Raw genomic sequence first — 57,364 nt, 5'->3', positions numbered from 1 at the left:
TTAATCGGTCACGTTTTGACTATTTGCTAAAGCATGAAATAGGGCGTTTTAATCGTTATGTGCGCCCTTTTTCGCTAATCATGCTTGATATCGACCATTTCAAGTTAATTAATGATAACCAGGGCCATGACGTTGGTGATCAAGTCTTGGCTGCGCTTGCCAAACTGTTAGAAGATAACTTACGCGCTGCCGATTACTGCGCACGTTGGGGTGGTGAAGAGTTTATGATTTTAGCCCCTGAAACATCGCTAAAACAGGCGGTAAAGTTGGCCGATAAAATACGCTGCTGCATACGAAAAGCGCAATTTCCCTCGATCGGTAGTGTGACAGTTAGCTTAGGTGTAGTTGAAGTAACGCCTGATGAATCCCAGCAGAGCGTGATGAAACGGGCGGATAACGCCCTTTATCAAGCGAAAGAAAAAGGGCGAGATGCGGTAGTCTATTAACCTTCTGGCAAGACTAACCTCTGGCAAGTAAGGGGCTTGTGGCCCCTTTTTTTAACGGGAGTTGTTCGTAGCGGTTGCTAAGAATCGTTTTTCAGGGGCTGCTTCCAGGGGCTGTTTTTAATAACCATCCCTGATAATGCTTTTAGCTTTTGTTTAGACAGTGCCAGCTAATAAATACCGTTAACGCGTAGCGGCGAGTGAAGCTGCTTGAGAAGTATCCACTGCATCTGCCAGCATTTCGGCGGTAATCGCAGAAAGTGTCCAGCCTAAATGGCCGTGTCCGGTGTTATAGAACACCGTGGGTAAGCGGCCAGGCCCAACCTTGGGTAGCATATTAGGTAGCATCGGGCGTAGGCCTGCCCAGGGCACGACACGCTGGGTGCTCACACCTGGGAAGCACTCTTCTACCCAGCGAACCAGCGGCTGAATACGGTCATTGCGTATATCGCGATTCGCGCCGTTAAACTCTGCGGTACCCGCCACGCGGAAGCGGTCATTTCCTAGTCGGCTAGTCACCAACTTGGTTTCATCATCTAGCAGGCTGACCGTTGGCGCAGCTTGCTGAGAAGCTTCGTCATCTAGCTGCACGGTAATAGAATAGCCCTTTACTGGATAGATATTGACCCGGTCGCCAAGTTTAGCGGCAATGGCGCGGCTGCCAGTACCTGCGCAAACCACCACGCTATCGAAGCTCTGGCGTGTTGTTTCATTGTCGACCGTAGCACTCACCCATGCCCCGTTCTCGTCTGCGCCGATATCATTAATATGGTGGCCGTAATTCAGCTGTACGCCGCGCTTGGCTGCAGCGCGTGCCAAGCCATTGGTGTACTTGTGGATATCGCCAGTGGCGTCGCTTTCGGTATAGAAACCGCCATGGTAGCTGCCCGCAAGTGTAGGCTCGATGGCGCGCATTTCGTCTGGGGTCACTGCACGTCGCTCAAGGCCACCTTTCGCTAGCAGCTGGGATACCCGCGCTGCGTGATCAAAACCGGCTTTGTCACGGTAGATGTGCAAAATGCCCTGTTGCTTAAGATCGAACTCAATCTGCTCGTCTTTCGCCCACTGAAAGAGATGTTCTCGGGCAGCAATGGCTAACCGAGTAGTTTCTGTGGTGTTGTCAGCATAACGGGGGATAGCGGCGATAAATTCGGCGAACCAGCTGAGTTTATGCCAGCTAGGGCGGGGGTTAACTAGCAGCGGTGCGTCGTTTTTCAGCATCCAGCGCAGGCCTTTAATGACTGTCGGCCAGTGGTTCCACACTTCTGCATTCGACGCTGAGAGCTGCCCGCCGTTGGCAAAGGAGGTTTCCATTGCCGCATAGCGGTGTTTTTCAAAAACAGTGACGTCAAAACCACGCTTTGCTAGGGCATAAGCGCTTGTAATACCGGTGATTCCACCGCCAATAACAGCAATGCGTTGCATGATACTCTCCAGATTGTATGAGCGTCGGGCGATACCCCCAGCACACAAATGGCTAGGCGTACCCCTTCCGTCATGGAACCTGAGAGATTCACGCATCAATTGAGGCGCTTGCTCCTTCGGTGGGCTGAGTGACGCAGTCATCAACCGCTCTTCGGAACGTATTTTTGAATAGGCAGTAGCGGTCCGTTGGCCTGAGAGTTTCCGGGGTCGTTGCTCCTTCGGCGCTGGTGGCAGGCACCAGTCTCTCCCGCTACTGCATTGTTGACGTTTTAACGTGTTTGCCGTGAAAGTGAAATAGGGTAAACGTCTTAAGGGTGGACGTAATAAGCATAGGGTTTAAAAGGATAGGGTTTAAAAGGGTAGGGCGTGAAAGGATAGGGCGTGAAAGGATAGGGCGTGAAAGGATGAGGCGCGAAAGGGAGGAACAAGCTGCTTTGTCGGTATGCTTTGCAACGGCTATGTTTTCACTGACAATACCGACAACTTTTTTAGCGATGGACGAGACCCATGCAGGCAAACGGATTTTTTGACGGTACAGGCGAAGCCATTGGCGACGCTATTCGCGTGATGGTGGAATTTTTACTAGGCTTTTTCACCAATTTTTTTGGCGCGTTTGACGACTTTATCGACGGTCTTACTCGCTCTTTGGGTATCAATGCGTCGTTCTTCAGTCTATTGGTATTGGTAATTGGCTTGTGGTTGTTGTGGCGAGGTATCCGAGCATTACTACGGGGCTCCCTGTTGGGAGCCATCGTGCGCATTGTGCTAGCGGTGTTTATCCTGTCGTGGCTAATGGTCTAGGCCGCCGCCCACCCATCCAGGCTTGCGCTATGCCGCAGGCAATAATCAGCGCGCAGCCGCTTAGCTGCAGCGGCGATAGCGCCTCCCCAAATAGGCTCCAACCGAAAATCACTACCGCTACCGGCTCGCAGTAGGCCAGTGTGCCGTATAGCGCGGTGGGTAAGCGGCTTATCGCCATGACGGCACACAGCAGCGCCAAGAACCCAGGCACGAAGCCAGCCACTAAGAGCCAAGGCCACTGCCATGCTGCGGCAGTGAGCCCCTCAGGCTGCCACAAAGCAAACGGCAGGATAACCAGCGCACCGACCAGCAACTGCCAAAATGCGCAGGCGCGGTCATCCAGACGGCTTGGTAAACGACGGTTCATCAGAATAAAGCCGCTGTAGGCAAACATAGCGGCTAAGCCAAAGCCCATACCGATCACGTCTTGGCGGTTGTCTAGATTAAGGCGAAACTCCTGCATCATGGCAAACCCAAATAGGGCTAACCCAATAAGTCCCACCTGCGTGAGTGTTAGGCGCTCAGAGAACAGCAGATGAGCCACAATGGCGGCAAAAATCGGCGCAAGATACACCATCAAAATAGCGTTGGCCATTTGGGTATAGTTCATGGCTTGAACGTAAAACAGTATAAACGCCGCTAGTAATACACCACTGATCACCACGTGCCGCCCCGGCAGCGTTTTCAGCATAACGTGGCGTTTTGTCAGCACCAGATAGATCAGCAAAAATGCTGCCCCCAAGCTCAGCCGATAAAAAGTAATACTTTCGGCATTTAGCTCGGTAATCCGAGAAATAACGCCAATCGTGGCCATCCCAACGGCCGCTACCACGGCCAATATCAGGCTAGAAGGGGCGATTGCCGAGGTGGTGGGGTGTGCTGAAGAGAGTGTTAAAGAGGGTGTTGATGGGTGGTTCATAAACGGCGCACCTGCTCTTCCAATGAGTAAACATGGGCATCATCGATACCCAATTCGCGCAGCGCTTGGGCCAGGTTTAACAAGTAAGCTTTATTAGAACCACTTGGTCCATGGGCCTGGGCGATCTGTTGGGCGATGTCGGTTAGTGGTGCATCGCCTAAAAAAGCGGGATTTTCGTCAGTAGCTAAGTAGATTAGCCCTTCAGCCGTTGCTTGGGGCGGTGGTGCCTTATCTGGTTGCCCTAGAAAAGTCAGCGGCACTTTTTCACGCAGGTAGCCGTTCTTTTCACGTACATCCAGCGGTGCCAACACATCAGGAGTAATGCGATACGCCATGCCATGGCAGACAGCCCCTTGGGCACGAATTAGCGTCGCGACGCGACCCGGCGAATCAGGCGTGCCACGGTGGTCGTGGGAGCCTTGCCAAAAGCGTCGTGCCCAGCCAGTAATATAGGCAGGCTGACGTTCTAGGTAAGCAAAGTCGGCCTTCCAGATCAGCGAGCCGTAACCAAAAAGCCAGATATCGGCATGGCCATCGAAGAAGTTTCTTTGCTGGTTTAGGGCGGTGGTATCAAGCAACATAAGGCATCTATGCCAAATCAATATTAATTAACAAAGTGGCAACGCACATATGGCGTTAACGATCGTGCATCATCCGGGTTATACGATTAATTTACCAGTCAACCACCCCTTTCCGATGGAAAAATTTCGGGTGCTCAGGCAACTGCTTGGCGAACAGCCGTTGGCTTGCCCCGTTGAGTGGCTAATGCCTGAACCAGCGCCTATCAGCACCCTTGCCCGGGTGCATACCCACGATTACCTAAACGCGCTAATACAGGGCACTTTAGATCGTGCTGCTCAACGGCGTAGCGGCTTTACGTGGTCACCTGAATTAGTCGAGAGAGTGAGGCTAGAAACCGGCGGCACGCTGCTCACGCTTGAAGCGGCGCTGACCAATGGCGTTGCCTGTAATTCGGCAGGCGGCACTCACCATGCCCATGCCGATGCTGCCAGCGGTTACTGCCTAATTAATGACCTGGCGGTGGCGGCGGCCCAGGCGTTGGCCCGTGGTTGGGCTGAGCGGGTACTGATCGTTGATTGCGATGTTCATCAAGGCGATGGTACTGCCCGATTGTTTACCGGGGTGCCTGGGGTATTTACGTTTTCCATGCACGCCGCGGGTAATTTTCCAGCGCGCAAGGCCTCAAGCGACCTAGATATTGCGCTGCCTGATGGTATGAGTGATGACGCTTATTTGGCCGAGCTTGCGTCCCGGTTGCCAGGGATTCTGGCAGCTTATCAGCCAGATGTAGTGCTGTATGACGCGGGCGTTGATGTCCACCAAGAGGATCGGCTGGGCTATTTAGCGCTTAGCAGCGACGGCCTGTATGCCCGCGACCATTATGTGCTTCGCTGCTGTCGTGATGCAGATATTCCCGTGGCGGCAGTGATTGGCGGCGGTTATGACCGCAATATCATCGCACTGGCACAACGTCACGCCCAGCTGCATCGCGCAGCAGCGGATGTGCTTACTTCTTAGCGGCTTACTTCGTAGCTTGTAAGTTTAAAAACCAACAACTAACACCGATAGGTATACCGACATGCGCGCGATTTTTCTCGTCGATAACGGCTCATTACGGCCCCAGGCAACCCATAGCTTGCGCCGTGTAGCGTTTGCGCTCAGCCAACAGCTAGGAGAAACCGTGCAGGCGGCTTCTTTGCTGCACTCCAATAAAATTCCTCCTGAAGAGGTCGACGGTATCCCCGCGATTACCCTAGGCCCAGCGGCTGAGCGAAGCGCCGAGCAGGGGGCGACAGAGATCATTGTGCTGCCATTCTTCTTTGGGCCAAGCAAGGCTCTGACGGGCTACCTGCCAGAGCGCATGGCAGCACTGCAGGCGCGGTTTCCTCAAGTGAGCGTTCGTGTGGCCCAGCCGTTGGTAGATGAACGGGGCAATAACGACCTGCGTTTAGCCAAGCTGCTGGCTGACAACGTGCGCGACAAGCGCCAGGCGGGAACGACGCCACACGTAGCCCTGGTGGATCACGGTAGCCCGATTCCTGACGTGACAGCCGTGCGCAATCGCTTAGCTGGGCAGTTAAGCGTGCTACTGGGAGATGACGTTAGCTGCGTAGCAGCGGCTTCCATGGAGCGCCGTGATGGTGACGAATATCGCTTTAATGAGCCGCTGTTGGAACATTTGCTGGATACGCCGGAGTTTCAAACAGGCTCGGTGATTTTAGCGATGCTGTTTCTCTCGCCTGGGCGTCATGCGGGTGAAGGTGGCGATATCGCTGAGATTTGCGCCGCCGCTGCACAGCGCCACCCTGGGTTGAGCGTGACAACCACAGCGCTGGTGGGCGAACACGCTGGCATTGTCGATATACTCAGCACGCGACTGCGCCAAGCGCTTGATGGTGAACGCTTTCTACTTGAGCTGCCGGCTAAGTTAGGGAATGCCCGCTAGAGGGGAGGTGTAACGCTGCTCAAAGGCGCGTAGAATCGCGGGCCTTTGAACGCGCAATTACACTGTTAACCAGGGCTCACATCTTGATCGCAACCGCCAATATCACCATGCAGTTTGGGGCCAAGCCCCTGTTTGAAAATGTTTCCGTCAAATTTAATAACGGCAATCGCTACGGTTTGATTGGCGCCAATGGTTGCGGTAAATCCACCTTTATGAAGATTTTGGGTGGCGAGCTTGAGCCTTCGTCCGGTCAGGTCATGCTTGATAGCAGCACGCGGCTGGGTAAACTGCGTCAGGATCAGTTTGCCTATGAGAACGAGCGGGTCATCGACACCGTTATCATGGGTAACGTTGAACTCTGGAAAGTAGCCGCCGAGCGCGAGCGGATCTATTCGTTGGCAGAAATGAGTGAAGCAGATGGCATGGCGGTGGCTGATCTTGAAGTGCGCTTTGCCGAGCTTGACGGCTATACCGCTGAGTCTCGCGCCGGAGAGCTACTGCTAGGGCTAGGTATTCCCATTGAACAGCATACCGGCCCGATGAGCGAAGTTGCTCCCGGCTGGAAGCTGCGCGTGCTGCTCGCCCAGGCGCTGTTTTCCGACCCGGATGTACTGCTGCTCGACGAACCGACTAACCACCTGGATATCAATACGATCCGCTGGCTGGAAGATATCCTTAAAGCGCGCAGCAGTACCATGGTGATTATTTCTCACGACCGTCACTTCCTGAATAGTGTGTGCACGCACATGGCGGACCTGGATTACGGGGAGATTACCCTGTTCCCTGGCAACTACGACGACTACATGACCGCTGCCACTGCTGCCCGCGAGCGCCAGCATTCGGATAATGCCAAGAAAAAAGCCCAAATTGCCGAGCTTCAGCAGTTTGTTAGCCGCTTCTCGGCCAACGCCTCTAAAGCCAAACAAGCCACTTCACGGGCGCGCCAGATCGACAAAATCAAGCTGGAAGATATCAAGCCTTCAAGCCGGGTTAGCCCGTTTATCCGCTTCGATCAGAATAAAAAGATCCACCGCAATGCGGTGAACGTTGATGCGATCACTAAAGGCTACGACGATGAGAAGCCGCTCTTTGAGCGTTTCTCGATGACCGTCGAAGCGGGTGAGCGGATAGCCATTATCGGCCCCAACGGCATAGGTAAAACCACCCTGCTGAAAACCCTGGCGGGTGACTTGCACCCCGATGCCGGTGAAGTGAAATGGACTGATGCCGCGGAAGTGGGCATGTTTGCTCAAGATCACACCGATGACTTTCCTGTCGATGCCACGCTCTTCGAGTGGATGAGTCAATGGACCAAAGGCGGCGAGCAGGTGGTGCGCGGTGCGTTGGGGCGGATGCTGTTTTCCAGCGACGACATTAATAAATCTGTCAGAGTGATTTCAGGTGGTGAGCAAGGACGCATGCTGTTTGGCAAGCTAACGCTCACTAACCCCAACGTTTTGTTGATGGACGAGCCGACCAACCACCTGGATATGGAATCGATTGAGGCGCTGAACTTGGCGCTGGAGAACTATCCAGGCACGCTGATATTTGTCAGCCACGACCGCGAGTTTGTTTCGTCACTGGCCACGCGCATTATCGATATGCAGCCCGAGGGACTTGTCGACTTTAGCGGTAGCTATGATGACTACCTGCGTAGCCAAGGCGTGGTTTAATCGCTAAACAGGTTAGCCAATAATCTGTGTGTAGGTCGTTTCCGTGGCAGGTAGCCGGTCGACATCCAGTAAATCGCCGCTAAAGGTCTCGTGTAGTTCTTTGGCGAGTTCGACATAAACGTACATTTGCTGATTACGGCGTTTATGCAGCGGCGGTTTTACTAGCAGGCTAACCCCACGAATGGGTTCGTGGGTTTCCCCGCGCAGTAGGTCGGGCATCTCACCAGGCGGAAAGGCGTTAGCGATAGTAACTGGGTTGGAAGGCTGCTTGCCGCTGATAAGATAAATTTTCTTAACTGGGTCATAGGTGGCTTCTTTTCCCCGCAACCACTCGGCCAAACGTTCGTCTGTGGTGGTATCGGGGTGGGCAAAAATCACAAAAAGGGAGTGTTGTTTTACTTTCTCTTTACGCGCAGCAGGAGCGGGGGCCTCTGGTTCAGGCGAGGGAGATTGTGGTTCGGCTTTGGGCGTTGTCGGCGGCGTGGCGGCCTTTGCTTTAGCGCGGCGTCTTCTAGGTACCACCACATACACAAAAATGGCAGCTGCCAACAAGCCTAAGACTAATGAGGCAACAGCGAGTAGGAAAGGAAGCGAAGTGACATCCATGTGATAAACCCTGTCGATGGGCGTTTAGGCCCTGTGATTTAACCGTAGAATAGACGTATTAAGCGTCAACGCAAGCGCCACCCAAAGCCAGTAAGGCACCATTAACCAAGCTGCCAACAGGCTCACATTAGCAAATAGCACAATGGCTAGTGTAATTAATCCCAACAGGAGCACGATATCTGCCAGCGCTGTGGTGATCTGCTTTCGGCCAAAGAACAACCATGACCACGCCGCATTAACCAACAGTTGAAGGCCATAAACTATCAAGCCTGCCGTGCGTAAGGGTGTGTCATCGGCCATATAAATGCGCCATGCCGCAATGGCCATCAATAGATAAAGAATGCCCCAGGCGATAGGGAAGGCGATGTCAGGTGGCGTCCAGCTGGGTTTGCGCAGTTCGCGGTACCAGTCATCAGGACGAAAACGCGCCCCCGTGGTGGCAGTAAGGCCAACAAGCAGGAGCGACACGAGCAGAGCGAACAGCGAACCGAGCATGACTCACCTGTAGGTTAAAACGCCAGAATCAATAGCCTAGCAGCGTTTGGGCAGGCGCAGACAAAAAAAAAGCACCACTTAAGTGGTGCTTTTCATTCTTATGGCATGTTGTTGGGCAAGCTCTTTAGTCAATACGATCGTAGCCGTTATCCATAAATGGATAATCGGTATAGCCTTTTTCGTCACCACCGTAGAACGTTTCGGGGTTCGGTTCGGTAAGTGGCGCGTTCACTCGGAAGCGTTCTGGCAAGTCTGGGTTGGCGATATAAGGACGGCCAAAGGCCACCGCATCAGCAGTTTTTTCGCTAATGCGAGCTTCTGCGTGAGCAGCGTCGTAGTTGCCGCAGTAGATCAGGCAGCCGTTAAAGCGTTCGCGCATTTGTTCCCGAAAGCCGTCAGGGAAGGTGATGTCGCCACCAATCCAGTTAGGCTCATTTAAGTGCAGATAGGCTAAGCCGCGTTTGGACAGTTGCTCCGCAAGATAGAAAGCCATGGCTTCAGGCTCATCATCGGTCAGGCCGAACAGTTCGATAAACGGCGTCAGGCGAATGCCAACACGTGCTGCGCCAAATACCTCAATCACCGCATCGACGACTTCCAATGGAAAGCGTGCGCGATTCTCCAACGAGCCGCCATATTGGTCGGTACGCTGATTGGTGCCGGTGGCCAAAAACTGGTTAAGCAAGTAAGCATTGGCTGCATGCACTTCAACCATATCGAAGCCTGCGCGTTTGGCGCGAACGGCCGCTTGGCGGTAGTCATCGACAATGCCTGGGATCTCATCGGTTTCCAGTGCACGGGGCGTACTGGTAGGGTGCTGGCCAGCAGTGCCGTCTTCAAACTCAACAAAGCACTGAGCGCCTTCCCCTTTTAATGCACTAGGGGCAACAGGCTGTTGGCCATTCGGTTGCACCATTTCATGGGACACGCGCCCAACGTGCCACAGCTGCAGCGCGATACGGCCGCCTTTGGCATGTACTGCATTCACCACACCCTTCCAGCCAGCTTCTTGCTCATCTGTCCAGATGCCTGGTGTATACACATAACCCTTGGCAGCAGGGGAAATATTGGTGGCTTCACTAATAATCAGCCCAGCCCCTGCTCGTTGGCCGTAATAGGCTTCCTGCATCTTGCCTGGAACGCTGTCTGGGGTGCGTGAGCGTGTTAGGGGCGCCATGATCACGCGGTTCGGAATCGATAAACTGCCTAACTGAATAGGGGTGAAGAGCGTTTCATACGCCATGGGCAAACTCCTTTTGGAAACGGTCAATTAGATCGAGATGAATAGAATAGACCAGTTTACTATAAACTGCTAAGCAGTGATATAGATGCCGTTAGGCCGCCAGGGGCATTCGTTACATCACAGAGCTGCAACATTTGTAGATAAAAGCGCCATTTGCTTGATGCGTGTCAATTACGTGAATTTTGTTAAAAAAAGTTAAAGAGTAAAATGAGTGTGTTGTTGAACTGTTAAACCAAACCGCCATGCGCTAATGCGCCGAGAGCTATTATGTTGCGAATGACAATTAAAAAACGCCTGATCTTGATGGTTATCGTAATGCTAATACTCATGTTAGGTATTAGCGCAATGGGCTTTAGCGGAATGGCTTCCTCTAATCGCGCTGTGGATACGATTTATCAAGAAAATTTACGTGATACCCAACGCATTGCTCAGCTTAATGACCACTCTAAAGATATGATTATGGAGTTGTCACTTTCGGGGCAGCATGACCCGGTGCTGTCAGTTAGTACGCTTCACGATCACTCTGTGCAGATGCATATGGATAATATTATTCAAAATATCTCGCAGATCGATGCTATATGGCATGCGTACTCGTCTAATGAAATGTCTGCTGAAACAGAAGCGCTCGCGGCGCGTTTCCGCGAGAGTTATCAGCAGCTTTTAGTGACGGTAGCTCCCACGATGCCTCTTTACTCAGTCGGTAACTACGAAGAGGCCAATGAGATGGCCTTCACCCAAGCGTTACCTGCCTATCGTCAAATGCACGCCACGTTAAATGAACTCATTGCACAGGAAGAGCGCGAGGCTCAGGCGGGCTATGAAAATGCAGTATCACGCGCGGCAACGATGAGGAACTTAATGATCGGTGCCCTACTGGTCGCTGTTATCCTGGCGGGTATTCTTAGCTGGCTGCTAATTCAACGTATCTTGCAGCCGCTGGTACAAGCGCGTCGTCATTTTCATGCGATGGCAGAAGGCGACCTAACGCAAAAAATTCACCATGCCCACCGCGATGAAATCGGCGATATGCTTGATGAACTAGGCGATATGCAAGGCAAGCTGCAAGGACTTATCGGTAGTATTCAGGCCTCAGCGGGCGCCATCTCGAGCGCTTCAAGTCAAATTTCGTCGGGCAATATTGACCTGTCACAGCGTACTGAAGAGCAGGCATCTAGCCTTCAAGAGACTGCCGCAAGTATGGAACAGGTGGCTGCGACGGTAAAAAATAATACCCAGCACACTGGCGAAGCGAACGCGCTTGCACACACCGCTAGCCGCTCAGCGAGCTATGGTGGCGAAAAAGTCAAAGAAGCCGTCAATAAAATGGATGAACTCAATCACAGTTCAGAAAAAATTAGCGGTATTGTGGCTTTAATCGACGGTATTGCCTTTCAGACCAATATTTTGGCGTTGAATGCCTCGGTAGAAGCAGCCCGTGCTGGAGAGCAGGGGCGGGGCTTTGCGGTGGTTGCTCAAGAAGTGAGAAGCCTGGCGCAGCGCAGCGCGGACGCAGCCAAACAAATTCAAGACTTGATCACCGACAATAACAGCGTGGTTGAGCAGGGAAGCAATCTGGTGAAAGCCGTTGGGGAGTCAATGGCACAGATAGTGGTAAATATCGGTAAAGTGTCGGACCTTATGGAGGACGTAAGCCGAGCATCTGATGAGCAGACCTCAGCCATTGATCAAATGAGCATTGCGATTAACCAGATGGATGATGTCACTCAGCAAAACGCCTCACTGGTTGAGCAAACGGCCACTGCATCGGCCTCGTTGGGAGAGCAGGCGCAAGACCTTGCGAACGCAGTTGCCTATTTTAAAGTGGCGGAGGGCTATCAGCTACCGATGCCACAAAAATCAGCAAGCGTGAGTAAGCAACCTGTTTCTAGCTATCAAGCACCTACTCAAAAAGCTGAGCTTGTTGCTGACGAGTGGGAAACATTCTAACGAACCAACCATTTAAAAGCGTCGCTGCCAAGGCCAGCGGCGCTTGGCTGGCGTGTCGGTTTGTTCAATCGCGTTGGTTAGCGCCAGCATAATCGCACTTAGCTGACGGTAACAAACAGCGCTGCTTAGTACGCCAGGGCACTGCTTGAGGAGCAAGTCGCACTGCTGAGAGGCGATAAACACTTGCTCGGTGACAAGTGGCGGGAAGAGCGGTTTGGCTTGCTGGCTGCAGCGGGCTAATTCCCGCGACATCAGGGTGAGCATGCTGGTGTCTAGCCAGCAGGGCAGGGGGTCGTCTAACCGGCCGGCAATCGAGTGCTGCACTGCTTCAAAAGAGGTGCGTAAAAAAATCAACGTTTGGCGAAGCTGGCGTTGCTCACTAGTCATGGCACTTATCCATAGAGCTTACTTTTAGTAATGACTGATCGAACTTGCTATCAGGGCTTACTAACAGAACTTACTATCAGGGCTTACTAACAGAGCTTGTCGTTACCTCCACTGATTGTCACCTCAGATGAAAGCATCTATGAAAAGATAGTAGTTCTCATTTGCATCTTTGGTGACAATAACGCTGGTTAATCATACTGTCAATCTTAGGTTATTAGCGCGATGATCTATTCGTTATTGATCGGTTGCCTGATAGAGCTGCCAATCGTTGTTGGTCAGTGGCTCAGCGCCGTGTTGGGTAACCACCACGGTATCGCTTAACCCTACTCCCCACTGGCCTGGAACGCGTAGGCAAAGCGGTAAGTGGAAGACCATGTTTTCTTCGAAGGGGCGATGTAGGCCTTGGGCGATATAGCCGGTGCCTTCCACCCAGCTAGGGGGGAATTGTGCGCCTACGGCGTAGCCAAATACCCCCGAGAAAAACAGCTGGTCACGGGTGGGAGCCAGCAGGGCATCCGCTGCCCTCGCGGCATTATCAAAGGTGTTGCCTGGTTTCATGTGGCTGCACAGCGTCTCGAACAGCGAGCGGCACAAGTCGCGGGTGGCGGTTAATTCAGCGTTAGGCTTACCTGTCACCGCCGTGCGCATCATTGGGGCGGTATAGCGCTGGTAAGCAGCACCAAATTCTAAAAATATCGGTTCATTGGGCTGGATTACGCGACGCTTATGGTTAACGTGAATCACGCCGATGCGGTGCCCGCTGGTCACGATAGGCTGCAAACTCATGAACTCGCTACCGTTTTCTAGCAGTGCTTTAGCACCGATGGCCGCAATATCGTTATCGGTCATGCCTGGGCGAATAGCGGCCATCGCTGCCTCTAAGCCCGCGGCGGTAATGCGCGCACTCTCGCTGAGCATTTCAAGCTCGGCGCTACTTTTAACAATGCGAATCGTATCGAGCAGATCACCTGCTTCGCAGAAGCGCTCTTTACCCACCGAGCTGGCCAGCGCGTCCATCACGCCTACACGTAAACCGCTGCTCCAGCCGTCGATGCCAATTTGCTCGCAAGAAGTGAGTAAGTCCGCAAGCGGCGTGATGATCTCATCCAGGCTTTCCCATCGGTAACCAATGATTTCATCAACACGCGCCGTGACCACGGCTGCCCCTGTTTCGATAGAGGCCACCTGCAACACCAGCTGTGTAGGTGTGCACACTAAGCAGGCGTGTACTGATACCTCAAAAGTGTGATAGCCGGTTAAGTAGTTAATGTCGGCAGGGTCGGTGAGCAGCAGTGCATCCAGCCCGCGCTGGGCCATGGCATAGCGCACCTTATCTAGGCGCGTTTGGTATTCGGAAGGCGCAAAGGGCAACTCACTTTGGGCGAGCGTCTCGGCAAGGGCGGTGCGGTAGTGTTGATAATCCATAGCGGTCTCCGGTGGCGGCTATGGTGAGTATAAGCAGATGCGCTAGCGTTACGCCGCTGAGGTTATCAACGCTAGCGATAACGGCGAGCCGCGACTCAATCATGCCCTTTAATAAGATACCAACAGATAGCACGACATCTCGCCCTCAATGAGGCGATGCATAAAACAGGTGGTGCCTATTTTCAGTGTAATGGTCGTGTGTTTTATACCCAGCTGTTGCTTTTTTAATAACATTTATTTTGTGGTAAAAGGTGCGGTTACCTTCTATATCCCCATTTTATGCTGTTGCTTGCGCATTAGTACGCCGGTCTATATGATCAGATTGGTTAAAATAATCAACAAAAGGAAGGTGGCAAATGCAACCTCAAGCGTCTTCTGGTCATGTAGCGTCTTACTACGCGGCATCGTCAAACTCCACTTCTCAAAGGCCTATGCTGGAAGGGGACATTGAGTGTGATGTCTGCGTCGTCGGGGCTGGGTTTACGGGTGTTTCTGCAGCTCTACATTTGGCAGAGCGCGGCCACCGTGTAGTGGTGCTGGAAAGCGTGGCGATTGGCTTTGGGGCGTCTGGGCGCAACGGTGGCCAGATCGTTAACAGCTATAGCCGTGATATGGATGTTATCGAGAAACAAAACGGCGCTGAAACTGCCCGAGCGCTGGGTGCGATGGCCTTTGAGGGAAACCAGATTATCCGTCAGCGCATTGAAAAGTATCAGATCAACTGCGACCTAAAAGAAGGCAATTTGTTTGCCGCCTGTAACAAGAAACAGTGGGAAGGCCTGAAAGAGCAAAAAGCCTTGTGGGAGCGTTACGGCCATCAGCAACTGGAGCTGTTGGAAGGTGAAGAGGTCAAACGAGAAATAGGCAGCGACCGTTATGTGGGAGCGTTGGTGGATCATTCTGGTGGACACCTGCATCCGCTCAACTTAGTGCTGGGGCAGGCAGCAGCGTTGGAGTCGTTGGGTGGCAAGGTTTTTGAACACTCCCCCGTGACGCGCGTGGAGCACGGTGAGCCGGTAACGCTGCATACGCCCAAAGGCCGCGTGACCGCTCAACGAGTTGTCATGGCTGGCAATGCTTATTTGCAAGGGTTGCTACCCAAGCTGGAAAGCAAAGCGATGCCGTGTGGCACCCAGATCATTACCACTGAGCCGCTGCCTGAAGCGCTAGCTGCACGGTTACTGCCTAACGATAAAGCGGTAGAGGATTGCAATTACCTCTTGGATTACTATCGCCTGACCGCCGATAACCGCTTGCTGTATGGCGGCGGGGTGAACTATGGCGGGCAGGCGTCCGCTAGTATTGAGGCCGCTATTCGGCCGAAAATGCTGTCTACCTTTCCAGAACTTGGCGATGTCCGCGTCGATTACGCCTGGAGTGGTAACTTTTTGCTGACACTTAATCGCCTGCCGCAGTTCGGCCGCATTAATAGCAACGTTTACTACGCCCAGGGGTACTCTGGTCACGGGGTAACGTGCTCTCATCTGGCTGGCAAGTTAGTGGCAGAAACGATCAGCGGTGAAGAGACGCGCTTTGAAGCTTTTGCACAAATTTCCCACTTACCAATGCCTGGTGGGCGGTTGTTACGTGTCCCGCTTTCCGCGATGGGGGCGTGGTTCTACGCCATGCGTGACCGGCTGGCAGTTTAGCGCTCTAGAGCGAACCACTTTCTTGGCAACGGGGTGACGGAGATATTCGTCACCCCGTTTTTAGATTAAATGAGATAGCACGGTAAAGCAGGTGAAAAGTCGTAGAGGGGGAGGGTTTAAAAGCGTGCTTATTAAAAAAAGCACCTATAAAAAGCACATAGAGAGAGGCGAGGACCTCTCTCTTTTCTATTAGCTATTTATTAGTTGCCTACCAAATCATACGTGTCGTAAGTACCAGTCATACTCCATGGCGCTAACTTCGCGCATGGTTTCGGCGCGCTCTGCTTGGCGGTTGGCAATGAACACTTCAATAAAGTCTTCGCCAAGCTGTTCGCCAAGTACGCGGTTGTTATTCAACAGGTGTAGTGCTTGTGTCCAGCTGTTAGTCAGCTGAGGCGCGACTTGGTCATAGGCGTTGCCGATGATTGGCTCCGCAGGTGCAATCTGTTGAGTTAGGCCATGGTGAATAGAGGCTAGCACGGTGGCCAGTAACAGATAGGGATTAACATCGGCACCCGCCACGCGGTGTTCTATGCGCCGCGCTTCTTTAGGACCTGCGGGGACGCGTATTGCCACAGAGCGGTTGTCGTACCCCCAGGTAGGTGCCATGGGCACATAGAGTCCTTCCTGAAAACGGCGGAACGAATTGAGGTTGGGGGCCAGCAGTGCCATGGAGTCTGGCATCAGTTCCAGCAGCCCTCCTACCGCGTGTTGCAGTGCGGAGCTCTCCAGCGGTTCGTCGCCGTTTTCGGCAAAGATATTATGTCCGTTGCTATCTACCAGGCTGACGTGAACATGGGTGCCGCTACCCGCTTCTAAGCCGTAAGGCTTGGCCATAAAAGTAGCTTCAAAGCCGTGCTTTAATGCAACGCCTTTGATCAGTCGTTTGAGTAGTACCGAGTGGTCGCAGGCGCTTAACGCATCATCTGTGTGAATCAGGTTGGCTTCAAACTGGCCGGGTGCACACTCTTTTAATACAGTATCCAGCGGCAAGCCTTGCGCCTGGGCGGCACTCTGCAAGTCATTGATAAATTCAGCATACTCGTCTAACTCCAACACCGAATAAAGCTGGCTTTGAGTGGCGCGCTCGCCGCTGCAAGGAGACTGCGGTGGCTGAATCAAGTTTTCTTCGTCGCGTAAACGATCAACCAGATAAAACTCTAGCTCGAGAGCAACAACGGGGGTCAATCCTCGGTCGGAGAATTGCTCAAGAATGCGCCGGAGAATCTGGCGTGGATCAGCAAAAAACGGCGAGCCATCCATCTCCTCCATGGTCATTAATAGCTGGCCATACTGGTTGTTATTCATCCAGGTGACCGGGTTGAGCGTGCCGGGAATGGCGCGACATACGCGGTCGCCGTCGCCGCTGGAAAGCCCCAGGCCTGTCTCTTCCACGGTGTTGCCATTGATGTCCAACGCAAATACCGAAGCAGGCAAATAAATGCCTTTTTCAAACACTTTGCCAAGGTTGTCGCTAGGAATGCGTTTACCACGAATAACGCCGTTAAGATCACTGATTAACAGGTCAATGCTGGTGATGTCTGGGTGACTGTCAAGAAAGTCCGAGGCTACGTTTTGAACGTCTGAATTATTGGCAGAGGACATACGTTGTACCTTATTTTTATGCCGTTTTAGTTGTGTTTCTGCTAACAGTATCCTTGCGTCGACAGTCGTCCGTGTCAATTATTTAATAACAAAAAATAGTGGTTTTAATTTAGGAATTGTTAATTTTATTTTTTAATTGCTTGTTTATCAGATAATTGTGGTGTTTTTTCATAAAAATTCTATTTTGCTATTGGAAAATAAAACAAGCCACGCTATGTTGAAGTGACTGTTGAATAAAACATAACAACTGACAAAGTGGTTTGACTATGCAAGCAACGCATTTCCGACGCCCACTGGTGGGTGTTATCGCCTGCTGCCGAGAAGTGGAAGGCCATCCTGCGCAGATAGTGACCGATAAATATCTGGAGGCACTCTACCAGTACGACATCACGCCGGTGATTCTTCCTGTGTTAGCTGCTGATATGTTGACGCCCGAGCAGCGTACTGAGCAGGCCGTCGCTCTGTTGAGTAGTCTGGATGGCTTGATGCTAACCGGTAGTTATACCAACGTTGCTCCTGACCGCTATGGTGCTGAACGCGCCCAAGAGAATACCCGCGCTGATGCTCGGCGCGATGAAGCGGCGCTTTGCTGGGTGCATGAGGCGCTACGTCAGGCGTTGCCTCTGTTTGGCATTTGTCGCGGCTTTCAGGAAATGAATGTCGCCTTTGGGGGCACGCTTCATCAGGCAGTTCAAACGCTACCAGGCATGCTCGATCATCGTGAGCCGCCCGCTGACGATGTGGCGGGCCACTATGCTCCCTCTCATACGGTAAGCATCCGCCCGGGTGGTGCCTTGGCAGCGCTCTATAGCAGCGAGCAGGCTGAGGTGAACTCACTTCATCAGCAGGGGATTGATCAGCTTGCAACGGGCCTTGAGGCAGAAGCCTGGGCGCCTGATGGGTTAGTTGAAGCGATTTCCGTACGCGACGCTGCTGCGTTCGCCCTGGCTGTTCAGTGGCATCCGGAGTGGCGTCCTAAAGAACATCCTTTCTATGACGCACTGTTTCAGGGGTTTGCGGCGGCCTGCCGTCAGCATCGTACCCAACGCGCCGCCCAGCTTGCTGCTAGCTGAACGCTTGTTGCAACGACTTGAACAGGAACTGACCTATGCAGACCCAGGACTATCAGACGCTGGATCGCCAACATCACCTTCATCCATTCACTGACTTTAAATCACTTGGTGAAGAGGGTAGCCGCATCATCACCCATGCCGATGGGGTATACATTTACGACAGTCAGGGCAGTCGTATTCTTGATGGTATGGCGGGTCTTTGGTGCGTCAATCTCGGTTACGGGCGTCAGGAGTTGGTTGACGCCGCCACCGAGCAGATGCAGCAGCTGCCGTATTACAACAACTTCTTTAAAACCACCCACCCACCGGCAGTGAAGCTGGCCGCAAAGCTGAGTGAGCTGGCACCCGAGCATATCAATCATGTGTTCTTCACGGGGTCCGGGTCTGAAGCCAACGATACTGTGCTGCGCATGATACGACGCTATTGGGCGATTAAGGGCAAGCCGGAAAAGCAATGGGTTATCTCGCGTGAAAATGGTTATCACGGCTCTACTGTCGCAGGCATGAGCCTTGGCGGGATGGCGCCGATGCATGATCAAGGCGGTCCATGTGTGCCGGGGATTACCCATATTTGCCAGCCTTACTGGTTTGGTGAAGGGCGCGACATGAGCCGGGAATCCTTTGGCAAGCAGTGTGCCCAAGCGTTGGAAGAGCAAATTCTGGCGTTAGGTGAAGACAAAGTGGCGGCTTTTATTGCTGAGCCGGTGCAGGGCGCAGGCGGTGCGATCATTCCGCCGGACAGCTATTGGCCTGCGGTGAAAGAGGTGTTGGCCAAGTACGACATTCTGTTGATTGCCGATGAGGTCATTTGCGGCTTCGGACGTTTAGGCGAGTGGTTTGGCAGTACTCACTATGGGTTAAAACCTGACCTGATGCCGATTGCCAAAGGGTTGTCGTCGGGCTATCTGCCCATTGGCGCGGTGCTGGTGGGAGATCGCGTAGCCGATACGCTGATCGAAGACGGCGGTGAGTTCTTCCACGGCTTTACTTATTCCGGCCACCCTGTGTGTGCGGCTGTTGCGCTTAAAAACCTCGAATTGCTGGAAAGTGAACGGGTAGTCGAGAAAGTCCGCGATGAATTGGGACCCTATCTGGCTAAGCGTTGGCAGGAACTGGCTGAGCATCCGTTGGTGGGTGAAGCCCGTTCGTTAGGCTTGATTGGTGCACTAGAAATAGTCGCCGACAAGAGTACCGGCGAACGCTTCGATAAGTCTCTTTCTGCGGGCAATCTGTGTCGTGATTTGTGCTTTGAAAGTGGCCTGGTGATGCGTTCAGTGGGCGATACGATGGTGATCTCTCCGCCGCTCACTATTACCTGCGATGAAATCGATGAATTAGTCAGCAAGGCGCGTTTGGCGTTGGATAAAACCGCTGAAAAGCTGGCGATAACACACCCTATGGAGAGTGCATAATGGCGGCAGATACACCGAAAACCCTCGCCGACTGGCAATCAAAAGCTTCATCGTTGAGCTTTGAAACGCGCGCCTTCATTAATGGTGAGTTTGTCGCTGCCGTCGATGGCAGCACGCTGACCAGCATTAACCCTGCCACCGGGCATGTTCTTGCAGAGGTGGCCAGCTGCGATGCTCAAGATGCTGAGCTTGCGACGCAAGCAGCCCGTGCAACCTTTGAAAGTGGTGTCTGGTCACGTTGCCACCCAAGTAAGCGCAAGCGGGTGCTACTGCGTCTAGCCGAGCTGGTAGAGGCCCACCGCGATGAATTAGCGCTGTTAGATACGTTGGATATGGGCAAGCCGATTTCCAGCTCGCTAGGGGATTTGGCAGGCACTGTTGCCTGCCTGCGCTATCAGGCGGAATGTATCGACAAGCTTTACGGTGAAGTGGCACCTACTGGAGATCGCGCGCTAGGGTTGGTACTGCGCGAGCCAATGGGCGTTATCGCTGCCATTGTGCCGTGGAATTTCCCACTAATGATGACGTCGTGGAAGATTGCACCGGCTCTGGCGGCGGGCAACAGCGTCATTCTCAAACCGTCGGAAAAATCTCCTTTGTCAGCGCTGCGCTTGGCACATCTTGCCAAGGAAGCGGGTATTCCCGATGGCGTCTTTCAGGTGCTGCCAGGTTACGGCCATACGGTGGGCAAGGCTTTGGCGCTTTCCATGCAGGTCGATGGTCTGGCATTTACAGGCTCCACCGGCGTGGGCAAACAGCTGATGCAGTACGCGGGACAATCCAACCTGAAACGCGTGTTTCTGGAGTGTGGCGGCAAAAGCCCCAACATCGTTTTCGCCGACTGCCAACACCTTGATGCCGTCGCTAAAAGCGCTGCGGAAGCTATTTTCCACAACCAAGGCGAAGTCTGTATTGCTGGTTCACGCCTGTTGGTGGAAAACAGTATTCGCAAAGACTTTGTGGCCCGCGTGGTGAAAGCTGCTGAGCATATGCAACCTGGAGACCCGCTCGATCCAGCTAGCTTCATGGGCGCCATGGTGGATGAAGCGCAGTACCAACGCGTACTGGAGTATATCCGCCAAGGTGAAAATGAAGGCGCTACCCTGAAGCTAGGCGGCGAACCTAGCGGTTCCAATGGGTATTTCCTGCCGCCTACAGTCTTCGATGATGTAACTCCCGAGATGCGCATTGGCCGCGAAGAAATATTTGGCCCTGTGCTGAGTGTGTTTGGTTTCGACAGCGAAGAGCAAGCGATTGCGCTGGCTAATGACAGCGACTACGGCCTTGCTGCTGGAGTTTGGAGCCAAGATATTGACCGCATCATGCGGGTCTCTCGGCGTCTGCAATCTGGCCAGGTATATGTGAATAACTGGGCTGGTATCGATCAGACTGTTCCCTTCGGTGGCGTTAAGCAGTCCGGCAATGGGCGCGATAAATCGCTTCACGCGCAAGAGAAATACTGTGAAGTGAAAACAGTGTGGATGTCGCTTAGCCCCTAAACATTGCGGTTCGTGACGAGCGAACCGCCATTGAAGACATTACGTTGAGTTACCTACAGCGCCAGGCGCTGCCGTTCAAGCGGCGGCACTTGGTAACGGCTCCCCTGTGCCTAAACACCGTATCAAACATGTAATAACACGCTTTGCAATGGTCCTAGCGGACCTGCAAAACGGTTTTTTACGCGGCTATATCGCTACCAACACCAACACCAACAACAAGCAAATGCTGAGTGAGGACATTATGTCGACCGACACTACTGCTAAGGACGATCAGGAAACACCGCGGCCAAGTTTAAAAGCGACCATGATACCGATTGTGTTTATGGCGGCATCATTGGGCGTATTTATTGGCTACTTCGAGACAGATCCGCACCTGCCACTGTTTTTAAGTGCGATTGTGGCGACGGTGGTGGCTATTGCGACGGGTAGCCGCTGGAAACAACTTGAAGCGGGTATCATGCGCTCTATTGGCCTGACGACTCAGGCAATTGTCATTCTGATTATTATCGGCACGATTATTGGCTACTGGATTGCTGGTGGGATTGTGCCCACGATGATCTATTACGGCCTGAGCATTCTGGCGCCAGATTACTTCTTGGTCGCGGCGTGCTTAATCTGCTGTTTAGTATCGTTGGCTGGGGGAAATGCCTGGACGGCGGCCGGGACTATTGGTATCGCCTTAATGGGCGTTGGTGAAGGGCTAGGCCTTAATCCCGCAATGGTCGCGGGAGCCGTGATCTCAGGCGTTTATTTTGGCGACAAAATTTCTCCGCTTTCTGAAACCACCAATATGGCGCCAGGTGTGGTTGGCGTTGATCTGTTTGAACACATTCGCTATATGCTTTACACCACGGTCCCTGCGCTAGCAGTTGCTTTGGTGCTTTATACTATCATCGGCTTGAACATGACGCCTTCTGGTGATGGCGCAACACAAGTAGCCGAGTTGCAGCAGAGTCTCAATGAGTTGTTTATCATCAGCCCCTGGCTGCTGCTGGTACCAGCGGCGGTTATCGTGATGATGATTAAGAAAGTACCCGCCATTCCTGCGCTTTCTGTAGGCTCATTGATGGGGATTGTCTGCGCGATTGTGGTTCAGGACGTGCCTTTAGGCGATAGCTTCACTATTTTTGTGGAAGGCTACGCGGTCGATACTGGAAACGTGACGGTAGACGAGCTGCTGACCAACGGCGGTGTCAGCGCCATGATGTGGACGGTTTCGCTAATCATTATCGCGATGAGCTTTGGCGGAATTCTTGAGTCGGCAGGGTTCTTTCGCACGATTGTTGAGAGTCTGCTTAAACTGGCTAAGACTACTGGCAGCCTGATTGCTACAACGGTAGCAACATCAATGGCCGCTAACGTCGTGGGTTGCGATCAGTATCTGAGTATTATTCTGCCTGCCCGTATGTATGCCAACGAGTACAGGCGCCGTTCGCTCAAGCTGAAAAACCTGTCTCGCACGGTAGAAGATGCAGGCACCATGACATCACCATTGGTGCCCTGGAATACCTGCGGTGCCTTTATGTTTGCCACGCTTGGGGTCAGTGCCTTTAGCTATGCGCCCTACGCCTTTCTGGCGTTGCTGAGTCCGATGTTTGCTCTTCTTTATGGTTTTACCGGCTTCCGTATCGCCTATGAAGACGACCCTCAAACGGCGGGTAACGACGCAGGGTTGGCCGGTGCCCGTAGCGCCTGAGCGGAGTATGATGGCTGAGGCTGATTAAGATACCTATTTTTCAAAACACCACGTTAATTGAGAGATTGCCCCACAGCCGTGGGGTTTTTTTTGCGCTATTATGTGCCCGTCAATAAACCGTCAACGTAATTCACTGATTTAAATTAATTCACTTATTAATAGGGAGTGAAAAAGGCATGTCGGATGACGTGGGTGCGAGCTTGCGCTCCTTGCGCAAACAGCGAGGAATTTCGCAGCGTGAACTGGCAAAGCTGTGTGGGGTCACTCACTCAAGCCTTTCGCTTATAGAGCAAGGAAAAGTTAGCCCATCAGTCAGTTCTCTGAAGAAAATCCTAAACGCTTTCTCTATGAGCGTTGGTGATTTTTTTACGATGGATCTTGATAGCCAGGAGCAGATTTTCTATTCGGCGGATGACTTGGTTGATATCGCATCCGGTGATATTTCCTTCAAGCTGGTCGGAGCAAATCGGCCCAACCGTGCATTGGCGTTTATGGTCGAACAATATTTGCCGGGCGCTGACACTGGCCAGGCTATGATTACTCACTATGGTGAAGAGGCTGGCTTTGTAGTAGAAGGCGAGATCGAAGTTATTGTTGGGAGCACTGCTAGACGTTTAGGGCCGGGGGAGTCTTATTATTTCAAGACAAGCGTTCCGCATCGTTTCCGAAACATTGGGGATGCTCCCTGTAAGATAATTAGCTGCGCTACGCCCGGTAAGGCGTTCTGACATCATTGGCATGGCTACCGTTATTGTTTCACCATGCCAACTATTACCACGCCAGAAAGTAGTGTTGTCAAAAACACAACGCTTACTAATGCCGTGCCACTTATTAGCCATGTCACTTACACGCCACTTAGTAGTGCTATGAGTGAGCCTCTTAACTACGACAAAACGGCCAGACTTGATAAAACTTGCGGCACTGAAACTCTGCTTCGCAAGCGTTGAGCTGCGCTTGATAACGGTTAGCGCGGGCTGCCACTTGGCTGCCTGCACGCAGTACGTGGGGGTTACTGCGGTAGGAGCCTCGCTGATAACCCCCTGCGCCTTCATGGTAAGCGTAATAAAGGTGTTCAGGATTACTTAGCGAAATGCCCGCCTGTTGCTGAGAACGGCGATTATACCAACCAATAAAATCAGTGGCGTGCTTCATATGCGTACGCCGTGCCATCAAACTGCCTGCTTGGTCACGGTACTCTCCCCATACTGGGTCTTGGGCCTGGGCATAACCTTTAGCTGAAGAAGGACGGGGGCCGGGAATAAAGCCCAGGTAATATTTGCGGTCTGGGCGCACATGGCTGCGAAATGAAGATTCCTGCTGAATAAACGCCATCTGCGTGGCAATAGGCGTGCCCCATTTCTCTTCTGATTCCCGAGCATAGTCATACCAGCTCGGCTGCTCACGAAAGATTTCACAAATATTGCTCTGATCTTCAGGCGGGCTAGGAGCAAAGGTTGCGCAGCCTGAAACAACGAGTATGGCGCTCAGCGCTATCAATAGGCGGAGTGCCGTGAAGGGTAACGAGAACCTGACCCTAAAACGCTTATCGATAGAATTATCAACAGGGCGACGCATGACAAAATCCTTGTGAATAAGTTTTTATAAATAAGCTCTTATAAATAAGCTCTTATAAATGAGTTCTAGTGAAGACGTTTTTGCGGCTGCGCTTTTATCAATAGACCTAAAGCGTGCCACTAATACTTTCTAAACCTTGCGCTTAACGCAGCAGTAACTCTAAACAGCGGCGCAGCCGCTGTGCTTCACGCACTAATGTTACCCCTGATAGCATGCCCACGCCCATTACCAAGCCAACGCGTGGATCTGTCTTAGTGCATACCGTGCTTAGCGGACGAACAATGAAGTGTTCTTTGAGCAGTGCTTGGGCAAGTGCCACATCATTAACCCCTGGTGCAAACTCAACGCACAAGCTAATTGCGCTAGTCGGGGGAGACACATTGCTTACCTTGGGCAGTGAGCTGAGTTGGTCATGAAGCACCTGCTGGCGGCCTAAATAGTCGCGCTGAATACGGCGGCACCAGGCATCTAAATCACCATCAAACATAAACTGTGCCAATACCGCTTGTTCAAGCATACGGCCTTCGCGAAATAACTCGCTGCGCAAGCGATTCATCGGGCCTGCCAAGTGGTGTGGCACTACCAAGTAGCCAAGCCGCAGGCCGGGAAACATCATCTTAGAGAACGAACCTACTAGTAAATGGCGTTCCGAGTGTGGATCAAACAGCAGGTTAGTGTGATCGTCTCGGGTGAATTCGTAGTCATCTTCAACCACATAAGTAGGCGATAGCGCAGTACACAACTGCTGCTTATGCGTAGCGTTTGTAGGCACGCTAAGCGGGTAGTGATGTGAGCCGGTCAAATAGGCAAGCGCAATATTATCGGTTGTCTGCGGTAAAGCGTGCCCGCTATCGGGAAACCAAGGCAGCATCTCAATCGAAAGGCCCGCCGCCGTGAATATGTTGCGCGCCCCCCAGTAGCAGGGTGACTCTATTGCCACGGTATCGCCTACATCGGCTAATGCCATGGCGCATAGCTCAATGCCGTTATGGGTACCGTCGGTGATAATGATTTGCTCAATATCACAATGAATATTGCGCCAGCGTGCCAGAAACTCTCGGATTGCGCGCTTAAGCGGGCCATATCCGCCGGTAGAGTAAGAGAGCAGCAAAGCATTTTGTGGCACGGTGACGCTGGCATAAAGCTGACGCCACTTGCGCATTGGAAACTGCGCGATGTCCGGTATGCCAGGCACAAAGGCACCGCTTTGCACCGTGCTCGCCCCTGGCCAGCGCAACACTTGCTGAGCGCGTTTCGAAAGCTTAACACTTGGCGGTGTTGGCGCGGCAGACACTTCTTTCTTACAACTCCAGGTGCCTTTGCCATGAAACGTCGTCAGTAGGCCTTCTTCAATAAGCGACGCAATGGCACGAGACAGCGTATGTCGAGCAACGCCCAACGTTACTGCTAGCTGCCGGTGCGATGGCAATCGAGTTTGGTTTGGCCACTCCCTAGTGATCGCTTGTCGCAACGCCTGCTCCAGTCGTACTTGTTTGCTTAAACGCTCAGGTTGCTGGGCATAGCGTTTTACAAGTTGCTGTAACACGTTCTGGCGATCCATTTACATCCTCTGATTGTCATGCGGCTTAGCGTTTAACTAGTAAAGCAGAAAAGTGGTCTGGTTGAACGCAAAAGTGGTGCATTCGCCTGCCAACACATTGCTGCTAGCGTGCCTATCATGTTGCAGACCAGGAGAAGACCATGAGCTTTATCGAACAGTGGTTACACGATGCAGTGCCCACCCTGGTGGGTGGCGAGTGGCGTAAGGGCCAAAAAACCTTTGCCGTTGATAACCCCGCTACCGGCGAGACGATTGCCCGCGTTGCCGACTTAGGCGCCGATGACGCTCGCGACGCAGTGGCAGCAGCGTATGCCGCTGGGCCAGCCTGGCGCGCAACGCCAGTGAAGCAGCGCTCGGCATTGCTGCGCCGCTGGTTTGAGCTGATCAATGAGCATGCCGACGACTTAGCTCGCTTGATGACCCTAGAGCAGGGCAAGCCACTGACGGAAGCTAAAGGTGAAGTGGCTTACGGCGCTTCATTTATTGAGTTTTTCGCTGAAGAAGCCAAGCGTATGGCCGGGGAAACCCTGCCCAGCCACGGCGCAGACAAGCGCCTGCTGGTGCTGCGCGAGCCGGTCGGCGTGGTAGCCGCGATTACCCCGTGGAACTTCCCGCTAGCGATGATTACCCGCAAGTGTGCCCCGGCCTTGGCCGCAGGCTGCACCGTGGTGATTAAGCCTGCGGAAGCTACGCCGTTAACCGCGCTTGCTGCCGCTTACCTAGCACTAGAAGCGGGCTTTCCAGCCGGCACCATTAACGTGATTACCGCCTCACAACCGGCAGCGGTTGGCGACGTGCTCACCACCGACGCTCGGGTGCGTAAAGTCTCGTTTACCGGCTCGACCCCGGTGGGTAAACACCTGCTCGCTCAGTGCGCTAGCACAGTGAAGAAAACCGCCATGGAGCTGGGCGGCAACGCGCCGTTTATCGTCTTTGATGACGCTGATGTGGACGCCGCTGTAGAAGGGGCGATTGCCTCAAAATTCCGTAACGCCGGGCAAACCTGCGTGTGTACTAACCGCTTCCTGGTACAGGATGGCGTTTACGATGCGTTCGTCAGCAAGCTGACCGAGCGTGTTAGCGCGCTGAAGGTCGGCGATGGTTTAACACAAGGCAGCACCATCGGCCCGTTGATTAACCAAGCAGCGGTGGAAAAAGTGCAGCGTCACGTAGACGACGCGGTGAATCAAGGCGCGCGACTGCTCTGCGGTGGCAAGCCCCACGCGGCAGGCGAGCGTTTCTTCACGCCCACGGTGCTTGCTGACGTCACCACCCAGATGGCAGTGGCCGATGAAGAAACCTTCGGCCCAGTGGCTCCCATATTCCGTTTCCAGCGTGATGAAGAAGCGATTGCCATGGCCAACGATACGCCGTTTGGCTTGGCAGCTTACTTCTACGCCACGGGTTACCGCCGCATCTGGCACACCATGGAGCAGTTGGAATACGGCATGGTTGGCGTTAATGAAGGACTGATTTCTACCGAACTAGCGCCGTTTGGCGGCGTGAAAGAGTCCGGGTTGGGGCGTGAAGGATCCCATCACGGGTTGGATGAGTTTACTGAGCTGAAGTACGTCTGCGTTGGCGGTCTATAAGGAAAATGATGATGAATAACCAAGAATTGAACGAACTAAAAAACCGCTACGTGGCCAACGGTGCCGCCACGCCGACAACCCAGTTTGCCGAGCACGCTGAAAACGCCGAGTTGTGGGATGCCGACGGCAACCGTTGGATCGACTTCGCGGGCGGCATTGGTGTGCTCAACCTGGGCCATCGCCACCCGAAAATTGTCGCAGCGGTAGAAGCGCAGCTTAAAAAAGTCATGCACACCAGTGCGGCGGTGATCTCCTACGCCCCTTACGTGCAGCTGTGCCAAAAACTTTGTGAACTGACGCCGGTGCGTGGCCCCGAGCGTAAAGCAATGCTGGTGAATACCGGTGCGGAAGCGCTGGAAAACGCCGTGAAGATTGCCCGCGCGGCGACTGGCCGTACAGGCATTATCACTTTCGACGGTGCTTTCCACGGCCGTACCATGATGACGCTGGCCATGACCGGCAAGGTACTGCCCTATAAGAACGACTTCGGCCCTATGCCGGGTGATGTTTTCCGCGCGCCGTTCCCCAACCCGCTGCACGGTATCAGCGAAGAAGCGTCGTTAGACGCCATTCGCACGCTGTTCAAAACCGATATTGCCCCGCATCGCACAGCGGCCATCGTGATTGAACCCGTACAGGGCGAGGGCGGTTTCTACATCGCCTCACCGGATTACCTGAAAGCGTTGCGTGCGCTGTGTGACGAGCACGGTATTCTGCTGATCGCCGATGAAGTGCAGTCCGGCTTTGCCCGTACCGGCAAGCTGTTTGCGCTCGAACATAGCGGTATTGAAGCGGACATCCTCACCACCGCCAAGAGCCTGGCGAACGGCATGCCGCTATCGGCGGTTGTGGGTAGTGCCGAAGTGATGGACGCCTCTGGCCCCAATTCCCTGGGCGGCACTTACAGCGGCAACCCGCTCTCCTGCGCAGCGGCGCTGGCGGTCATCGAGGTGATCGAAGAAGAAAATATCCTGGCGCGCAGCGAACAGATGGGCAAAATGCTGGCCGAGCGCTTTGCCGTGTGGGAAGAACGCTTCCCCGCCGTCGCCCACGGCCGCCAGCTCGGTGCCATGGCAGCCTTCGAACTGCTCAACAGCGAAGGCAAGCCGGATACTCAGATGACCGGAGCGCTTTGTGCCAAAGCCCGTGAGAAAGGCCTGATCCTGCTTTCTTGTGGCTTCTACGGCAACAGCATCCGCATTCTGGTGCCGCTAACGGTTTCTTCTACGGTGTTGGAAGAGGGCTTAAGTATTATCGAGCAGTCTCTGGAAGCGCTTAGCTAAAGGTTTATTTCTGGTCAAGAAAGAACGTTTGGCAGGTGAGCAATTAGGGGGCCAAAAAGGCGGCAGGAAGGACGTTTAACTGAAGCACGAGATTCAGCTTGGCTTAACATTTGTCGATGTGCCCGGCTAGGTAGTAGCCCAGCTGATGCAAGCTGAGCGCGAGCCACGGCAACAGTGGATGCGTTACGTTCTGTTTGCTGAACACCTGGATGTCATGTTTACGCGGTAATGATGAGACAATCGTCAACACCTGGCGACTGATTGAAGAGCGCTACCGCAATGGCTATACCTCCCCGTATCACTGGGAAGCAGGCCTGTTGGTACGGGTGATCGACAGCGCTCAACGGGCAACCCTGCTGGCTCGGTAAGCCCGGCGACTGGGCAGCACGTCCACAAAACAGCGCGCCGTACACGGCGTCACTCAACCGATTCGCTTCCAAGGCTAATGGCGCGACGAGCAGTCTTTGATACGCCCCCTAACAAAGCCATGGTAAATGCCGTCGATTTTTTCGCTGATTTCCGTTAAACGCTAGATTCTTCTCTTAACAAACGCCTTAGCCGGCGTTTTTTTTGTTTTTCTTGCTTGGGGTGGTGGCTAGCGCCTGCTGTGCTGTAATTTGCTTAACAGCGCTAACAAACAATCGAGAAGGAGAACGCCAATGAAAATCGCCGTTCCAAAAGAAATTAAAAATCACGAATATCGAGTGGCGCTCACCCCGACAGGTGCGCGGGAACTTGTGGGGCGCGGCCACTCGGTCAGCGTGCAGGCTGCTGCAGGAGAAGGCGCAGGGTTTAACGACAGAGACTATGAAGCCGCTGGCGCTAAAGTAGAGGCAAATGTAGACGCGCTGTGGCAAAGCGCCGAGCTGATTCTCAAAGTTAAAGAACCACAAGCCGAAGAAGTGGCGCGTCTAACAGCCAATCAGACGCTATTCACCTACCTGCACTTGGCTGCGGAGGAAAAATTAACACAAGGACTGATGGCCAGTGGTGCTACCTGCATTGCTTATGAAACCATCACCGATGCAAAAGGAGGCTTACCGCTGCTAGCGCCGATGAGCACGGTAGCCGGACGCATGGCAGTTCAGGCGGGCGCGCATAGCCTGGAAAAAGCTCAGGGGGGCTCTGGCGTGCTATTGCCAGGTGTGCCAGGCGTTGCGCCGGGTAAAGTAACCGTGATTGGCGGTGGTGTGGTCGGTGAAAATGCCGCCCGTATGGCGCTAGGATTGGGAGCTGAAGTGACTATTCTAGATAAGTCGATTGCTCGCTTGGAAGTGCTGGACGACCGTTATCAGGGACGCATCAAAACCGTGTACTCAACGGCGGACGCCCTTGATCAGGCGGTAAAAGAGTCCGATATGATTATTGGCGCCGTGCTTATCCCCGGTGCCGCTGCGCCTAAGCTGATTACCCGGGCCATGCTAGCGGATATGAAGCCGGGTAGTGTGCTGGTAGACGTCGCTATCGACCAGGGCGGTTGCTTTGAAACCAGCAAACCCACAACGCATGCCGAGCCGACCTATATCGTGGACGGCATCGTGCATTACTGCGTAGCTAATATGCCTGGAGCGGTAGCGCGTACATCTACGTTGGGGCTTACCAATGCCACCTTGCCGTTTGTGCTGGCGCTGGCTGATAAAGGCTGGCAACAGGCGCTTAAAGACGACCCACACTTCCTACCAGGGCTTAACGTTCACAATGGCCAAGTGACTTATCAGGCCGTTGCCGATGCTTTTGGACTCAAGAGCATCGACCCAGCAAGCGCGGTGGCATGATAATCAGGACGTCAATTAGTAGTAGTTGTTACTGCGAGTAACCGAGAGTTAGTGCTAATAGAGTTAGTACTAATAGAATTAGTACTAATAGTGAGGGGGTATGTCGTCTTCTGGGCGAGTATCCCCCTGCGAATCACCTGCCTGAAGCGCCTGATATTGCTCGCGTAAGCGGTCACGCATCAGTGTACTTAGCTGCTCCAGCTTTTCTAGACGACGTTCTTGCTGGGCAACCGCCTGGTCAAGGGTGTCTAACCAGTGTTCCTGGTAAGCCAGTCGACTCTCTAAAGATTCAAGAAGTTGAGTTAGCTCAGCAGGCGATAATTCGTTTGTCATGATAACATCGTCACCTTATGTAGTAGATAGTATGTAGTATGCTCGGTACGGTTAGGAATGGGCCTAGCTGGCCGAGTATTGTCCTTCGTCTGTTACCCATACAACAAGAGAGCTTTTATCATCTATGAATCCAAAAGTTGTTTTTCGCTGTTTCTTCATCAGTGTTTTACTTGCCGCCCCCACGCCACTTCTTTTGGCGGGGATTGTTCATTTAACAAATGCCCCACTTGCTGAGCAGTGGCTAGCTGAGCTTGCTATTAGCGGCGCTAGTGGCGTTTATATTGCTGCTGCTCTAGGGTGTTTTATCGCGCTGTTTATTGGCACGTTAGCCGCTGCTGCTTTGGCTCCGCCAATGGTAGTAAAAGCGGATGTTGCGCGTACTAAGCCTGCTCCACGTCAGCCTCAAGCGGCTCCTGAGATGGAAGACGATGATGAAGAAGAGGAAGATATCATCGACCCCAATGATGGGCGTGAAGAGGGTGAGGTGAAGTGGTTTAATACCAATAAAGGTTACGGCTTTATTACCCGGGATAATGGCGAGGATGTGTTTGTGCACTTTCGTGCGATCCGGGGTCGTGGTCCACGTATGCTTGCCGAAGGTCAAATTGTCCGTTATCACGTGATTAAAAACGACCGTGGTCTGCAGGCGGATGATGTCAGTATCATTGAGTAGCTTTTATTAAATCGTTTGTATTTAGACGTCGCTTTTATTGAATAACGCTGGCGTCGCCAGCGACTAAAACACAAGACCCCGCAATGCGGGGTCTTGTGCGTTTAACGACCTGAATCGGGCCATTCAATAGCTTTTTCCTGGCCGCCAGGCAATACTTGCCAGAAGCGGTCGGGATCATCGCCTGGGTGCCAGCCACCTAGCGAGCAACGTACTTCCGTTTGCAAAGCTTCTGCAGCGTGCTGAGCGCACTCTTGGTCGGTACGCCACGGGGTGTGTTGGCTATCGAACCATAGGCTGGCAAAGCCATCGGCAGCTTTATCCACGAGTAATACTGGTACCGCGTCGCCCTGGTAGTGCCCGCGGGTTTTCCATTTGCCTTTGCCCGCGGGGCTAAGCGGTGGTGCGTTGAGGGCGTCGCGTAGCCATGTATTGATGTCGTCTATCGTTACGCTCGCCAAGTACACTTCGATATCCGGAAACCGCTCCATCATACGCTTACCTCGTTATCCGTTAACAGGGCTTGAAGCGTAGCTTCATAGATGCGGCTGAGCTCATCCAGGTCGCTGGCGCGTACGCGCTCATTCACTTTGTGAATAGTGTCGTTGAGTGGGCCAAGCTCTACTACTTGAGCGCCAAGTGTTGCAATAAATCGGCCATCTGAGGTGCCGCCGCTGGTCGAAAGCGCAGGGCGCTCGCCGGTAACGGCTTCTACACCGCGAATGGCAGCATCGACTAATTCGCCTTCTGCGGTCAGAAATGGTTCGCCGTTGAGGGTCCAGTCGATGTGGTACTCGAGGCCATGCTTATCCAAAATCGATTCGGTGCGGCTTCTTAGCATCTCATGGGTAACTTCCGTGGAATAACGGAAGTTAAACACAACTTCTACTTCACCTGGAATGACGTTAGTGGCCCCGGTGCCCGCGCGAAAATTAGATATCTGGAAGCTGGTGGCAGGGAAGAAGTCATTGCCCGAGTCCCAGTGCTCGTTAACCAATGCATCCAGTGCGGGCATCGCTTGGTGAATAGGGTTGCGCGCAAGGTGTGGGTAGGCCACATGACCCTGAACCCCTTTGATATGTAGAACACCGCCCAATGACCCGCGGCGACCGTTTTTAATCATATCGCCCAGTCGTGAAGTTGATGAAGGTTCACCGACAATACAGTAGTCCAGGCGTTCGTTGCGTTCGCGTAAATGCTCAACCACAGCACGGGTGCCATCAACGGCAGGGCCTTCTTCATCGGAGGTGATTAAAAATGCTATTCGACCATCGTGCTCTGGATAGGTCATCACAAAGCGCTCAACAGCAGTGAGCATAGCCGCTAGACTGCCCTTCATGTCTGCTGCGCCTCGCCCACAGAGCATGCCGTGCTCATCAATACACGGCTCAAACGGTGGGAATTCCCAGTTTGTGTGGGGCCCACTGGGCACGACGTCAGTGTGGCCAGCAAAGGCTAATACGGGGCCATGATGGCCTCTTATTGCCCAGAAATTTTTGACATCGCCAAACGGCAGTTGCTCGATATGAAAACCGAGCGCCGTTAAGCGCTCGATCATAAGGTCCTGGCAGCCTTCATCATCCGGCGTTACCGACGCCCGGCTAAGTAGCTCAAACGCAAGCTGCAACGTGGGCGACAGCGTTTCAGGCTCAGTTGTGGGCATGCAGTGCCTCGTTCAGCGCAATGGCGCTTTTATTGGTCAGGCACTCAATACGGCCGTTTTGTGAATTGCGGCGCAGTAATAAGTCATCTTGGCCTGCTAACTCGCGTGCCGCCACGGTGTTAACTTCCTGATTCTGATCGTCGAGCAGGGTAACTTTCGAGCCTGCGGTAATATACAGCCCCGCTTCTACGGTGCAGCGATCACCTAATGGAATACCGATGCCAGCATTGGCACCAATCAGGCAGCCTTCGCCCACCTTGATAATGATGTTACCGCCACCCGATAGCGTGCCCATGGTGGAACAACCGCCGCCCAGATCAGAGCCTTTGCCGACCATAACGCCTGCAGAAATGCGCCCTTCAATCATGCCGGGGCCTTCAGTACCTGCGTTGAAGTTGACGAAACCTTCGTGCATTACCGTGGTGCCTTCACCCAGGTAAGCGCCTAGGCGCACGCGAGCGGTGTCACCAATGCGAATGCCGGTAGGTACTACGTAATCGGTCATTTTAGGGAATTTATCGACGCAGTCGACGGATAGCGCGCGACCCGCTAAGCGTGCTTTCAAGCGGCGGGCGGGCAGCTCTTCGATATCAATCGCGCCTTCGTTGGTCCATGCGATATTGCGCAGCAGGCCAAACATCCCCGTCAAATCCAAGCCATGAGGCTTCACTAAGCGGTGAGAGAGTAGATGCAGCTTCAAGTAGACTTCAGGAGCGGTTTGCGGAGCTTGATCGCTTTCTAAAAACATTGCGACCAAGGGGCGATGGCTGGCGGCGAATGATTCAGCGAGTGCGGCCTGCTCAGAGTGGCCAGCAGCTTCCAATGCTTTTGCTAAGCGCGTGCAATCTTCGGGCAGAAAGCTGATCGATGCATTGCCGGTGGGGGCGTCTAACACCTCTTTGGCTGCGGTTACTAAGCTGTCTGCAGGATTAAGCAGCGGAGCTGGGTAGTAGATTTCCAGCCAGTCGCCCTGAGTATTTTGGGTGCCGATTCCAAGCGCGAAGCTCAGCATAACGCGTCTTCCTTTAAGTTTTGAATAACAATCAGTTGTTAAGATTCAGTGGCATATTAGCCGCTGAGAGAGTCGTAATCGCCGTCGCGGTATCCCACTAAAATAGTGTCGTCATCAACTTCTAGTAGTGGTCTTTTGAGCAGCGTGGGCTGTTCAAGCAATAGCCTACGGGCAGACGTAGCATCTAAGCTGTCTTTTTCTTCCTGGGGTAAGTCGCGCCAGGTTTTGCTGCGTTTATTGATGGCTTCTAATAGTGGTACACGCTCAAGAATGTGCTCGAGCAAACTGGCGGACAGGCCATCTTTGCGCAGGTCATGGGTCTTGAAAGGAATGCCTTTCTCTTCAAGCGCTTTGCGTGCCTTGCGGCAGGTGTCGCAGGTGTTGATGATATAGAGTGTCAGCATACAACCTCCTTATAAATCGGCGGCGTTCTAGCCGCGCTCCACTAATTGGCGCAGACGCTTAGCAGCCTCTAGCGTTGGCGCGAGTTCCGCCACTAATGCCAGGCGCAGCCGACCAGCACCTGGGTTAAGGCCGTTTTGCCCCATGCGGCCCATCAAACTGCCAGGTAACACGCTGACGTGTTGCTCGCTAAACAGCCGTTGGGTAAAGGCGATATCATCACCGTCGGGCACCGCTGGCCATAGGTAAAAGCTAGCTTCCGGTGTGGGGAAGTCCATTACTGGTGCGAGAACGTTGGTCACGGCGCTAAATTTTTCGCGGTACGCATCGCGGTTGGCGCGGACGTGGGTCTCATCCTGCCAGGCGGCAATAGAGGCGTGCTGAAGCGGTAGCGACATTGCACAGCCGTGGTAGGTACGATAGCGCTTAAACGGTGCCAGAAGATCAGCATCGCCTGCCACAAACCCAGAGCGTAGCCCTGGTAAGTTGGAGCGTTTAGAAAGTGAATGAAATACTACGCAACGTTGATAATCGTCGCGGCCAAGCTCTGCACAGGCTTGTAGCAGCCCAGGAGGGGGCGTGTTTTCATTCAGGTATAGCTCTGAGTAGCACTCATCGGAGGCGATGATAAAGTCGTGCTCATCGGCCAGTGCGATGAGTTGTTTGAATTCAGAAAGTGGCGTGACCGCCCCTGTGGGATTGCCAGGTGAGCAAATGAATACAATTTGTACATCGCGCCAAGTTTCAGCGCTTACCGCCGAAAAGTTAGGGCGAAAGCCGTTGTCTGCTGTGCAATCTAAATAGAGCGGCTCGCCCCCTGCTAGTAGGGTGGCTCCTTCGTAAATTTGATAGAAGGGGTTAGGGACAGCCACCTTGGCTGGGCGATGGCGATCCAGGGCTGCTTGCACAAACGCAAAGATGGCTTCTCGGGTGCCGTTAACCGGGAGTACCTGGCGTTCGGCATCTAATCCGGCAAGTGAGAAACGTCGCGTTGCCCATCGGGCAATCGTTTCGCGTAAAGCAGCTAGGCCGTTGGTTGCTGGGTAGCGGGCCATCTCTAATTGATGAGCCACCAGTGCTTGTAATGCCCCAGAATAAGGCGCGTGCTGCGGCTCGCCAATGGTGAGCGGAATATGCTCAAGGTCCGTCGGGGGCACCAGCGCCGCTTTCAGGGCTGCTAGCTTTTCAAACGGATAGGGGTGAAGGGCGTTCAGATCGGGGTTCATGGCGAGTCCGTTGATAGCCTAAAGGCGGTGCTGGAGGTCCGTAAAGCGGCCCATTAAACTGCCGATTATAGGCAAGCCCTGGGGCCACCTCAAACTTAACCACCAGGACTTGGTTTATTTAAACGCTTCTTGAAAGCTTACACGCCAAGCACTTCGATCAGCCGTTCGCGAAGCTGCTGCTGCCGTGTTACGTCGGTCAGTGGTTCACCGGATTTCGTGGTAATAAAGAAAACGTCTTCAACTCGCTCGCCCAAAGTAGCAATTTTTGCCGCAGAGAGGGCAATATCCTGTTCCATGAAAATACGTCCTACCCGTGCCAGAAGGCCTGGGCGATCTGGGGCTGTCAATTCTAGCAGCGTACGTTCGTTGGCTGGATCTTGTTCAATGACGACTTCTGTGGGCACTTTGAAGTGTTTCAGTTGGCGCGGTGTATGGCGCGTGACGATCTCTGGGTAGTCATCTGGGTCGTCCAGCTCTTCAACAAGGTGTCGACGCATCTCCTCAATATGCTCAGGATCGCGGATAGGCTGGCCATAATGATCTAGCACAATAAACGTATTTAGCGTCCAGTCGTTGTGCGAGGTGGCGATGCGGGCATCATGGATAGACAGGCCTAACTGCTCCATGGCAGCGGCAGTCGCCGCAAACAGATCATCTACCGAGCGGGTATGGATAAACACCTTGGTGCCACCTTCGGCCATATCGGCGGTGGGGGCGCTAATTAAGACCAGCGGCAATTCAGACGGCTGGTGGGCAAGAATACCTTGGGTCTGCCAGACAATTTCGCTAGGTGCGTATTGAAGGAAATATTCTTCGCCGAGGGATTCCCATAGTTGATCAATCTGAGCGCTATCTACACCGACGGTTTGCAGTAACGAGCGGGCTTCTGTGCGAGTTTCGCGCACCCAGTCATCTCGGTCAGGCGGATTTTTAAGCCCCCTTCGCAGCGCCCGCTTGGTTTCAGCATGTAGTTGACGCAACAGCGACGCCCGCCAGCCGTTCCAAAGGGTGGGGTTGGTGGCATTAATGTCAGCCACGGTGAGTACATAGAGATAGTCTAGGCGAGTCTCATCGCGCACGGTGAGGGCGAAATCGCGAATCACATCGGGGTCGCTGATATCGCGTTTTTGAGCCGTCATTGACATCAGTAGATGGTGCTCCACCAGCCAGCGCACTAGGTTGGTGTCGTGTTGAGAGACATGGTGGCGATGACAAAACTGCTCTACGTCGCGCGCGCCGATATCAGAATGGTCGCCACCGCGGCCTTTGCCGACGTCATGGAACAGCCCGGCAATCCACAGCAAATCCATTTTAGGCAATTGATGAATCAGTGTTGCGGCAACCGGGAAGTCGTCTTTAGCATCGGGCTTGCGAAAGCCGTGTAAAAATTTTAGTAAAAGGAGGGTATGAGCATCTACGGTGTAAATATGAAATAAGTCGTGTTGCATCAACCCAACCGCACGACCAAATTCGGGCAAGTACTTACCTAGAATACCGTAGCGATTCATGCGTCTTAGCTGGCGGGGTACATTGCCCGGTGAACGCAAGATTGACATGAAAAGCCGCTGATGGCGTGGGTCTTCGCGGTAGTGATCATCAATTTGATGACGGTGATCGCGAATTAGACGAATCGTGTCTGCACGTACGCCTTCTATTTCTGGGTGTTTAGCCATTAGCAGAAACAGTTCCAGCATGGCCGCAGGGCGCTCACGAAACAGATTGCGTGAGCGTACCTGGATGTAGCCGCCTTTCGTTTCGAAACGCTCATTCAGCTTAACGGTTTCCAGCGCTTCTTTACCGCGTAGAATAACCTCATCGAAGTGCTGTAATAGCATGTCGTTAAGCCCTGCTAAGGCGGTTACATGCCGGTAGTAGCGCTTCATAAACTGCTCAACGGCTAGGCGCTCAGGGGTGTCTCGAAAGCCAAACATCTCGGCAATAGTACGCTGATGATCAAATAGCAAGCGGTCTTCGGCACGGTCTGTGAGCATATGCAGGGCGTAACGCACTTGCCACAAAAAGGCCTGCCCCTGGCTGAGGATGCGCAGCTCGGCATCGTTCATAAAGCCATTCGCGACAATGTCGGCATAATGCTCAGTGCCAAAATGGCGCTTGGCGACCCAGCCAATCATTTGAATATCGCGCAGCCCGCCGGGCGAACTCTTAAGGTTTGGTTCTAGGTGGTACTCAGAATTGTTGTAACGGTAGTGGCGGGCAATTTGCTCTTGCCATTTTGCTTCAAAAAAGCGATCAGCAGGCCAAATGTGCTCGGCACTAAGGCGTTCACGCATCTTTTGGCGAAGATGTTCAGGGCCAGCGATGAGGCGTGATTCAAGCAGGTTGGTCATCACGGTAACATCAGCCTTAGCTTCACGTTCACAATCATTTAGTGAGCGTACGCTATGACCGATCTCAAGACCGATATCCCATAAGAAGGTAATAAAAGCGCTTAGCGATTCTTGGAAGGGAGTGTCATCGTCGTGCTCTAGCAGCAGCAACAGATCGATATCTGAGTGCGGATGTAGCTCGCCACGCCCATAGCCACCCACAGCCACCAGAGCAACACCTTCGTCAGGCCAATCGTGCTGTTCCCAGGCGATTGCTAGCAACTGATCCAGATACCACGCCCGTCCGCGGACTAAGTCGCGTATATCTGCCCCTGACCGAAACTGTTCATCCAATCTAGCTTGGAGTTCGCGCAGCGCCGCTTTAAACGGCGCTATCGGAGAGCGTGATCCGGCTAGCTCGGTACGAAACATAGCGAGATCGTACAGCGTGGTGTCCGGTTCAAACCGGTAGTGATGAAGAAGCATCAGCGATTCAAAAAACTGAAGTCTTCATCGCTGCGTGCGGTCAGCACGTCAACACCGGTATCCGTGACCAGCAGCGTATGCTCCCACTGAGCAGACAGGCTGCGGTCTTTGGTGACCGCTGTCCAGCCATCGCGTAGAACCTTGGTTTTGTAGCCGCCCACGTTAATCATGGGCTCGATGGTAAAGCACATGCCTGCTTCCAGTGGAATATCAGCATCTGGCGCATAGCCATCATAGTGAAGAAACTGTGGGTCCTCGTGGAAGTCTGCGCCGATGCCGTGGCCGCAAAAATCGCGTACCACAGAATAGCCGTGGGCTTCAGCATGTTGCTGAATTACTCGGGCGAGCTCCGACAGACGTACGCCTGGCTTTATCAGGGCAATGCTTTTGTACAAGCACTCTTGAGTGATACGGCATAGACGCTCGCCCTGAATGGTGTCGCCAATCACGAACATCACACTGGAGTCACCGTGGTAGCCATCCGTCGTTCTGACGGTGATATCCAGATTCATGATGTCGCCATTCTTTAGCTTTTTGGCGTCATCGGGAATGCCATGGCAGACCACGTGATTAATCGATGTACAGGTTGCTTTCGGAAAACCGTGATAGTTCAGCGGTGCAGGTGCAGAGCCTAAAGTGTTAACAATGTAATCGTGGCATAGGCGATCAATTTCTCCGGTGGAGATCCCTGCCTTGATGTGGGGAGTGATCATTTCAATGACGCTGGCGGCTTGGCGCCCGGCTTCGCGCATTTTCTCGATTTCAGAAGGCGTCTTGATAGGAACGTTCATGAATTCTCGATGTGGATTCTAAGTAAGTGGTGAACGGCAATGGTGAGCGGTAAATTAAAACCGTTACATGCGCTGTGACTTCATCTTGGTAATGATCTATGGTATAAAGCCGCGCGCTTTCCTGCAATCGCCATCCCACGCTTCTTTGTTGGTTGGTTATCTGCAGAAAGGCTATTTAAACGCAATGCAGGAAGTCTGCATTGTTAAACAGCAAGCCTTGAAAACACACATGCACCGGCACATGGTCCCGGGTGCCGCTGGCGACGTGTAACGACGCCACTGGTCGGATCCATGGGGTGCGTGGAGGCCTAACCCGAGTTTCAGGAGTTTTATCATGTCTCACGTTAATATGCGTGACCTGCTAAAAGCAGGCGCTCACTTCGGTCACCAAACCAAGTACTGGAATCCGAAGATGGGTAAATTCATCTTCGGCGCGCGCAACAAGATTCATATCATCAACCTTGAGCACACCCTGCCGGCGCTGAATGAAGCGATCGACGTGGTTGAGAAGATGGCGGCATCCAACAACAAAATTTTGTTTGTTGGCACCAAGCGCAGCGCTAGCAAGATTATCAAAGAAGAAGCAAACCGCGTTAACCAGCCGTTCGTCAATCATCGCTGGTTGGGCGGTATGTTGACCAACTTCAAGACCATTCGTCAGTCCATCAAGCGCCTGCGTGACTTAGAAACAATGCGCGAAGACGGCACGTTCGAGAAGCTGACCAAGAAAGAAGTCTTGATGGCAACGCGTGAGCAGGAAAAGCTTGAGCGTTCTATCGGCGGTATCAAGAACATGGGTGGCCTTCCGGACGCACTGTTCGTTATCGATGTTGACCACGAGCGCATCGCGATCAACGAAGCCAACAAGCTGGGTATCCCGGTTATTGGTGTAGTTGATACCAACTCCAACCCAGATGGCGTTGATTACGTGATCCCGGGTAACGATGACTCCATTCGTGCTATTCAGATCTACGTGAAAGCTATTGCTGACGCGTGTGGTCGTGCGAAAGAAGGTCGTCCGGATGAGTTTGTCGAAGTGACTGAAGAAGCCGCTTCTGCTGACACTGACGCTGCTGCCGAGTAACGGTTGCAGTGGTGCGGCGGTCAGTTAAAGCCGCATCATGTTTAAGAGGGGGCCTTACGCCCCCTTTTTCCCGCTTTGAGTTCGCTCAGGCGGGCCGATTATGCCGGACGCTTAATGCCGGCGAATGCTCTGCAAAGTGATACGCAACGGTCATCTACCGAGCTTATACTCTGTAGCGCGTTTAACTTTCAGCTAGAACCATTTCCGAGGTGAAAACTCATGGCAGCTATCAGCGCCTCTCAGGTTAAGGAACTGCGCGAACGTACCGGTCTTGGCATGATGGAGTGTAAAAAAGCACTTACTGAAGCCGACGGTGATATCGAAGTTGCAATCGAGAACTTGCGTAAAAGTTCTGGCCTTAAAGCCGCGAAGAAAGCGGGTCGTACCGCTGCAGAAGGTGCCGTTGTTACGCGTGTAGCAGAAGACGGCAGTTACGGTGTGATGGTCGAGATCAACTCCGAAACTGACTTCGTTGCTCGTGATGATAACTTCATTGATTTCTCCAATAAGATCGTTGACGCGTTCTTTGCGGCGAAAAACGAAGACGTTGCAGCAGTAATGGCTGGCGAACTCGAGTCCACTCGTGAGCAGCTAGTACAGAAAATCGGCGAGAACATCGGCGTGCGTCGTGCTGTTGTTGTAAACGCTGTTGAAGGTGGCCTTGTAGGCGAATACGTTCACGGCGGCCGTATCGGCGTCTTGACCGTTCTGAAAGGTGGTAACTCGGAAGCTGCTAAAGACGTTGCTATGCACGTTGCAGCGATTAATCCGTCGGTTGCCCATCCAGAAGATATGCCGCAAGAAGAGCTAGATAAAGAAAAAGCGATTATTCTGGCCCAGCCGGACATGGCCGGTAAGCCTGAGCAGATCGCTGAGAAAATGGTTCAAGGCCGTCTGAAAAAGTACTTGGCTGAGAACAGCCTGACCGAACAGCCGTTTGTTAAAGACCCGAACCAGTCGGTTGCTGAGTTTGTTAAGGCAGCGGGTGGTGAAGTGGTTAGCTTCACCCGTTTCGAAGTGGGCGAAGGCATCGAGAAAGAAGAAGTCGATTTTGCTAAAGAAGTTATGGAACAGGCTGGCCGTCGCTAAGGTCAGATGTTTTAGAAAGAAAATGGCGTGCGCGCGAGCGCACGCCTTTGTGTATCCGGCCCCTGTGAAAAATGGGGGTCGTCTCGCCCGCCTGTGTTCAGGTCTGCCTCAGGAGAGATGCCATGTCACGTGAAGTTCAAGAGTCCACCCCCGCGGTTGCTGTCAGTAAGACTGAAAAGTCGAAATCAAAATACAAGCGTATTTTGCTGAAGTTGTCTGGCGAAGCGCTAATGGGTGAGCACGATTTTGGTATTGATCCGAAAGTGCTGGATCGTATGGCGCTAGAGATCGGCCAATTGGTTGGTATTGGCGTTCAGGTGGGTATTGTAATCGGTGGTGGCAACCTGTTCCGTGGTGCGGCGCTTAATGAAGCGGGTATGGATCGGGTGACGGGTGACCACATGGGAATGCTGGCAACAGTAATGAATGCGCTAGCAATGCGAGATGCACTTGAGCGTTCTAATATTCGCTCGCGTGTAATGTCAGCGATTCCCATGAGTGGTGTGGTGGAGCATTACGATCGCCGCACTGCCATCCGCTACTTAACGTCAGGCGATGTGGTGCTGTTTTCCGCGGGCACGGGAAACCCTTTCTTCACGACCGACTCTGCCGCCTGCTTACGCGGCATTGAAGTAGATGTTGATGTCGTGATCAAAGCGACCAAAGTAGACGGTGTGTACAATAAAGACCCGGTTAAGCACGCCGATGCTGTGAAATATGACCAGCTCTCCTATGATGACGCGCTAGACCAAAAGTTAGGCGTTATGGATTTGACCGCAATCTGCCTGGTACGTGACCATAATATGCCGGTGCGGGTATTTGATATGAACAAGCCTGGTGCTCTACTAAATTTAGTAGTAGGGGGCAAGGAAGGCACGCTGATATATAGAGGGTAACCACGTGATCAATGACATCAAAAAAGATGCAGATTCTCGCATGAAAAAAAGTGTTGAAGCGCTTAACAGCAACTTCAACAAGATCCGCACAGGGCGGGCTCATCCCAGTATTCTAGATGCTGTTACCGTTGATTATTACGGTGGTCAGGTGCCGCTGAATCAAGTAGCTTCTGTTAACGTTGAAGATGCCCGTACGCTAACGGTAACGCCCTGGGAACAAGGCATGGTGCCTAAGATTGAGAAGGCGATTATGACCTCTGACTTAGGTCTGAACCCTTCTAGTGCTGGTAATGTCATTCGTGTGCCAATGCCAATGCTGACCGAAGAGACACGCAAAGGTTACATCAAGCAGGCACGTAGCGAAGCTGAACATGCGCGCGTGGCGGTTCGTAACGTACGTCGTGATGCCAACGGTGATTTTAAATCTTTATTAAAAGATAAAGAGATTACCGAAGACGATCAGCGCCAGGGTGAAGATGAAATCCAGAAGCTGACGGATAAGTATATTGCTGAGATCGATAAAGCGCTTGCCGCAAAAGAACAGGATCTCATGCAGGTATAGTTTTTAAAAATAGCTACCTGCTTTCAATCAACCACGGGGAGCCTCGCTGCCCGTGGGCCATCGCTTGGCTTTATTATGACTGATCTTTGGTACGAGAACCCATGACGTCTCCGCAGCTTCCTCAAGCGCAGCAGGAGAGCGCGCCGCCTTCTCGATCCGAGGAGGTGCCGCCATCCCATGTTGCTATTATTATGGATGGTAATAACCGCTGGGCGCGTGCAAGAGGGCTTTCTGGTGTGCGTGGCCACCGAGCGGGTGTCGAGGCCGTGAGAGCGGTTATTGAACGCGCTGCACAACGAGGCGTTCAGACATTGAGCCTTTTCGCTTTTTCTAGTGAAAACTGGAAGCGTCCGACTGCTGAAGTGAATGCGTTGATGGAGCTTTTTTTGATGGCGCTTAAGCGTGAGGTCAAAAAGCTCAACGAGCGTAATATCCGTTTGTCCATTATTGGCGAACAAAGAGGTTTTTCTCATGCTATTCAAAAGCATATTCAACGTGCTGAGGCATTGACCGCAGAGAACACTGGCATGCATCTAGTTATCGCTGCAAACTACGGTGGCCAATGGGATCTTGCACGAGCGGCTAAGCAGTTGGCGAAACAAGTAGCGGCAGGTGAGCTGGCAGCTGATGACATTGATGAGGCGTGCTTCGATGCGGCGATGAATACGCACAATGTACCGCCAGTAGATTTATGTATCCGCACCAGCGGCGAGCAGCGCCTATCTAATTTTATGTTATGGCAGCTGGCCTACGCGGAACTGCATTTTTCACCACTGCTATGGCCAGATTTCAATGGGGCGGCACTAGATGAGGCGCTTAATGATTTTTGCCTGCGTCGCCGTCGTTTTGGTATGACCGATGCACAAATAGAGGCGCAAGGTGCTTAAACAGCGGATAATTACTGCAGCCTGGTTAGCACCCTTAACGCTGATCGGCTTGTTCGGACTACAAGGTGGGGCCTTTGCACTATTTACAGCGTTAATTGTGCTGCTAAGTGCTTGGGAGTGGACCAACTTAGCTGGTGTAACTCGTCATGGAGCACGTTTTGCCCTGGTCGCAGTGATGGCAGTGTTGATGCTGGCGATGTGGTTAGGGGGGGCTGCTTTTGCCGCTTGGCCGCTGTGGCTGGCAGCTGTTGGGTGGCTGGTAAACCTTTACTGGGTGACCCACTACCCTGGCACCGTTGGTCAGTGGCAAGCCACCTCACGGCGATTGCTGATGGGAGGCTGGGTATTGCTGCCATGCTGGGTAGGATTCAATGTGCTCCGCGACAGTGGCGCAGTATGGCTGCTGTTTGTGTTGTTGCTGGTTTGGACAGCGGACATCGGTGCTTACTTTGCTGGCAGGCGGTGGGGGAAAAATAAGCTAGCACCGAAAGTAAGCCCAGGTAAGTCCTGGGAGGGTGTTTATGGTGGCCTGGCGGCCACACTGCTGTTAGCGATTGTGTTTGCTGCGTGGCAGCCCATTAGCCTTATGGGCGGCATTGCCCTCGTAGTGATCACCGGACTAGTTACGCTGGTGTCAGTACTGGGTGATTTGCTAGAAAGTATGCTCAAGCGCTATCGAAACATTAAGGATTCAAGCCAGCTCCTGCCAGGCCATGGTGGCGTACTGGATCGTATTGATAGCCTGACAGCGGCAGTGCCTATTTTTGCACTGTTCTATCTGCAGGTGATCCACTTACAGGTAAGCGTTCTATGAGTCAGTCAGCTGTTCAGCGCATTACTGTGCTTGGTTCAACAGGCTCAATTGGTAAAAGTACGCTTGATGTGATTGCGCGGTATCCAGATCGTTATCACGTTTATGCCTTAACGGCTCATACCTCCAAAGAAGTGCTCTTCACACAATGTAATGCTCACCGCCCTTCAATTGCCGTACTCAATGACCCTGCTGATGCTGTGTGGTTGCAGCATGCGCTTGCATCAGTAGGGTTGGATATTGAAGTGCTCGTTGGCCCTGAAGCATTGTGTCACGTTGCTCAAGATCCAAACGTAGATACGGTGATGGCCGCTATTGTTGGTGCAGCCGGACTACTGCCTGCATTAGCGGCAGCTGAGTCAGGAAAGCGTGTATTACTAGCCAATAAAGAAGCCCTGGTAATGAGTGGCGCGCTATTTATGGACGCCGTCTCACGCTCCGGCGCTACCTTATTGCCGATTGATTCCGAACATAATGCTATATACCAGTGTCTACCTATCGAGCATCGAGGTGGGCTGCGTCAGCACGGTGTTCGCCAGTTGCTGCTTACCGCCTCTGGTGGGCCGTTTCGCGGCTGGCAGGCAGACGATATTGCTAAGGTAACGCCCGAGCAGGCTTGTCATCATCCTAACTGGTCGATGGGGCGTAAAATTTCGGTTGATAGCGCAACGTTGATGAATAAAGGGCTAGAGCTTATCGAAGCGTGCTGGCTATTTGATGCAACGCCTGATCAGATACAGGTCGTGGTTCATCCGCAAAGCGTTATTCATTCGATGGTTGCCTATGATGATGGATCGGTCATTGCGCAATTAGGTAACCCGGATATGCGTACGCCGATCGCATATGGTTTAGCGTGGCCGGAACGCATTGACGCCGGAGTTGAAACGCTGGATCTTTTTCAAGTAGCGCGTCTGGATTTTGAGGCACCTGATGAATTACTTTTTCCTTGCTTGAGGCTTGCTCGTGAGGCAATGCACAAGGGGGGGGCAGCGCCAGCGATTTTAAATGCTGCTAATGAAATCGCTGTAGAGGCCTTTCTTGAAAAACAGCTTGGCTTCAGCGCGATTGCTGATGTAGTGGCTAGCGTAATGGCGTTGCCGTTTGAAGAGCAGGCTGACACGCTTGAACAGATACTAGCCGCAGATCAGTGGGCGCGAGAGCAGGCAGAACGCCTCGTTCATCAGCAAGCTGTTTAGCATCATCACCGTTGATCAGCGAGTCACGTAAAGGAGCAAAGAGTGGGCCTGATACAGAACATATTAGCGGTGATCGTGGTGCTTGGGTTGTTGGTAACCTTCCACGAGTTTGGTCATTTCTGGGTGGCGCGACGCTGTGGTGTCAAGGTACTGCGTTTTTCTGTTGGTTTTGGTAAACCCCTCTGGTCGACAGTTGATCGCCATGGTACCGAGTTTGCAGTAGCGGCTATCCCCCTGGGTGGCTATGTAAAGATGCTGGACGAGCGCGAAGCACCTGTACCTGATGAGCAATTAGACCAAGCATTTAACCGCAAAACCGTGTGGCAGCGTATTGCAATTGTTGCCGCGGGGCCGATTGCTAACTTTTTACTTGCGATAGTTGCCTATTGGGCACTGTTTGTTGCTGGTACTACAACGGTGATTCCTGTCGTTGGCGACGTTACGCCTAACTCCCCGGCGGCAGAGGCAGGCCTTACTCATGGCGCTGAAATTACCTCGGTCCAGGGAGATGCCATGCGCTCCTGGGAAGAGATTAATTTAAAGCTTGTCTCTATGATCGGATTCGATGGCGACTTAATACTTGAGGCGCAGCCAGAAGGGTCTAATGCTGCTCGGGTTTACCAGCTTCCCGTGAGCGACTATATGGTCCGTCAGGATCCGCCTCAACCGCTACAAAGCTTGGGAATTACGCCATGGCGTCCGAACGTTCCCGCAGTGCTAGGCCAAGTAGTAGAGGGGCAGCCGGCTTCTCAAGCGGGTCTTCGCGTGGGCGACCGTATTGTGTCGCTAAATGGCGAGCCAATTGACGACTGGATGCAGTTTGTTTCCGTTATTCGAGAGAATGCGGGTCAAACCTTAGACGTTGGTTATCAGCGTGGCAACGAACAGTCTAGTCTTTCTTTAACGCCAGCCCGTAATACGCTGGAGAGTGGCAGCGAGGTTGGTTACATTGGAGCCGGGGCGCAACAGGTATCTTGGCCCGAGGAGCAACAGCGTGAAATTCGCTATGGTCCTATCGAGGCTGTTGGCCAAGCACTATCACGTACAGGTGAGATGACGCTGCTAACGGTAGATGCTATTCGCAAAATGTTGGTAGGGCTTATTTCACCGTCGAACCTTTCGGGCCCGATTACTATTGCACAGATTTCCGGTGATTCTGCCCGGGCAGGTATGGAAGTATTTATAGGCTTCTTAGCCTATCTTTCCATCAGTCTAGGAGTGCTGAACTTACTACCGATACCTGTGCTCGATGGCGGGCATCTACTTTATTACTTTATAGAGGTTGTGCGTGGGCGGCCGGTCTCTGAGCAAACGCAAGCGGTAGGGTTGCGTATAGGGCTTGCCATGGTAGGCACCCTAATGTTGACGGCTCTCTATTTTGATCTGATGCGCCTGTGGTAATGACGCGTGTAGGGCGCTGGATGCCTTGTCATCTGCCTGCACAAATGTATATGGTGCCTATCTGGAATGATAGGCAGACCAACGCGAGCGAACTGACTGCATGAAAATCAAGACCCTTGGAATGGCGGCACTGTTGCTGATAGGTACCAGCAGTGCCCAAGCACAATCCTTTGATGTTTCCGACATTCGTGTGGAGGGACTGCAGCGGGTATCTGCCGCCTCGGTCTTTAATGCGTTTCCCGTCAATGCCAATGACCGCGTTAGCGAACAGCAGCTGGCTGCCGCGGCCAGGGATCTGTTTGCTACAGGTTTGTTTGAAGACGTTTCTCTTGCGCGCGAGGGCGACGTGCTGGTCATCCAAGTCGTTGAGCGACCGACCATTGCGCGCTTGAATATCGAAGGGAATCAGCAAATTTCTGATGAGGATTTGCGCAATGGTCTGCGCGAATCAGGCCTTTCTGAAGGACAGGTGCTGCAGCTTTCCACGCTAGAAGAGATTCAGCGTGAACTTGAAGGTGTTTATCAAGCTCAAGGGCGCTATAGCGCAAGTATTGACGTAGAAGTTGATGAAATTGATGAAGGCCGTGTTCAGGTTAATATCAATGTCAATGAAGGCGAAGTTGCTAAAATCCGGCAAATTAATATTGTTGGTAATGAAGCATTCGACGACGATACGCTGCGTGACGTATTTGAATTAAATGACCGCCCAGGGCGTATTTTTGGCTGGTTCTCCAGCGACGAGTACTCCCGCGAAGCTCTGGCGGGTGATATTGAGCGCTTACGCTCTTTCTACCTTGATCGTGGTTACGTTAATTTTGATGTTACTTCAACGCAAGTATCGATTGGTCCTGAAAAATCTGAAATTTTCATCACTTTAAACATTGATGAAGGCAACCAGTTCCAAATCGGCGATATTCGTTTTGCCGGTGACCTGCAAATTAACGAAAACGAAGCGCGCGAATTACTTGAAATTGAAAGGGGTGACACCTTTTCGCGCGGCGAAGTAAATGCGTCGACTGAAGCGCTTCGCCAACGCCTTGGCGCAGAGGGATTTGCATTTGCTGACGTACAAGGCATTCCTGAGCTATCCGACGATGGTGAAACCGTTGATATCGTCATTGCCGTGGATCCTGGTCAGCGCACCTACGTGCGCCGTATTGAATTCTACGGTAACACCACAACGCAAGATGAAGTGCTGCGTCGTGAAATGATTCAGTTAGAAGGCGCTCCTGCATCAACTGAATCGATTACCCAGTCACGCCAGCGCCTGGAGCGTCTCGGCTTCTTTAGTCAAGTTGAGGTCAGCACCCAGCCAGTCCCTGGTCAGCCTGATTTGCTAGACGTAACGTATAACGTTGAGGAGCAGCCATCCGGTTCTGTCTCTGCCAGTGTCGGCTTCTCACAAAGCGCAGGTGTCATTTATGGCGTTGGGCTGGCCCAAAATAACTTTCTGGGCACCGGTAACCGCGTTAATGTGGGCGCGCAACGTAGTGATACGTTTACCAGCGTTAATTTTGCCTTTACCGACCCCTACTGGACATTAGATGGTATTTCGCGCGGATATAATCTTTTTTACCGCGAAACCGATTACGGCGATTCCGATATCTCTACGTTCTCTACGGACGCTTATGGTGCCGGCATTAACTTTGGTTATCCGATTAGTGAACTTTCTCGCCTGAATTTTGGTGCTAGCCTTGAAGAGCTGACGGTTAAAACCTACAACGATTCTGCTTCAGAAATTATTCGTTATGTCGACGATCAAGGCGATAATGCGCAAAGCCTTAAATTAACGGCGAGCTGGACGCGTAATAATTTAAATCGCGGCATTATGCCGACAGCAGGCAATTATCAACGTCTATCACTAGAAACAGGTGTGCCGGGCAGCGATGCCGAGTACTACAAGGTTCGCGCCCGTGCACAGCAGCTGTTTCCAATTAACGATGATCAGACCTGGGCGCTGAAGTTTAGTGGAAATTTGGGATATGCCGATACACTTGGTGGCAATGATCCTTACCCGTTTTATGAGAACTTTTATGCCGGTGGCTTAGGTTCAGTGCGCGGCTTTACCTCCAACACGTTGGGTCAACGCACAACTCCTACCCGTGATGGGGGGCGTGATCGTACATTGGGCGGCAACGTATTAGTGGAAGGCTCTGCCGAAGTGCTCTTCCCCATGCCGTTTGTGGAAGATAAGCGGTCAATTCAACCCTCCCTCTTTTTGGATGCAGGTAATACCTTCTTAAGTTCTTGCTATGATGTGCAGGAGGCAGATGTTGGGCGTCAGCAATGCAGCTCTGGGGTCGACCTGGGCGACTTGCGCTACAGTGTAGGCATTGGACTGTCGTGGCTAACACCGGTGGGTCCGCTGACCTTCAGTGTGGCAGAACCGCTAAACGAAGAGAGCGGTGACGATACGCAGTTCTTCCAGTTCTCGCTGGGCCAAACATTCTAATATAAGGAGTAATATTGATGCGTAAACTGACAGCCGCCGTGTGCTTACTGGGCGCGATGACACTACCTACCTATGCCGTTGCTGCAGAAGTGGCTGTGCTCGATTGGCGCGCCGCCTTAATGAATACACAGTCAGCCCAGTCGTCACTAAGCCAGTTGGAAGGGCAAATTGGCAACCAGCAGCGTGAGGCCCAAGCATTAGGCGAAGAGCTTCAACGCTTGCAAGAGCGACTGCAGCGTGAAGGCGAGACAATGTCCCAATCTCAGCGAGACCCACTCATTGCTGAACTGCAGCAAAAAGGTAGTCGTTTTGAGGAATTGCGCCGTGAAGTGCTTCAAGCACAACAGGCTTCTGAGCAGCGTTTCTTAGAGGGCGCTGAGTCAAAGCTTGAAAGGGCTGTTGAGCAAGTGCTTGAGCGCCACAGTATTGATGTCTTGGTAGAGCCTCAAGGGGTATTGCACTCATCAACAGATCTGCCTAACGTGACCAATGAGGTTACGCAGATTTTTGATTCGCTAAACTAAAATTATGATTGATGGTGCGGCTAGCCCGCACCCATGTTTCACTGGGCTCCCATGACGCACGCTTTTCACGATCTAACCCTTAACGATGTCGCACGTCACTTGGGCATTGACTTCGAGGGTAACGCCGACCAGCCAATTAAAGGTTTGGCCACACTTAAAGATGCGACGTCGGATCACGTTGCTTTTCTAGCCAACCGTGCATACCTAAAAGATTTGGCGACTACAAAAGCAGCCGCTGTATTGTTACATCCTGAGCATGCTAAACATTGTCCTGTGGCACGCTTAGAGATGAATAATCCTTATTTGGGTTACGCCAAACTCTCACAGCTATTTGATCCATTGCCTGCTCGGGATATTCCCGGTATTCACCCGTCAGCTGTGGTAGCGGACAGCGCTATTTTAGGTGAGGGAATTTCTGTTCAAGCACATGCTGTGATTGAAGCAGGTGTAGTGCTAGGTAAGCATGTGGTGGTTGGCGCTGGCAGTGTGATTGGTGCCGATAGTGTAATTGGGGATGATACGCGACTACACGCTAACGTTACTGTTTGCCACGGCGTTGTAGTGGGAAAACGAGCCATCTTGCATAGCGGCTGTGTGATTGGCGGCGATGGTTTTGGTTTTGCTCACGACGGTGCTGGTTGGCATAAAATTGCTCAGCTAGGCGGCGTCGTGCTGGGTGATGACGTTGAGGTTGGCAGTTGTTCAAGTATTGATCGCGGTGCCTTAGGCGATACGGTGATTGGTAACGATGTCAAAATTGATAGCCAAGTACAAATTGCCCATAACGTGACGATTGGGGATCACAGCGCTTTAGCAGGCTGCGTTGGTATTGCTGGTTCTACTAAGGTGGGCAAGCACTGCATGCTCGGCGGTGGCGTTGGGCTTTCTGGTCACCTCACCATTTGCGATGGTGTGCAGGTAACGGGTATGAGCTTAGTGACCAATTCGATTCATGAGCCAGGTGTTTATTCGTCGGGTACTGGTGCTATGAACAATACCCAATGGCGTAAAAATGCGGTGCGATTCAAACAGCTCGATGAAATAGCCAAGCGCTTGTCTCGACTAGAGAAAAGCCAGCGCAGTGAGTCGTTATGAGACGTTATGCCAGCAATTTATAGGCAGGTAACTTGAGGCTGTATAGCAGCAGGTTATAATTCACTGCTTTTTTACCAGCAAACTTGCTGGTGCGTGCCTGATATTACTCAGGCCTTTTGTCATTTAGAGGTCGTTACGATGGTTATGGATATTAACGAAATTCGCGAATACTTGCCCCACCGCTACCCATTCTTGCTGGTGGATCGAGTAACGCAATTAACCGTGGGCGAAACCATCGTTGCGTATAAGAATGTTAGCATCAACGAGCCGTTTTTTAATGGCCATTTCCCTCATCACCCTATTATGCCAGGTGTTTTAGTACTAGAAGCGCTGGCTCAGGTGTGCGGAATTTTAGGTTTTAAAACAGTCAATAAACTGCCAGCTGATGGCTATGTTTATTATTTGGTAGGAAGTGATAATGTACGCTTCAAGCGCCCCGTGATGCCCGGTGACCAATTAGTGCTGGAGGCAAATGTGATTCGTGGTAAGCGTGGTATTTGGAAGTTCGCCTGCCGTGCGACGGTTAACGGTGAGCTAGCCTGCGAGGCAGAAATTATCTGTGCTGAGAGGAAGGTAGCTTGATACATCCTACTGCACTGGTTGATCCTAAAGCGCAGCTTGCTGATGATGTCGAGGTGGGGCCATTTAGTGTGATTGGGCCAAATGTCACTATTGGCGCTGGCTCTGTGATTGGCTCTCACGTCGTTATTAAAGGACCTGCCGTTCTAGGCGAGCGTACACGAATTTTTCAATTTGCTTCGGTAGGCGAGGATTGCCAGGATAAAAAATACGCTGGCGAACCAACACGCTTAATTATGGGGGATGATAACGTTGTTCGTGAAGGCGTTACCCTCCATCGTGGTACCGTACAAGATCGCGGTGAAACCACCATTGGATCGCGTAACCTGTTTATGGCGTATGTTCATGTCGGCCATGACTGCGTGATTGGCAACGACTGTATTCTAGCGAACCAAGTCACTTTGGCAGGTCATGTTGTACTCGGCGACCATGCTATTTTAGGTGGTTTGGCGGCTGTTCATCAGTTTTGCCACTTTGGTGAACATGCGATGGCCGGGGGTGGGTCTATTATTACCAAAGATACCCCCGCTTACGTGATGATCAATGGCAATCCTGCTGAAGCACGAGGCCTTAATCTGGTTGGCTTGAAGCGGCGTGGTTTTAGCCGTGATGCAATCAATGCCTTAAGCAGTGCTTATAAGTTAGTGTATCGCCAAGGTTTAACCGTTGAGCAGGCAGTTAGCGAAATGCGCAGCCGGTTCGATTTGCCAGAAGTCACCACGTTTGCCGACTCAATTGAGCGGTCTACGCGCGGTATCATCCGCTAACAACGTTGATGGCTAGTTAGCATCAACGATGGACTCAAATGCTCATATCTCTTCCTTTCTCATCATGACACTTCAGCGCGTATACATTGTCGCAGGCGAACTCTCTGGCGATATTCTCGGTGCAGGGTTGATGCATGAGCTTACGCTGATGCATCCCAACGTTGAGTTTCGAGGTCTAGGCGGCCCACGTATGGAAGCGCATGGGCTGACGAGCCGCTTTCCCCTTGAAACATTATCGGTGATGGGCCTGGTGGAGGTCGTCAAGCACCTGCCTGAACTCATTCGCGTGCGCCGCATACTGCGCGAAGAAGCACTCGCCTGGCAGCCGGATATTATGATTGGCATCGACGCGCCCGACTTCAATATTGGCCTTGAAAAACAGCTACGCGCTGCCGGACTGAAGACAGCCCACTATGTGAGCCCTTCGGTATGGGCATGGCGGCAAGGGCGTGTGAAAAAGATCGCCAAGGCGGTTAATGGCATGTTAACACTGCTGCCGTTTGAAGCTGATTTTTACCATCAGCATCAGGTGCCGGTTGCTTTCGTTGGTCATCCATTAGCGGATGAATTACCGCTTGAGAATGATCGCCAAACGGCTCGCCAAACACTCGCATTGCCTGCTCAAGTTCCTGTTTTGGCAATATTGCCTGGTTCGCGGGGCAATGAAATACGCTTTTTGGGTGATACATTTTTACGCGCTGCCGAATTGCTCTGTCAGCGTAATGAAGCGCTGCATGTGGTCATTCCCGCAGCGACCCATCAGCGGTATCAAGAAATCATCCAGCTTCTGGCAAGCTACCCTATGTTAAGCAAGCGGGTCATGCTCTTGGAAGGTCAGGCACGAGAGGCAATGGTAGCCAGCGATGCTGTATTGCTTGCCTCGGGCACCGCGGCACTAGAGGCCATGTTATGCCATCGGTCAATGCTGGTAGCTTACAAAATGGCACCGATGACCCACTGGCTGGCAAAACGCTTAGTGAAAACTAAATGGATTTCATTACCTAACTTAATCGCTCAAGAGAGTGTGGTGCCAGAACTGATTCAGGATGCGGCAACGCCAGAAGGGATTGCTGAGCAGCTCGACGAAATGATTAATAATGCAGCAGAACGCCACGCCCTAGAAGCGCGCTTTGCCGATATGCACCGTGGTTTACAGCGCAATGCCAGCCAACGTGCCGCGCAGGCTATAGCCTCTCTGGTGGTGGGCCAGCCATTGGATTGCAGTGGCGAAGTTGCCCAAGAAGGAAGCCATCATGGCCGTTAAGCCGACTGCCTACCCTCCTTTAGTGATCGACTACCATGGCGACTTTCTAGCAGGCGTTGACGAAGTCGGGCGTGGGCCTCTGATCGGCAGTGTTGTTGCATCGGCGGTAATTCTTGATCCTAGTCGCCCGATTGAGGGGCTAACGGATTCCAAAAAACTTACCGCTAAAAAGCGCGAAGCGCTGGATGTACAGATTCGTGAGTGCGCATTAGCGTTTGCTGTGGCAGAAGCCAGCGCTGCTGAAGTCGACCAGCTAAATATTTATCATGCCACTCATCTTGCTATGCGGCGTGCCATTGATGCCTTAACACCCGCAGCAGAATATTTATTGGTAGATGGTAATCGGCTGCCTGGGCATGAGCTGCCTGGGCAAGCGGTAGTGAAAGGCGATGCTCGTCATCCTGCGATCGCTGCTGCATCGATTTTGGCTAAAGTCGCCCGCGACGCACAGATGGCCGAGCTGGATCTGCGCTATCCTGACTATGGCTTTGCCCGTCACAAAGGGTACCCAACGAAAGAACATTTGGCGGCACTATCTGCCCACGGGCCGCTTGCCGAGCACCGCCGGAGCTTTGCGCCAGTTCAGCGTCAGTTAGCGCTGCTGTAAGCTTTTTCTATTTATCTAGCCTTGTTGCTGAGAGTCCCATGACGGTTCCGTTTGTTCATCTACGTTTGCACAGTGAATACTCCCTGGTTGATGGCTTGGTAAAACTCAAGTCACTGGTCAGCACCACCGCGGAGCGTGGGATGCCAGCACTGGCCTTAACCGATGAAGCTAACCTGTTTGGTCTGGTTAAGTTCTATAAAGCGGCCCAGGGTGCTGGCCTTAAGCCGATCATCGGTAGCGACTTATGGCTGCACAACCCTCATGATGAGGCTCATCCATATCGCATTACGCTGCTGGCGATGAACGATGTTGGTTATCGCAATCTCACTGAATTGATTTCTAAAGGTTGGACGGATGGCCAGCGCCACGGGCGAGCCATTCTGGACAAGCAGTGGGTGCTAGCGCAAAGCGAAGGATTGATTGCACTATCAGGCGGGCGTGAAGGCGAAATAGGTCGTCACTTGCTGTCTGAGCATGAGCGCGAAGCCCGGGAGCTGTTAGAAGAGTGGCAGCGCGCCTTTCCAGAACGTTTTTATCTGGAGTTAATCCGTACCGGGCGGCCGCTTGAAGAAGAGTGTGTTCACGCGAGTGTGAAGCTGGCGATCGCATCAAATACCCCGGTGGTCGCAACCAATGACGTGCGCTTTTTAGAGCGGGAAGACTTCTGGGCCCACGAAACCCGCGTTGCCATTGGTGAAGGCAAGGCCTTGGATGATCCTCGCCGTGAACGACGCTATACCGAAGAGCAGTACCTGAAAAGCCCTGAGGAGATGGCAGCACTGTTTGCCGATATTCCTGAAGCGCTTGAAAACAGCGTCATGATTGCTGAGCGGTGTAGCGTTGACGTGCGCCTGGGGGAAATTTTTCTGCCGGAGTTCGAAATACCCGACGGGATGACCCAGGATGAGTTTTTCCGCAAAGTCTCCCATGACGGTCTCACTGAACGGTTAGATTTTTTGTTCCCAGCTGAACAGTACCCTCGCGATAGCGATGCTTATCGCGAGATTAATCAGCGCTACCGTGACCGGCTTGAATTTGAGCTGAACGTTATTATCCAGATGGGCTTCCCTGGCTATTTTCTGATCGTGATGGACTTCATTCAGTGGGCCAAGGATAACAACGTGCCAGTTGGCCCAGGGCGGGGTTCTGGTGCGGGCTCCTTAGTGGCTTACGCGCAAAAAATTACCGATCTTGATCCGATTGGCTACGACCTGCTATTTGAGCGCTTTCTTAACCCTGAACGTGTCTCCATGCCTGACTTTGACGTCGATTTTTGCATGGAAAAGCGTGACAAGGTGATTGAATACGTGGCGAATCGCTACGGCCGCAATGCGGTATCTCAGATTGTTACCTTTGGCACCATGGCCGCGAAAGCGGTGGTGCGCGATGTGGCGCGTGCCCAGGGGCGGCCCTACTCGTTGGGCGACAAGCTCTCCAAGCTGATTCCCTTTGAAGTGGGAATGACGCTTGCCAAAGCGATTGAGCAAGAACCAGCCCTGAAAGAGTTTATTGGCAACGACGAAGAAGCGGAAGAGATCTGGGAAATGGCCCTTAAGCTTGAGGGCACCACGCGGGGGACTGGTAAGCACGCGGGGGGCGTCGTCATTGCCCCCACCAAGCTAACCGACTTCTCGCCGCTGTTATGCGATGAAGATGGTTCAGGTCTCGTGGTTCAGTTCGATAAAAACGACATCGAAGACGCCGGGCTAGTGAAGTTCGACTTCTTGGGCCTGCGGACGCTGACGATTATCGACTGGGCGCTGGAAATGGTCGATAAAGTGCGTGGGGTAAACGGTCAAGCGCCGCTCAATATCGACGCTATCCCGCTAGACGATAGTAAAACGTTTGAGATGCTGAAACGAGCGGAAACCACCGCTGTTTTCCAGCTGGAATCTCGTGGTATGAAGGAGCTGATTAAGCGCCTGCTGCCAGACTCTCTCGACGATATGATCGCCTTGGTAGCGCTATTTCGCCCAGGCCCGCTACAGTCGGGCATGGTGGATGACTTTATCAACCGTAAGCATGGCCGTGCCGAAGTCTCTTATCCACACCCAGATTATCAGCATGACCTTCTAAAACCGGTGCTCAGCCCGACATACGGCATTATTTTGTACCAAGAGCAGGTCATGCAGATTGCTCAGGTAATGGCTGGCTATTCATTGGGTCAGGCCGACATGCTGCGCCGCGCCATGGGTAAGAAAAAGCCCGAAGAGATGGCCAAGCAGCGTTCAGGCTTTATGGAAGGGTGTGCGGCTAACGGTATCGATAAAGACCTTGCTGGAAATATCTTTGATCTTGTTGAAAAATTTGCTGGTTACGGCTTTAACAAGTCGCACTCAGCCGCTTACGCTTTGGTGTCGTATCAAACTGCCTGGCTGAAGGCGCACTATCCTGGGCCGTTTATGGCCGCCGTTATGTCAACGGAAATGGATAACCTGGACAAGGTGGTGCCGCTGATAGAAGAGTGTCGCCACCTCAAACTGACGGTTACACCGCCGGATGTTAATGTCGGTGGCTACAAGTTTACCGTAGATACCGAAGGGCGCGTGGTGTACGGCTTAGGTGCCATTCGCGGTGTCGGTGAAGGCCCGATTGGGGCGATTGTTGAAGCTCGTAATACGGATGGTCCGTTTAAAGACCTGTTCGATTTTTGTCGGCGCATGGATCCCAAGCGCATGAACAAGCGTAC

The 57,364-nt window shown here is 52.6% G+C and carries 52 protein-coding genes and 2 riboswitches (2 of these 54 only partly in view); of the genes, 33 read left to right on the top strand and 19 right to left on the bottom strand.

The window, feature by feature from the left end; all coding sequences use genetic code 11:
* Positions 1–446, top strand: partial view of a sensor domain-containing diguanylate cyclase gene (locus CR46_RS0105195; protein WP_030070609.1) — the final stretch only. The gene continues 457 nt to the left of window position 1, outside the view; only the last 446 of its 903 coding nucleotides appear in the window; the start codon falls outside the window, past its left edge; the stop codon is at positions 444–446.
* A 180-nt stretch (positions 447–626) separates the two neighbouring features.
* Here CR46_RS0105195 and CR46_RS0105190 read toward each other — a convergent pair whose 3' ends face one another.
* Positions 627–1,868: a D-amino acid dehydrogenase gene (locus CR46_RS0105190; protein WP_030070607.1), complete on the bottom strand. Its 1,242-nt coding sequence runs from the start codon at positions 1,866–1,868 to the stop codon at positions 627–629.
* A 57-nt stretch (positions 1,869–1,925) separates the two neighbouring features.
* Positions 1,926–2,033, bottom strand: a riboswitch (glycine riboswitch).
* Between the two features lie 4 nt (positions 2,034–2,037).
* A riboswitch (glycine riboswitch) is annotated at positions 2,038–2,128 on the bottom strand.
* A gap of 247 nt (positions 2,129–2,375) precedes the next feature.
* Between CR46_RS0105190 and CR46_RS0105185 the strand changes: the two genes are divergently transcribed.
* The gene (locus CR46_RS0105185) at positions 2,376–2,669 is read left to right on the top strand and encodes a hypothetical protein (protein ID WP_030070605.1); all 294 of its coding nucleotides are present in this window, start codon (positions 2,376–2,378) and stop codon (positions 2,667–2,669) included.
* On the opposite strand, the gene CR46_RS0105180 is transcribed toward CR46_RS0105185, so the two are convergent.
* Together CR46_RS0105180 and CR46_RS0105175 are read right to left on the bottom strand one after the other, a co-directional pair.
* Positions 2,644–3,588 (bottom strand): DMT family transporter, encoded by a 945-nt coding sequence (locus CR46_RS0105180; protein WP_030070603.1) that lies wholly within the window; start codon positions 3,586–3,588, stop codon positions 2,644–2,646. The two genes, CR46_RS0105185 and CR46_RS0105180, sit on opposite strands and share 26 nt — an antisense overlap.
* A complete protein-coding gene (locus tag CR46_RS0105175; RefSeq protein ID WP_030070601.1) occupies positions 3,585–4,169 on the bottom strand; it encodes a gamma-glutamylcyclotransferase in 585 nt (194 codons plus the stop codon). Before CR46_RS0105175 ends, CR46_RS0105180 begins: the two co-directional genes overlap by 4 nt.
* A 49-nt stretch (positions 4,170–4,218) precedes the next feature.
* Between CR46_RS0105175 and CR46_RS0105170 the strand changes: the two genes are divergently transcribed.
* The 3 genes from CR46_RS0105170 (at position 4,219) to CR46_RS0105160 (ending at position 7,728) form a co-directional block, all read left to right on the top strand.
* Positions 4,219–5,127: a histone deacetylase family protein gene (locus tag CR46_RS0105170; RefSeq protein ID WP_030070599.1), complete on the top strand. Its 909-nt coding sequence runs from the start codon at positions 4,219–4,221 to the stop codon at positions 5,125–5,127.
* Between the two features lie 61 nt (positions 5,128–5,188).
* Positions 5,189–6,055 (top strand): sirohydrochlorin chelatase, encoded by an 867-nt coding sequence (locus CR46_RS0105165; protein WP_030070597.1) that lies wholly within the window; start codon positions 5,189–5,191, stop codon positions 6,053–6,055.
* An 83-nt stretch (positions 6,056–6,138) separates the two neighbouring features.
* Positions 6,139–7,728, top strand: coding sequence for an ABC-F family ATPase (locus tag CR46_RS0105160; RefSeq protein WP_030070595.1), 1,590 nt, complete (start codon positions 6,139–6,141; stop codon positions 7,726–7,728).
* A gap of 12 nt (positions 7,729–7,740) precedes the next feature.
* On the opposite strand, the gene CR46_RS0105155 is transcribed toward CR46_RS0105160, so the two are convergent.
* The 3 genes from CR46_RS0105155 to CR46_RS0105145 all read right to left on the bottom strand — a co-directional run bounded on the left by CR46_RS0105155 (position 7,741) and on the right by CR46_RS0105145 (position 10,072).
* Complete coding sequence (locus tag CR46_RS0105155) at positions 7,741–8,334, bottom strand: cell division protein ZipA C-terminal FtsZ-binding domain-containing protein (RefSeq protein ID WP_030070593.1); 594 nt, start codon at positions 8,332–8,334, stop codon at positions 7,741–7,743.
* Positions 8,335–8,358: 24 nt separating this feature from the next.
* Positions 8,359–8,829, bottom strand: a complete 471-nt coding sequence (locus tag CR46_RS0105150; protein ID WP_030070591.1) for a TspO/MBR family protein — start codon at positions 8,827–8,829, stop codon at positions 8,359–8,361.
* Positions 8,830–8,953: 124 nt separating this feature from the next.
* Positions 8,954–10,072 carry an alkene reductase gene (locus tag CR46_RS0105145; protein ID WP_030070589.1) on the bottom strand — a complete coding sequence of 373 codons (1,119 nt, stop codon included), beginning with the start codon at positions 10,070–10,072 and terminating at the stop codon, positions 8,954–8,956.
* Positions 10,073–10,339: 267 nt separating this feature from the next.
* On the opposite strand from CR46_RS0105145, the gene CR46_RS0105140 reads away from it, so the two are divergent.
* Positions 10,340–12,019 carry a methyl-accepting chemotaxis protein gene (locus tag CR46_RS0105140; protein WP_030070587.1) on the top strand — a complete coding sequence of 560 codons (1,680 nt, stop codon included), beginning with the start codon at positions 10,340–10,342 and terminating at the stop codon, positions 12,017–12,019.
* Positions 12,020–12,031: 12 nt separating this feature from the next.
* Here the strand turns inward: CR46_RS0105140 and CR46_RS0105135 are convergent, their stop codons facing one another.
* Together CR46_RS0105135 and CR46_RS0105130 are read right to left on the bottom strand one after the other, a co-directional pair.
* Positions 12,032–12,406, bottom strand: a complete 375-nt coding sequence (locus tag CR46_RS0105135; protein ID WP_030070586.1) for a hypothetical protein — start codon at positions 12,404–12,406, stop codon at positions 12,032–12,034.
* A 234-nt stretch (positions 12,407–12,640) separates the two neighbouring features.
* Positions 12,641–13,831 carry a M24 family metallopeptidase gene (locus tag CR46_RS0105130; RefSeq protein ID WP_030070584.1) on the bottom strand — a complete coding sequence of 397 codons (1,191 nt, stop codon included), beginning with the start codon at positions 13,829–13,831 and terminating at the stop codon, positions 12,641–12,643.
* Between the two features lie 356 nt (positions 13,832–14,187).
* Here CR46_RS0105130 and CR46_RS0105125 point away from each other — a divergent pair, with 356 nt between their 5' ends.
* Complete coding sequence (locus CR46_RS0105125) at positions 14,188–15,480, top strand: NAD(P)/FAD-dependent oxidoreductase (RefSeq protein ID WP_030070582.1); 1,293 nt, start codon at positions 14,188–14,190, stop codon at positions 15,478–15,480.
* A 216-nt stretch (positions 15,481–15,696) separates the two neighbouring features.
* On the opposite strand, the gene CR46_RS0105120 is transcribed toward CR46_RS0105125, so the two are convergent.
* Complete coding sequence (locus tag CR46_RS0105120; protein ID WP_030070426.1) at positions 15,697–17,085, bottom strand: glutamine synthetase family protein; 1,389 nt, start codon at positions 17,083–17,085, stop codon at positions 15,697–15,699.
* 266 nt (positions 17,086–17,351) lie between these two features.
* Between CR46_RS0105120 and CR46_RS0105115 the strand changes: the two genes are divergently transcribed.
* The 5 genes from CR46_RS0105115 to CR46_RS0105095 all read left to right on the top strand — a co-directional run bounded on the left by CR46_RS0105115 (position 17,352) and on the right by CR46_RS0105095 (position 23,493).
* A complete protein-coding gene (locus CR46_RS0105115; protein ID WP_030070425.1) occupies positions 17,352–18,158 on the top strand; it encodes a gamma-glutamyl-gamma-aminobutyrate hydrolase family protein in 807 nt (268 codons plus the stop codon).
* 35 nt (positions 18,159–18,193) lie between these two features.
* Positions 18,194–19,570, top strand: coding sequence for an aspartate aminotransferase family protein (locus CR46_RS0105110; RefSeq protein WP_030070424.1), 1,377 nt, complete (start codon positions 18,194–18,196; stop codon positions 19,568–19,570).
* The gene (locus tag CR46_RS0105105; RefSeq protein ID WP_030070423.1) at positions 19,570–21,069 is read left to right on the top strand and encodes an aldehyde dehydrogenase; all 1,500 of its coding nucleotides are present in this window, start codon (positions 19,570–19,572) and stop codon (positions 21,067–21,069) included. The genes CR46_RS0105110 and CR46_RS0105105 overlap by 1 nt, the downstream gene beginning before the upstream one ends.
* A gap of 148 nt (positions 21,070–21,217) precedes the next feature.
* Positions 21,218–22,765, top strand: coding sequence for a Na+/H+ antiporter NhaC (gene nhaC, locus CR46_RS0105100; RefSeq protein WP_232222341.1), 1,548 nt, complete (start codon positions 21,218–21,220; stop codon positions 22,763–22,765).
* Between the two features lie 176 nt (positions 22,766–22,941).
* Entirely contained in the window at positions 22,942–23,493 is a 552-nt protein-coding gene (locus CR46_RS0105095) for a cupin domain-containing protein (RefSeq protein ID WP_030070421.1), read from the top strand.
* Between the two features lie 151 nt (positions 23,494–23,644).
* On the opposite strand, the gene CR46_RS0105090 is transcribed toward CR46_RS0105095, so the two are convergent.
* A complete protein-coding gene (locus CR46_RS0105090; protein ID WP_030070420.1) occupies positions 23,645–24,340 on the bottom strand; it encodes a transglycosylase SLT domain-containing protein in 696 nt (231 codons plus the stop codon).
* A 142-nt stretch (positions 24,341–24,482) separates the two neighbouring features.
* Positions 24,483–25,901, bottom strand: coding sequence for an aminotransferase-like domain-containing protein (locus CR46_RS0105085; protein ID WP_030070419.1), 1,419 nt, complete (start codon positions 25,899–25,901; stop codon positions 24,483–24,485).
* A 140-nt stretch (positions 25,902–26,041) separates the two neighbouring features.
* Between CR46_RS0105085 and CR46_RS0105080 the strand changes: the two genes are divergently transcribed.
* The 4 genes from CR46_RS0105080 (at position 26,042) to ald (ending at position 30,551) form a co-directional block, all read left to right on the top strand.
* On the top strand, positions 26,042–27,493 hold the full coding sequence (locus CR46_RS0105080) for an NAD-dependent succinate-semialdehyde dehydrogenase (RefSeq protein WP_030070418.1): 1,452 nt from the start codon (positions 26,042–26,044) through the stop codon (positions 27,491–27,493).
* Positions 27,494–27,504: 11 nt separating this feature from the next.
* Positions 27,505–28,776 carry a 4-aminobutyrate--2-oxoglutarate transaminase gene (gabT, locus tag CR46_RS0105075; RefSeq protein WP_030070417.1) on the top strand — a complete coding sequence of 424 codons (1,272 nt, stop codon included), beginning with the start codon at positions 27,505–27,507 and terminating at the stop codon, positions 28,774–28,776.
* Between the two features lie 209 nt (positions 28,777–28,985).
* The gene (locus CR46_RS18290; protein ID WP_156963045.1) at positions 28,986–29,144 is read left to right on the top strand and encodes a hypothetical protein; all 159 of its coding nucleotides are present in this window, start codon (positions 28,986–28,988) and stop codon (positions 29,142–29,144) included.
* Between the two features lie 291 nt (positions 29,145–29,435).
* On the top strand, positions 29,436–30,551 hold the full coding sequence (gene ald / locus CR46_RS0105065) for an alanine dehydrogenase (RefSeq protein WP_030070416.1): 1,116 nt from the start codon (positions 29,436–29,438) through the stop codon (positions 30,549–30,551).
* An 84-nt stretch (positions 30,552–30,635) separates the two neighbouring features.
* Here ald and CR46_RS0105060 read toward each other — a convergent pair whose 3' ends face one another.
* Positions 30,636–30,884, bottom strand: a complete 249-nt coding sequence (locus CR46_RS0105060) for a SlyX family protein (protein ID WP_030070415.1) — start codon at positions 30,882–30,884, stop codon at positions 30,636–30,638.
* A 124-nt stretch (positions 30,885–31,008) separates the two neighbouring features.
* On the opposite strand from CR46_RS0105060, the gene CR46_RS18620 reads away from it, so the two are divergent.
* The gene (locus CR46_RS18620) at positions 31,009–31,557 is read left to right on the top strand and encodes a cold-shock protein (RefSeq protein WP_030070414.1); all 549 of its coding nucleotides are present in this window, start codon (positions 31,009–31,011) and stop codon (positions 31,555–31,557) included.
* Between the two features lie 101 nt (positions 31,558–31,658).
* On the opposite strand, the gene CR46_RS0105050 is transcribed toward CR46_RS18620, so the two are convergent.
* From CR46_RS0105050 to map, 7 genes are all read right to left on the bottom strand, one after another.
* Positions 31,659–32,048: a hypothetical protein gene (locus tag CR46_RS0105050; protein WP_035536339.1), complete on the bottom strand. Its 390-nt coding sequence runs from the start codon at positions 32,046–32,048 to the stop codon at positions 31,659–31,661.
* Positions 32,045–33,217, bottom strand: coding sequence for a succinyl-diaminopimelate desuccinylase (dapE, locus tag CR46_RS0105045; protein ID WP_030070412.1), 1,173 nt, complete (start codon positions 33,215–33,217; stop codon positions 32,045–32,047). The genes CR46_RS0105050 and dapE overlap by 4 nt, the downstream gene beginning before the upstream one ends.
* The gene (dapD, locus tag CR46_RS0105040) at positions 33,204–34,229 is read right to left on the bottom strand and encodes a 2,3,4,5-tetrahydropyridine-2,6-dicarboxylate N-succinyltransferase (RefSeq protein WP_030070411.1); all 1,026 of its coding nucleotides are present in this window, start codon (positions 34,227–34,229) and stop codon (positions 33,204–33,206) included. The genes dapE and dapD overlap by 14 nt, the downstream gene beginning before the upstream one ends.
* A 56-nt stretch (positions 34,230–34,285) precedes the next feature.
* On the bottom strand, positions 34,286–34,633 hold the full coding sequence (locus CR46_RS0105035; protein WP_030070410.1) for a Spx/MgsR family RNA polymerase-binding regulatory protein: 348 nt from the start codon (positions 34,631–34,633) through the stop codon (positions 34,286–34,288).
* A 27-nt stretch (positions 34,634–34,660) separates the two neighbouring features.
* A complete protein-coding gene (gene dapC / locus CR46_RS0105030; RefSeq protein ID WP_030070409.1) occupies positions 34,661–35,857 on the bottom strand; it encodes a succinyldiaminopimelate transaminase in 1,197 nt (398 codons plus the stop codon).
* A 137-nt stretch (positions 35,858–35,994) separates the two neighbouring features.
* Positions 35,995–38,670 (bottom strand): [protein-PII] uridylyltransferase, encoded by a 2,676-nt coding sequence (locus tag CR46_RS0105025; protein WP_030070408.1) that lies wholly within the window; start codon positions 38,668–38,670, stop codon positions 35,995–35,997.
* Positions 38,670–39,461: a type I methionyl aminopeptidase gene (gene map / locus CR46_RS0105020; RefSeq protein ID WP_030070407.1), complete on the bottom strand. Its 792-nt coding sequence runs from the start codon at positions 39,459–39,461 to the stop codon at positions 38,670–38,672. The genes CR46_RS0105025 and map overlap by 1 nt, the downstream gene beginning before the upstream one ends.
* 334 nt (positions 39,462–39,795) lie before the next feature.
* On the opposite strand from map, the gene rpsB reads away from it, so the two are divergent.
* The 16 genes from rpsB to dnaE all read left to right on the top strand — a co-directional run.
* Complete coding sequence (rpsB, locus tag CR46_RS0105010; RefSeq protein WP_030070405.1) at positions 39,796–40,545, top strand: 30S ribosomal protein S2; 750 nt, start codon at positions 39,796–39,798, stop codon at positions 40,543–40,545.
* 219 nt (positions 40,546–40,764) lie between these two features.
* Complete coding sequence (tsf, locus tag CR46_RS0105005; RefSeq protein WP_030070404.1) at positions 40,765–41,634, top strand: translation elongation factor Ts; 870 nt, start codon at positions 40,765–40,767, stop codon at positions 41,632–41,634.
* 122 nt (positions 41,635–41,756) lie between these two features.
* Entirely contained in the window at positions 41,757–42,530 is a 774-nt protein-coding gene (gene pyrH, locus CR46_RS0105000; protein WP_030070403.1) for a UMP kinase, read from the top strand.
* Positions 42,531–42,534: 4 nt separating this feature from the next.
* Entirely contained in the window at positions 42,535–43,092 is a 558-nt protein-coding gene (frr, locus tag CR46_RS0104995; protein ID WP_030070402.1) for a ribosome recycling factor, read from the top strand.
* Positions 43,093–43,193: 101 nt separating this feature from the next.
* Positions 43,194–43,979 (top strand): polyprenyl diphosphate synthase, encoded by a 786-nt coding sequence (gene uppS, locus CR46_RS0104990; RefSeq protein WP_030070401.1) that lies wholly within the window; start codon positions 43,194–43,196, stop codon positions 43,977–43,979.
* Positions 43,972–44,793 carry a phosphatidate cytidylyltransferase gene (locus CR46_RS0104985; protein ID WP_030070400.1) on the top strand — a complete coding sequence of 274 codons (822 nt, stop codon included), beginning with the start codon at positions 43,972–43,974 and terminating at the stop codon, positions 44,791–44,793. The genes uppS and CR46_RS0104985 overlap by 8 nt, the downstream gene beginning before the upstream one ends.
* On the top strand, positions 44,790–45,986 hold the full coding sequence (ispC, locus tag CR46_RS0104980) for a 1-deoxy-D-xylulose-5-phosphate reductoisomerase (protein ID WP_030070399.1): 1,197 nt from the start codon (positions 44,790–44,792) through the stop codon (positions 45,984–45,986). The genes CR46_RS0104985 and ispC overlap by 4 nt, the downstream gene beginning before the upstream one ends.
* A gap of 42 nt (positions 45,987–46,028) precedes the next feature.
* Positions 46,029–47,387, top strand: a complete 1,359-nt coding sequence (gene rseP, locus CR46_RS0104975) for a sigma E protease regulator RseP (RefSeq protein WP_030070398.1) — start codon at positions 46,029–46,031, stop codon at positions 47,385–47,387.
* 100 nt (positions 47,388–47,487) lie between these two features.
* Complete coding sequence (gene bamA / locus CR46_RS0104970) at positions 47,488–49,839, top strand: outer membrane protein assembly factor BamA (RefSeq protein ID WP_030070397.1); 2,352 nt, start codon at positions 47,488–47,490, stop codon at positions 49,837–49,839.
* 17 nt (positions 49,840–49,856) lie between these two features.
* Positions 49,857–50,363: an OmpH/Skp family outer membrane protein gene (locus tag CR46_RS0104965; RefSeq protein WP_030070396.1), complete on the top strand. Its 507-nt coding sequence runs from the start codon at positions 49,857–49,859 to the stop codon at positions 50,361–50,363.
* A gap of 51 nt (positions 50,364–50,414) precedes the next feature.
* A complete protein-coding gene (gene lpxD, locus CR46_RS0104960) occupies positions 50,415–51,458 on the top strand; it encodes a UDP-3-O-(3-hydroxymyristoyl)glucosamine N-acyltransferase (RefSeq protein WP_035536333.1) in 1,044 nt (347 codons plus the stop codon).
* A 138-nt stretch (positions 51,459–51,596) separates the two neighbouring features.
* Positions 51,597–52,040 carry a 3-hydroxyacyl-ACP dehydratase FabZ gene (gene fabZ, locus CR46_RS0104955; protein ID WP_035536331.1) on the top strand — a complete coding sequence of 148 codons (444 nt, stop codon included), beginning with the start codon at positions 51,597–51,599 and terminating at the stop codon, positions 52,038–52,040.
* A complete protein-coding gene (lpxA, locus tag CR46_RS0104950; protein ID WP_030070393.1) occupies positions 52,037–52,804 on the top strand; it encodes an acyl-ACP--UDP-N-acetylglucosamine O-acyltransferase in 768 nt (255 codons plus the stop codon). The genes fabZ and lpxA overlap by 4 nt, the downstream gene beginning before the upstream one ends.
* Positions 52,805–52,868: 64 nt before the next feature.
* Positions 52,869–54,068 carry a lipid-A-disaccharide synthase gene (gene lpxB, locus CR46_RS0104945; protein WP_030070392.1) on the top strand — a complete coding sequence of 400 codons (1,200 nt, stop codon included), beginning with the start codon at positions 52,869–52,871 and terminating at the stop codon, positions 54,066–54,068.
* Entirely contained in the window at positions 54,058–54,675 is a 618-nt protein-coding gene (gene rnhB / locus CR46_RS0104940) for a ribonuclease HII (protein WP_030070391.1), read from the top strand. Before lpxB ends, rnhB begins: the two co-directional genes overlap by 11 nt.
* Positions 54,676–54,713: 38 nt before the next feature.
* Positions 54,714–57,364 carry the 5' portion of a DNA polymerase III subunit alpha gene (dnaE, locus tag CR46_RS0104935; protein WP_030070390.1) on the top strand. It continues 853 nt past the right edge of the window, so the window shows 2,651 of its 3,504 coding nt (coding positions 1–2,651); the start codon lies at positions 54,714–54,716; the stop codon falls past the right edge of the window.

The sequence above is a fragment of the Vreelandella neptunia genome (genome assembly GCF_000712975.1).
Classification (GTDB): Bacteria; Pseudomonadota; Gammaproteobacteria; order Pseudomonadales; family Halomonadaceae; genus Vreelandella; species Vreelandella qaidamensis.
This window is presented reverse-complemented; position numbering and strand designations above follow the sequence as displayed.

Excerpts from the sequence above, each read along its gene's own strand:
- CR46_RS0105125 (WP_030070582.1), top strand. The coding sequence starts at position 14,188 with ATGCAACCTCAAGCGTCTTCTGGTCATGTAGCGTCTTACTACGCGGCA.
- nhaC (WP_232222341.1), top strand. The coding sequence starts at position 21,218 with ATGGTCCTAGCGGACCTGCAAAACGGTTTTTTACGCGGCTATATCGCT.
- bamA (WP_030070397.1), top strand. The coding sequence starts at position 47,488 with ATGAAAATCAAGACCCTTGGAATGGCGGCACTGTTGCTGATAGGTACC.
- CR46_RS0105050 (WP_035536339.1), bottom strand. The coding sequence starts at position 32,048 with ATGATGGAGCGGTTTCCGGATATCGAAGTGTACTTGGCGAGCGTAACG.
- CR46_RS0105115 (WP_030070425.1), top strand. The coding sequence starts at position 17,352 with ATGCAAGCAACGCATTTCCGACGCCCACTGGTGGGTGTTATCGCCTGC.
- CR46_RS0105085 (WP_030070419.1), bottom strand. The coding sequence starts at position 25,901 with ATGGATCGCCAGAACGTGTTACAGCAACTTGTAAAACGCTATGCCCAG.
- ald (WP_030070416.1), top strand. The coding sequence starts at position 29,436 with ATGAAAATCGCCGTTCCAAAAGAAATTAAAAATCACGAATATCGAGTG.
- CR46_RS0105105 (WP_030070423.1), top strand. The coding sequence starts at position 19,570 with ATGGCGGCAGATACACCGAAAACCCTCGCCGACTGGCAATCAAAAGCT.
- tsf (WP_030070404.1), top strand. The coding sequence starts at position 40,765 with ATGGCAGCTATCAGCGCCTCTCAGGTTAAGGAACTGCGCGAACGTACC.
- uppS (WP_030070401.1), top strand. The coding sequence starts at position 43,194 with ATGACGTCTCCGCAGCTTCCTCAAGCGCAGCAGGAGAGCGCGCCGCCT.
- pyrH (WP_030070403.1), top strand. The coding sequence starts at position 41,757 with ATGTCACGTGAAGTTCAAGAGTCCACCCCCGCGGTTGCTGTCAGTAAG.
- CR46_RS0105170 (WP_030070599.1), top strand. The coding sequence starts at position 4,219 with ATGGCGTTAACGATCGTGCATCATCCGGGTTATACGATTAATTTACCA.
- dapD (WP_030070411.1), bottom strand. The coding sequence starts at position 34,229 with ATGCTGAGCTTCGCGCTTGGAATCGGCACCCAAAATACTCAGGGCGAC.
- CR46_RS0105140 (WP_030070587.1), top strand. The coding sequence starts at position 10,340 with ATGTTGCGAATGACAATTAAAAAACGCCTGATCTTGATGGTTATCGTA.
- CR46_RS0105165 (WP_030070597.1), top strand. The coding sequence starts at position 5,189 with ATGCGCGCGATTTTTCTCGTCGATAACGGCTCATTACGGCCCCAGGCA.
- CR46_RS0105130 (WP_030070584.1), bottom strand. The coding sequence starts at position 13,831 with ATGGATTATCAACACTACCGCACCGCCCTTGCCGAGACGCTCGCCCAA.
- CR46_RS0105135 (WP_030070586.1), bottom strand. The coding sequence starts at position 12,406 with ATGACTAGTGAGCAACGCCAGCTTCGCCAAACGTTGATTTTTTTACGC.
- gabT (WP_030070417.1), top strand. The coding sequence starts at position 27,505 with ATGAATAACCAAGAATTGAACGAACTAAAAAACCGCTACGTGGCCAAC.
- CR46_RS0104965 (WP_030070396.1), top strand. The coding sequence starts at position 49,857 with ATGCGTAAACTGACAGCCGCCGTGTGCTTACTGGGCGCGATGACACTA.
- CR46_RS0105180 (WP_030070603.1), bottom strand. The coding sequence starts at position 3,588 with ATGAACCACCCATCAACACCCTCTTTAACACTCTCTTCAGCACACCCC.
- CR46_RS0105175 (WP_030070601.1), bottom strand. The coding sequence starts at position 4,169 with ATGTTGCTTGATACCACCGCCCTAAACCAGCAAAGAAACTTCTTCGAT.
- CR46_RS0105080 (WP_030070418.1), top strand. The coding sequence starts at position 26,042 with ATGAGCTTTATCGAACAGTGGTTACACGATGCAGTGCCCACCCTGGTG.
- CR46_RS0105155 (WP_030070593.1), bottom strand. The coding sequence starts at position 8,334 with ATGGATGTCACTTCGCTTCCTTTCCTACTCGCTGTTGCCTCATTAGTC.
- CR46_RS0105120 (WP_030070426.1), bottom strand. The coding sequence starts at position 17,085 with ATGTCCTCTGCCAATAATTCAGACGTTCAAAACGTAGCCTCGGACTTT.
- CR46_RS0105090 (WP_030070420.1), bottom strand. The coding sequence starts at position 24,340 with ATGCGTCGCCCTGTTGATAATTCTATCGATAAGCGTTTTAGGGTCAGG.
- ispC (WP_030070399.1), top strand. The coding sequence starts at position 44,790 with ATGAGTCAGTCAGCTGTTCAGCGCATTACTGTGCTTGGTTCAACAGGC.
- map (WP_030070407.1), bottom strand. The coding sequence starts at position 39,461 with ATGAACGTTCCTATCAAGACGCCTTCTGAAATCGAGAAAATGCGCGAA.
- CR46_RS0105025 (WP_030070408.1), bottom strand. The coding sequence starts at position 38,670 with ATGCTTCTTCATCACTACCGGTTTGAACCGGACACCACGCTGTACGAT.
- rnhB (WP_030070391.1), top strand. The coding sequence starts at position 54,058 with ATGGCCGTTAAGCCGACTGCCTACCCTCCTTTAGTGATCGACTACCAT.
- lpxB (WP_030070392.1), top strand. The coding sequence starts at position 52,869 with ATGACACTTCAGCGCGTATACATTGTCGCAGGCGAACTCTCTGGCGAT.
- CR46_RS18290 (WP_156963045.1), top strand. The coding sequence starts at position 28,986 with ATGTCATGTTTACGCGGTAATGATGAGACAATCGTCAACACCTGGCGA.
- dapE (WP_030070412.1), bottom strand. The coding sequence starts at position 33,217 with ATGCCCACAACTGAGCCTGAAACGCTGTCGCCCACGTTGCAGCTTGCG.
- CR46_RS0105095 (WP_030070421.1), top strand. The coding sequence starts at position 22,942 with ATGTCGGATGACGTGGGTGCGAGCTTGCGCTCCTTGCGCAAACAGCGA.
- CR46_RS0105150 (WP_030070591.1), bottom strand. The coding sequence starts at position 8,829 with ATGCTCGGTTCGCTGTTCGCTCTGCTCGTGTCGCTCCTGCTTGTTGGC.
- CR46_RS0105110 (WP_030070424.1), top strand. The coding sequence starts at position 18,194 with ATGCAGACCCAGGACTATCAGACGCTGGATCGCCAACATCACCTTCAT.
- CR46_RS18620 (WP_030070414.1), top strand. The coding sequence starts at position 31,009 with ATGAATCCAAAAGTTGTTTTTCGCTGTTTCTTCATCAGTGTTTTACTT.
- CR46_RS0105145 (WP_030070589.1), bottom strand. The coding sequence starts at position 10,072 with ATGGCGTATGAAACGCTCTTCACCCCTATTCAGTTAGGCAGTTTATCG.
- CR46_RS0105060 (WP_030070415.1), bottom strand. The coding sequence starts at position 30,884 with ATGACAAACGAATTATCGCCTGCTGAGCTAACTCAACTTCTTGAATCT.
- fabZ (WP_035536331.1), top strand. The coding sequence starts at position 51,597 with ATGGTTATGGATATTAACGAAATTCGCGAATACTTGCCCCACCGCTAC.
- CR46_RS0105185 (WP_030070605.1), top strand. The coding sequence starts at position 2,376 with ATGCAGGCAAACGGATTTTTTGACGGTACAGGCGAAGCCATTGGCGAC.
- CR46_RS0105190 (WP_030070607.1), bottom strand. The coding sequence starts at position 1,868 with ATGCAACGCATTGCTGTTATTGGCGGTGGAATCACCGGTATTACAAGC.
- rpsB (WP_030070405.1), top strand. The coding sequence starts at position 39,796 with ATGTCTCACGTTAATATGCGTGACCTGCTAAAAGCAGGCGCTCACTTC.
- CR46_RS0105035 (WP_030070410.1), bottom strand. The coding sequence starts at position 34,633 with ATGCTGACACTCTATATCATCAACACCTGCGACACCTGCCGCAAGGCA.
- lpxD (WP_035536333.1), top strand. The coding sequence starts at position 50,415 with ATGACGCACGCTTTTCACGATCTAACCCTTAACGATGTCGCACGTCAC.
- dapC (WP_030070409.1), bottom strand. The coding sequence starts at position 35,857 with ATGAACCCCGATCTGAACGCCCTTCACCCCTATCCGTTTGAAAAGCTA.